Source organism: Arenibacter echinorum (assembly GCF_003259375.1).
In the GTDB taxonomy this organism is placed as follows: Bacteria; Bacteroidota; Bacteroidia; order Flavobacteriales; family Flavobacteriaceae; genus Arenibacter; species Arenibacter echinorum.
The window spans coordinates 115344-173014 of sequence record NZ_QLLN01000007.1; the positions used below are offsets into that span (position 1 = coordinate 115344).

At 40.3% G+C, this 57671-nt stretch carries 38 protein-coding genes (2 of these 38 cut by a window edge); 19 read left to right on the top strand and 19 right to left on the bottom strand.

The annotated features are described in order from the left end of the window. From LV92_RS17695 to LV92_RS17705, 3 genes are all read left to right on the top strand, one after another. Positions 1-2934, top strand: partial view of an amidohydrolase family protein gene (locus LV92_RS17695; RefSeq protein ID WP_111624935.1) — the 3' portion only. 369 nt of this gene lie to the left of the window's left edge; only the last 2934 of its 3303 coding nucleotides appear in the window; its start codon lies beyond the left edge, outside the window; the stop codon is at positions 2932-2934. A 529-nt stretch (positions 2935-3463) separates the two neighbouring features. Then, positions 3464-3940 (top strand): (2Fe-2S)-binding protein, encoded by a 477-nt coding sequence (locus LV92_RS17700; protein ID WP_111624936.1) that lies wholly within the window; start codon positions 3464-3466, stop codon positions 3938-3940. 4 nt (positions 3941-3944) lie between these two features. Further along, positions 3945-6119, top strand: coding sequence for a xanthine dehydrogenase family protein molybdopterin-binding subunit (locus tag LV92_RS17705; RefSeq protein WP_111625080.1), 2175 nt, complete (start codon positions 3945-3947; stop codon positions 6117-6119). Positions 6120-6343: 224 nt separating this feature from the next. Here LV92_RS17705 and LV92_RS17710 read toward each other — a convergent pair whose 3' ends face one another. The 7 genes from LV92_RS17710 to LV92_RS17740 all read right to left on the bottom strand — a co-directional run bounded on the left by LV92_RS17710 (position 6344) and on the right by LV92_RS17740 (position 20397). Further along, positions 6344-7723: a glycoside hydrolase family 140 protein gene (locus tag LV92_RS17710; protein ID WP_111624937.1), complete on the bottom strand. Its 1380-nt coding sequence runs from the start codon at positions 7721-7723 to the stop codon at positions 6344-6346. Between the two features lie 557 nt (positions 7724-8280). Next, entirely contained in the window at positions 8281-10398 is a 2118-nt protein-coding gene (locus LV92_RS17715; protein WP_211323014.1) for a sulfatase-like hydrolase/transferase, read from the bottom strand. A 50-nt stretch (positions 10399-10448) separates the two neighbouring features. Further along, on the bottom strand, positions 10449-11993 hold the full coding sequence (locus LV92_RS17720) for a glycoside hydrolase (RefSeq protein ID WP_111624939.1): 1545 nt from the start codon (positions 11991-11993) through the stop codon (positions 10449-10451). Positions 11994-12511: 518 nt separating this feature from the next. After that, entirely contained in the window at positions 12512-14116 is a 1605-nt protein-coding gene (locus LV92_RS17725) for an arylsulfatase (protein WP_111624940.1), read from the bottom strand. A 110-nt stretch (positions 14117-14226) separates the two neighbouring features. Next, on the bottom strand, positions 14227-15714 hold the full coding sequence (locus LV92_RS17730; RefSeq protein WP_111624941.1) for an arylsulfatase: 1488 nt from the start codon (positions 15712-15714) through the stop codon (positions 14227-14229). A gap of 64 nt (positions 15715-15778) precedes the next feature. Continuing rightward, a complete protein-coding gene (locus LV92_RS17735) occupies positions 15779-17338 on the bottom strand; it encodes a RagB/SusD family nutrient uptake outer membrane protein (protein ID WP_111624942.1) in 1560 nt (519 codons plus the stop codon). Between the two features lie 11 nt (positions 17339-17349). Further along, positions 17350-20397, bottom strand: a complete 3048-nt coding sequence (locus LV92_RS17740) for a SusC/RagA family TonB-linked outer membrane protein (RefSeq protein ID WP_111624943.1) — start codon at positions 20395-20397, stop codon at positions 17350-17352. Positions 20398-20750: 353 nt separating this feature from the next. On the opposite strand from LV92_RS17740, the gene LV92_RS17745 reads away from it, so the two are divergent. The 4 genes from LV92_RS17745 to LV92_RS17760 all read left to right on the top strand — a co-directional run bounded on the left by LV92_RS17745 (position 20751) and on the right by LV92_RS17760 (position 29663). Continuing rightward, positions 20751-24800, top strand: coding sequence for a hybrid sensor histidine kinase/response regulator transcription factor (locus LV92_RS17745; protein ID WP_170126356.1), 4050 nt, complete (start codon positions 20751-20753; stop codon positions 24798-24800). A gap of 68 nt (positions 24801-24868) precedes the next feature. Continuing rightward, positions 24869-26329 (top strand): sulfatase, encoded by a 1461-nt coding sequence (locus LV92_RS17750; RefSeq protein WP_111624945.1) that lies wholly within the window; start codon positions 24869-24871, stop codon positions 26327-26329. A 634-nt stretch (positions 26330-26963) separates the two neighbouring features. Next, a complete protein-coding gene (locus LV92_RS17755; protein WP_111624946.1) occupies positions 26964-27428 on the top strand; it encodes a (2Fe-2S)-binding protein in 465 nt (154 codons plus the stop codon). A 12-nt stretch (positions 27429-27440) separates the two neighbouring features. Then, complete coding sequence (locus LV92_RS17760; RefSeq protein ID WP_111624947.1) at positions 27441-29663, top strand: xanthine dehydrogenase family protein molybdopterin-binding subunit; 2223 nt, start codon at positions 27441-27443, stop codon at positions 29661-29663. A 545-nt stretch (positions 29664-30208) separates the two neighbouring features. On the opposite strand, the gene LV92_RS17765 is transcribed toward LV92_RS17760, so the two are convergent. From LV92_RS17765 to LV92_RS17790, 6 genes are all read right to left on the bottom strand, one after another. Continuing rightward, the gene (locus LV92_RS17765) at positions 30209-31819 is read right to left on the bottom strand and encodes a sulfatase family protein (RefSeq protein ID WP_111625081.1); all 1611 of its coding nucleotides are present in this window, start codon (positions 31817-31819) and stop codon (positions 30209-30211) included. Between the two features lie 200 nt (positions 31820-32019). After that, a complete protein-coding gene (locus LV92_RS17770) occupies positions 32020-33477 on the bottom strand; it encodes a TolC family protein (protein WP_111624948.1) in 1458 nt (485 codons plus the stop codon). Further along, the gene (locus tag LV92_RS17775) at positions 33464-36709 is read right to left on the bottom strand and encodes an efflux RND transporter permease subunit (protein ID WP_111624949.1); all 3246 of its coding nucleotides are present in this window, start codon (positions 36707-36709) and stop codon (positions 33464-33466) included. Before LV92_RS17775 ends, LV92_RS17770 begins: the two co-directional genes overlap by 14 nt. 128 nt (positions 36710-36837) lie before the next feature. Next, entirely contained in the window at positions 36838-37920 is a 1083-nt protein-coding gene (locus LV92_RS17780; protein ID WP_111624950.1) for an efflux RND transporter periplasmic adaptor subunit, read from the bottom strand. A gap of 154 nt (positions 37921-38074) precedes the next feature. After that, positions 38075-38512 (bottom strand): hypothetical protein, encoded by a 438-nt coding sequence (locus LV92_RS17785; RefSeq protein ID WP_111624951.1) that lies wholly within the window; start codon positions 38510-38512, stop codon positions 38075-38077. A gap of 216 nt (positions 38513-38728) precedes the next feature. Continuing rightward, the gene (locus LV92_RS17790; protein WP_111624952.1) at positions 38729-39577 is read right to left on the bottom strand and encodes a ThuA domain-containing protein; all 849 of its coding nucleotides are present in this window, start codon (positions 39575-39577) and stop codon (positions 38729-38731) included. Between the two features lie 236 nt (positions 39578-39813). On the opposite strand from LV92_RS17790, the gene LV92_RS17800 reads away from it, so the two are divergent. After that, positions 39814-41691, top strand: a complete 1878-nt coding sequence (locus LV92_RS17800; RefSeq protein ID WP_245946431.1) for a sulfatase family protein — start codon at positions 39814-39816, stop codon at positions 41689-41691. A gap of 49 nt (positions 41692-41740) precedes the next feature. Here LV92_RS17800 and LV92_RS17805 read toward each other — a convergent pair whose 3' ends face one another. Beyond that, positions 41741-43090 (bottom strand): glucosidase family protein, encoded by a 1350-nt coding sequence (locus LV92_RS17805; RefSeq protein ID WP_111624954.1) that lies wholly within the window; start codon positions 43088-43090, stop codon positions 41741-41743. Positions 43091-43391: 301 nt separating this feature from the next. On the opposite strand from LV92_RS17805, the gene LV92_RS17815 reads away from it, so the two are divergent. Continuing rightward, on the top strand, positions 43392-44318 hold the full coding sequence (locus LV92_RS17815) for an NAD(P)H-binding protein (protein WP_111624956.1): 927 nt from the start codon (positions 43392-43394) through the stop codon (positions 44316-44318). Between the two features lie 166 nt (positions 44319-44484). Here the strand turns inward: LV92_RS17815 and LV92_RS17820 are convergent, their stop codons facing one another. After that, positions 44485-45054: a c-type cytochrome gene (locus tag LV92_RS17820; protein WP_111624957.1), complete on the bottom strand. Its 570-nt coding sequence runs from the start codon at positions 45052-45054 to the stop codon at positions 44485-44487. Positions 45055-45460: 406 nt separating this feature from the next. Here LV92_RS17820 and LV92_RS17825 point away from each other — a divergent pair, with 406 nt between their 5' ends. Next, complete coding sequence (locus LV92_RS17825) at positions 45461-45898, top strand: VOC family protein (protein WP_111624958.1); 438 nt, start codon at positions 45461-45463, stop codon at positions 45896-45898. 61 nt (positions 45899-45959) lie between these two features. On the opposite strand, the gene ppnP is transcribed toward LV92_RS17825, so the two are convergent. After that, on the bottom strand, positions 45960-46241 hold the full coding sequence (gene ppnP / locus LV92_RS17830) for a pyrimidine/purine nucleoside phosphorylase (RefSeq protein WP_111624959.1): 282 nt from the start codon (positions 46239-46241) through the stop codon (positions 45960-45962). Between the two features lie 338 nt (positions 46242-46579). On the opposite strand from ppnP, the gene LV92_RS17835 reads away from it, so the two are divergent. The 9 genes from LV92_RS17835 to LV92_RS17875 all read left to right on the top strand — a co-directional run bounded on the left by LV92_RS17835 (position 46580) and on the right by LV92_RS17875 (position 54667). Continuing rightward, the gene (locus LV92_RS17835) at positions 46580-47659 is read left to right on the top strand and encodes a hypothetical protein (protein WP_111624960.1); all 1080 of its coding nucleotides are present in this window, start codon (positions 46580-46582) and stop codon (positions 47657-47659) included. 218 nt (positions 47660-47877) lie between these two features. Next, on the top strand, positions 47878-48591 hold the full coding sequence (locus LV92_RS17840) for an SGNH/GDSL hydrolase family protein (protein ID WP_111624961.1): 714 nt from the start codon (positions 47878-47880) through the stop codon (positions 48589-48591). A 112-nt stretch (positions 48592-48703) separates the two neighbouring features. Beyond that, entirely contained in the window at positions 48704-50215 is a 1512-nt protein-coding gene (locus LV92_RS17845; RefSeq protein ID WP_245946432.1) for a pyridoxal phosphate-dependent decarboxylase family protein, read from the top strand. A gap of 101 nt (positions 50216-50316) precedes the next feature. After that, the gene (locus LV92_RS17850) at positions 50317-50664 is read left to right on the top strand and encodes a VOC family protein (protein ID WP_111624962.1); all 348 of its coding nucleotides are present in this window, start codon (positions 50317-50319) and stop codon (positions 50662-50664) included. A gap of 174 nt (positions 50665-50838) precedes the next feature. Beyond that, a complete protein-coding gene (locus tag LV92_RS17855) occupies positions 50839-51642 on the top strand; it encodes a helix-turn-helix domain-containing protein (RefSeq protein ID WP_111624963.1) in 804 nt (267 codons plus the stop codon). Positions 51643-51729: 87 nt separating this feature from the next. Next, a complete protein-coding gene (locus LV92_RS17860; RefSeq protein ID WP_111624964.1) occupies positions 51730-52275 on the top strand; it encodes a cupin domain-containing protein in 546 nt (181 codons plus the stop codon). 498 nt (positions 52276-52773) lie between these two features. Further along, entirely contained in the window at positions 52774-53415 is a 642-nt protein-coding gene (locus tag LV92_RS17865; protein WP_111624965.1) for a VTT domain-containing protein, read from the top strand. Positions 53416-53430: 15 nt separating this feature from the next. After that, on the top strand, positions 53431-53886 hold the full coding sequence (locus LV92_RS17870) for an SRPBCC family protein (protein WP_111624966.1): 456 nt from the start codon (positions 53431-53433) through the stop codon (positions 53884-53886). A gap of 157 nt (positions 53887-54043) precedes the next feature. Further along, positions 54044-54667, top strand: coding sequence for a gamma-glutamylcyclotransferase family protein (locus tag LV92_RS17875; RefSeq protein ID WP_111624967.1), 624 nt, complete (start codon positions 54044-54046; stop codon positions 54665-54667). A 785-nt stretch (positions 54668-55452) separates the two neighbouring features. Here LV92_RS17875 and LV92_RS17880 read toward each other — a convergent pair. The 3 genes from LV92_RS17880 to LV92_RS17890 form a co-directional block, all read right to left on the bottom strand. Continuing rightward, positions 55453-56673, bottom strand: coding sequence for a hypothetical protein (locus LV92_RS17880; RefSeq protein WP_111624968.1), 1221 nt, complete (start codon positions 56671-56673; stop codon positions 55453-55455). A gap of 148 nt (positions 56674-56821) precedes the next feature. Further along, entirely contained in the window at positions 56822-57484 is a 663-nt protein-coding gene (locus LV92_RS17885; RefSeq protein ID WP_111624969.1) for an ABC transporter ATP-binding protein, read from the bottom strand. A gap of 52 nt (positions 57485-57536) precedes the next feature. Continuing rightward, on the bottom strand, positions 57537-57671 hold the final stretch of the coding sequence (locus LV92_RS17890; protein WP_111624970.1) for an ABC transporter permease. 2283 nt of this gene lie beyond the right edge of the window; only the last 135 of its 2418 coding nucleotides appear in the window; its start codon lies beyond the right edge, outside the window; it ends in the stop codon at positions 57537-57539.

Here is a 57671-nt window from a genome sequence, read left to right on the forward strand (position 1 = left end):
GAAGCCGAACAGATAACCAAGGAAGATTTTAGATTGGTAAACAATGCCGTCTGGTCTGTGGACGGCAATTATATTTTTTGCAGAAAACATTTTACCTCCGGACGTTCTCTAGGTGCTGGGGAAATTTGGATGTACCATAAATCCGGTGGTAAAGGTATTCAGCTTACCAAAAAGAAAAACGACCAACAGGATGTTGGGGAGCCTTGGGCCTCGCCAGACGGCAAATATGTATACTATAGCGAAGACGTTTATCCTGGAGGGGAATTTCAGTACAACAAAGACCCTAATAGCCAGATATACGTCATAAATCGTTATAACCTGGAAGATGGAGAAATTGAAAGGGTAACGGGCGGACCTGGAGGCGCCATACGTCCTGTAATTTCGCACAAGGGAAATGTAATGGCCTTTGTAAAAAGGGTAAGGGAAAAAACAGTGCTCTACCTGCACGACCTTAAAACCGGAAGGGAATGGCCTATTTACGATCAACTCAGCAAGGATCAACAGGAAGCATGGGCCATATTTGGACCTTATACCGGTTTCAATTTTACCCCGGATGATAGCTCCATCGTTATTTGGGTCCAGGGAAAAATAAAAAAAATTGACCTCAATTCCTTAAAGGCCAGCGATATTCCCTTTGAGGCTACGGCAGAACACAAGATCGTAAATGCTTTAAAATTTAAAAACGATGCAGCTCCGGAGACTTTTACCCCAAAGGCCATACGCAATGCGGTAACCTCCCCTGACGGAAAAACACTGATATTTAACGCCGCTGGTTACCTGTGGAAAAAATCACTGCCCAATGGCACCCCTGCCCGACTTACCACCGGAAAGGATCTGGAATATGAACCGGCCTTTTCCAGGGACGGAAAATATCTAGTGTACGCAACATGGAACGATGAACATATGGGGGCCTTACATAGGTTGGACCTCAGCTCTAATAAAAACCGTCCTATTAAACTAACCAATGAAAAGGCTATTTATAGAGAGCCAAACTTTTCCCCAATCAACAACAACCTTATTGTATACCGAGAAGAAGACGGAAATCAACATCAGGGATATGTACATACCAAAGAGCCCGGGATCTATCTTATGGAAATAAGTGAATCCAGAAAATCCGGAATCACCTCTAGTAAAAAATTAGTGGTAAAGGAAGGTATATTTCCAAGTTTCAATAAAGATGCCTCTCGGATCTACTACCAAACAGGAGGATATCTATTGGGAAACATCACCAAAACCTTAAAATCCGTTAACCTCCAGGGTAAGGAAGAACGGGAAATTGTAAAATCGAAATACGCGCAACGAATCATCCCCAGTCCGGATGATAACTGGCTGGCCTTTACCAATTTGTACAAGGTATATATTGCTGCCCTGCCCAAGACTGGAAATACCATTGAATTGGACGGAAAGGCAACCAATGTTCCAGTGGCTCAGGTAGCCCGTGATGCAGGCATTAATCTACACTGGTCTTCGAATAGCGACAAACTAAATTGGACTTTGGGCGATGCCTATTTTAATGCGGCCATCAACCAACAATTTACCTTTATGGAAGGCGCTCCGGATAGTATTCCGGCTATGGACACTGTAGGTCTTAAAATCAACCTAAGCCTGCCAACGGACAAACCTAAGGGAACCATCGCCCTAATAGGGGCCAGGATCATTACCATGAACAATGATGAAGTTATAGAGAATGGCACCATCATCATCAACAACAATAAAATCACAAACCTTGGCTCCAGCGATGTAGTCAATATCCCTACCGGTGTCAAAGTTTTGGATGTCAGCGGTAAGACCATAATGCCAGGATTAGTGGATGCGCATGCACATCTTAGTCATTTTAGGTTTGGTTTGAGTGCCCAAAAACACTGGCCCTACTATGCCAATTTGGCCTATGGGGTAACCACTACCCACGATCCTTCAGCCAATACCGAAATGGTATTTTCCCAATCGGAAATGGTAAAGGCGGGAACTATGGTAGGCCCTAGAATATTCTCCACCGGGGTTATTTTATACGGAGCGGACGGCGACTTTAAAGCTACGGTAAACAATTTGGAAGATGCACGTTCCGCTATTCTAAGAACCAAGGCCTTTGGTGCGTTTTCCGTAAAAAGCTACAATCAGCCCAGACGTGACCAAAGACAGCAGATTATTAAAGCTGCCCATGAGAAACAGATAGAGGTAGTGCCAGAAGGGGGATCTACCTTCTTTCATAATATGTCCATGATTTTGGACGGGCACACTGGTATTGAACACAATATACCAGTAGCTCCTATATATGATGATGTGTTGCAATTATGGTCGGCCAGCGAAACAGCCTACACCCCTACCCTGATCGTTAATTACGGCGGATTGAACGGGGAATACTTTTGGTACCAGACCACCAATGTCTGGGAAAATGAAAAGCTTTTAATGTACACCCCAAGAAGCATTATAGATGCACGCTCCAGACATCGTACCATGGCACCCATTAAGGAATATGAGAACGGTCATATCCTGGTTGCCCAAGCCACCAAAAAATTGGCCGATGCCGGAGTAAAAATAAACCTCGGTGCCCACGGGCAATTGCAAGGCCTTGGTGCACATTGGGAACTTTGGATGTTGGCCCAAGGAGGGATGAGCAATATGGAAGCCTTAAAGGCAGCCACAATTAATGGGGCCTCATATCTTGGAATGGAGGAGCAACTGGGATCTTTGGAAGAAGGTAAATTGGCCGATCTGATCATATTGGACAAAAACCCGTTGGAAGATATTCAAAATTCCAACTCGGTTAAATACACCATGATCAATGGACGCTTATACGATACGGAGACCATGAACGAGGTTGGAAACTATGACAACCCTAGAAGCCCTTTCTATTGGGAGATGAGCGACTATGCCCCTGCCTTTGATTGGCATGGGGAAACGCATACGGGATGTACTTGTGAGGTAGGGCATTGATATCGTAAGTTTAATTTCGGTTTTGTATTGAGTTACAGTCGGCACGAACCTACCTGTGCCAGCAACTGGTTATGGCCAGAAAGCAACTCATTATCACAAAGAAAGGTTTGCGTATCCCACCCCTACCGGCTTCTCCTCTGTCGAAGCCACCTTCCCCTGATTAGGGGAAGGAACAGTTTTTTACTTTTCTACTTCTAAATGGAACTAGCAGTTTAATATTAAGTAGGACCCTTCGCTAGCAGTGGATGAGACAGAAGGGATTGCAATCCCAAGATAAATGCAAATGCCAATTGTCCTAAAAAAGTAACTCCGTTGAAGTGACCAATTCGGTCATTTCGAACGAGCGACAGTGAGGAGAAATCACACACCTAACTCAACCAATACATGATATATTCTCCATACTTCTCAACAAACTGATACCTCGCCATCACAGCCAATACTTTAGAAATCCTCTATTTCCAAAAATTTTCAATCCCCAAATAGGCTACATCCTTCTTTTTCAGTAATTTAATAGAAAACATTTTGTGACATGGCTACCTTTCAACTCGATATTAATAATTCCAAACATAAAGTAGAAGTTGCCGAAGGTACTTCCCTACTCTGGGTATTGCGGGAACATTTAGGCCTTACCGGCACCAAATACAGTTGTGGCATAGGTCAATGTGGAGCCTGTATGGTACATATCGACAATCAGCCTGTGAGAGCCTGTCTTCTTCAAGTGGACAATTATGCGGACGGACAAAAAATTAAAACCATAGAAGGTTTGTCCCAAAATTGCGACCATCCCGTACAAAGGGCATGGATCGAAGCCCAGGCACCACAATGCGGCTATTGTCAGTCCGGGCAGATCATGCAGGCAGTGGCCCTCTTGGAAAACAATCCCAATCCCACAAGGGAGGAAATAAAGACCTATATGAACGGTATACTTTGCCGTTGCGGCACCTACCTACGTATTATTAAGGCTATTGAACTCGCCGCAAAAACCCCAACATCCATTGAAAACTAAAGCCATGGTCCAAACGAAAACCGAAATCAGTAGAAGGAAGTTTCTTAAATCATCCTCTGGGGTAGCACTCTTTATTGGAGTATCTGGTATCCTGCCGCAGCTGATATCCTGCAAAGACCCCAAGAAAATTAAGGAACAACTGGCTCAACAGCCACTTACAGCCTGGGTAAAATTGTCCGAGGATGGTCTAATCACAATTTATAATCCGGCCGCCGAAATGGGGCAGGGATCCATGACCTCCTTACCGCTTATTTTTGCCGAAGAGATGGACGCGGACTGGTCTATGGTGAAGGTGGAGTTTTCACCCCAGGAATCGGAGATATACGGTTCTCCAGGATGGGCCCCTGGAAGTAAGCTGATGTTTACTGTAGGCAGCAGAACAACAAATAGCTACTATCAGGTAATGCGAAAAGCAGGCGCCCAGGCCCGCTATGTTTTAATGAGCAGTGCCGCCAAACATTGGGAAGTACCCATAGAGGAACTGACAACATCCAATAGTCATGTACTTCATGGAAAAACCAACCAAAAAATAAGTTACGGAGCCCTGGTTCCCTTTTTGGAAATGCCAGAAACACTACCCGACTTTAGCGAAGCACAATTAAAAAATCCTAAGGATTTCCAGTTGGTCGGTAAAGACATCCCCCGTACCGAGATCCCTGCCAAGGTAGATGGCAGTGCCATGTTTGCGATAGACATCCGTTTGCCGGGAATGGTTTACGGAGTTTTGGAAAGAGGAAAACTACACGGCTCCAAACCTAGCCTGACCAATGAAAATGAGATCCTCGCTATGGAGGGGGTATTAAAAATAATCCCCTTGGATTATGCCATTGGAATTGTAGCCAAGAATCTAGAACAGGCCTTGAATGCCAAACAAAGCCTTAAAATAGATTGGAGCGAGTCCAAAGCAAGCGGACATAACTCACAGGAAGTATATAGCACCTATGAAAAAATAGCCTCACAAAAAGAAAAGGGCAAAGTGATCATCGAAATTGGGGATGTTGCCAAGGCCAAAAGAACCGCCGCCAAAACCTATGAGGTGGACTATAAGAACGATTATGTATACCATGCCCAAATGGAACCGCTGAATGCAGTGGTACAGGTTGCTGAAGATGGTGGCAGTGCCGAAGTTTGGGTAGGCAGCCAACAAGGAACGGATACCAAGTTGGGAGTACCTAAAATACTAGGTATAGCCTCGGAAAAGGTAAACGTACATCTACAATATTTGGGAGGTGGATTTGGCAGAAGAAGTATGAACGATTTTGTAGAGGAATGTGCCATACTAGCCAAAGAAATGGCACCACTTCCGGTAAAACTTATATGGACCAGGGAGGACGATGTTACCTATGGGGCATTCCGGCCACTTTCCCTACAGCGACTAACTGTCAATACAGATCCCGAAGGGAATATTACGGCATTTTCGCACGCTGTGGTAGGGGACGGTGGAAACCTGGTGGCCAGTGCTGTGGCCAATGATCATTACGACATCCCCAACCAATTTGCGGAATGGCGGGAAGCCTCCAATGGTATTCGTCTAAAACATTGGCGTGCCGTAGGACATGGCCCCAATAAATTTGCCATTGAATCTATGCTGGATGAAATTGCTTGGAAGCAGGGCACAGATCCTTTGGAACTTAGAAGAAAATTAATGGCAAAGGCCCCCAGGGCATTGGCTACTCTGGAAAAGGCCGCTGAAATCTCCCAATGGAATACCCCTTCCGTGGAAGGCAGGGCCAAAGGAATGGCTTTTGTGGAACATGGATCTTTGGGAACTGGGGTTTGTGAAATATCCATAGACCGAAGTACTGGCAATATCTTAGTGCATCACTTTTGGATCGCATTGGATGCTGGAGTGGTAGTACAACCGGACAATGTAAAAGCCCAAATGGAAGGCGGCATCATTATGGGTATAAGCAGTGTGCTAAAAGAACAAATTACCATTGTAGATGGCCAAGTGCAACAATCCAATTATCATGATTATAATTTACTAAGGATGCAGGAAATTCCTGAAAGTATTGAAACCGTAATTCTGGAATCCTCAGAAATTCCCGAAGGGGTAGGCGAAACGGCCACACCTATGGTCGCCTGTGCCATAGCCAATGCCTTTCTGAAATTGACTGGGAAACCGCTACGCCATCTGCCTTTCTCCCCAGAGCGTGTACTGCAGGCCTTGAACAGTTGAATCATTCAATTAATAACACCTAAAAACTCCCTAGGTATTACCATTGGGGGGTCTTCATATTGATCTATAAATAATCAATATTTAAACAGAACCTCCGATAACTACACTAAACTAAAGGCTTCCCATATTTATAGGCCTTTTATTTTAAAAGATAGTCTACCCTGACTTAGAATGAATTTCCGTAGTATTAAAGGTGGGGACATCAAGTTCCTCTGGAAATAGCATCAATTAAAACCCGGCATTGGTAAATTGAGATCGGCGTTTTCCAAGATTAGGATCCAATCCTGACCTCTTCCCGAAGTGGGCGGCTTATAGGTCTGGACACCATCAGTGTCCGATGTACCCAAATGATAGGACACGCCATATCTTGGGTCGTACCAAATGGCCTTTTTATTTGTTCCTGAAATCATTCCCTTGTCCACAACAAAGGCCTTCCCACTGGGTGAGTAGATCAACGCAAAAGTGGCATCGGAGGCCATTACTGCCCTTATGGGCTCGCCATTTACTTCCATGCTACTTTTGATTATTTCTTGCTTAGGTATCCACTTTGAAAAGGATCGCGCCTCCACTAAAGTTCTAAGATGTTTCATTTGATAGGCCCCTGGATGATCCAAGGCTTCTTTCCAAGGTATTGCGGCCCCAATAATTGGTCCATGATCGGGTGTGTACATCTGCCAAATATTATTATTCCCATAGGTGTGCCCACAAGCCCCTGCAAAAACAGACCAATAGGCAGCCTGCCTCACATCATAATCATCAAAACGATCCATAGGGTCAGTCCCTTTAAAATAAAACCCCACCGGTATGCCTTCATATCTCGGCTCCCCGTCCAAGGTCGGTTTTGTTGGCTCAAGGGAATAGTCATGCTCTGCATAAAGTCCGTTGTCATGCCCATGTTGACCGTGAGAGGATTGATACATATTAAAATCCAGCCATTCAGCATCATGAAAATAATCGGACGACATTCCGGGTCCCCTAGGATGAAATGTGATAAGCTGTTGGCCATTACACCCCTGCTTAAGTCCCTCTGCCATTGCCTCTACAATCTTCTTGTCATTGTCCGTTCTAATATTCCTATCCCCGCCTAAGATCCAAATAACGGGTTTTTCCTTATATCTTTTCCCCAAAAACAGTCCAAATTCTTTTGCACTTTCAGGGTTAAAAATAATGTCCTTTTCACTTAGCGAACTCCAATAACTGCCCCAAGTGGGAAGCATTCCCATAACCAATCCCAAAGAACTTGCCTTATCCACTATGTCGTCTACATGTTTAAAATAAGCCTCATTGGGTCTTTTAGGGTCCTTATTCAATAACGGCAGATTCCCATTGGCATTAGGAACAGCTATGCCGTTCAGTTCTGATAAAATAACAGCTTGTACCACGGTAAAACCCTTATCGGTCCGATTTTTAAGATAATATTCCGCCTCCTTCATATCCAATCTATGGAACAATTCCCAAGCCGTATCTCCCAAATAGAAAAAAGGCGTGCCATCTTCCTTTTCAATATATCTGCCATTTTCGCTTATTCCCAGGGACTGCCCAATAACGCATTGAAAATGTAAAAACACAAAAACCAGACTAAAACAAAAAAGTAGTTTTCTCATACGATTACATAATAGGATTTAGCAAACACACCCCAATATCTAAAATTATTACTTCAATTTGAACTAAGTAACTGAAAATTAATCATTTATTTTCAAGTAATAGATGAACGGATATATCACCAAAAGTGAATGTTACATGGATCAGGATTAATTCTTATGTTTTTACAAAATTCGGATTAAAATGATTTGTCCTTTTTGTTTGTTGTTCGGCTTATCTATTGGTTAGAATCAAGTGATATGATTCTTTCATTTTCTTTGCATGTCCAAAGAAAACGAAACAAAAGAAAAGACACTTCTTCGCTAGGTGGCCCCTAAAATCTAGGGATTTCATGGACCGATGCCATGGCCTAAATTATTTCCAAGGCTTCAATAATTCTTTACGGCCATGACATCTCCACTACGGAAGAAGTCAGACCAGACAACGAACTTTGGGGACAATGTTAAAGGGTAATCACCAATGGACCCACCTGCCAAAAGGAAATACAACTCCTTATTTCCTGTTAACAATTGGGACCAATATCAAAAATTATGACCCTAAATTATATAGGATGCCCTTATTATTTTTTTGGCAGAAAGAATACCCCTGTCGGAATAGTTTCCCTTTCCAGACCTGGACCGCTCCATTCCAATTCCAAGGAAGGCTTTCCCTTTTGGGGGCTTTTGTAATATACCCGAAACGGATGCAATCCGGCCTTAAGTTTAATGCTCCCACTTTTGGGCGAGTTCTGAAAATACTCATAATCCGCATCAACTACTGCCGCATCGTGGATCCGAAGAAATGCCCCTGAATTTGCAGAGACATAGAAGGTATAATCCCCATCCAAAGGAATACGGATATACCCCTCAAAGAACATGGCTCCAGCAGAATCAACACCATTTACCCCCCCATTCAGCTGGTCCACCTCACCTGTTTCATAATGGGTCAGGGCGGCTACTTCAGGTACCCAAGGAAAATCGCCCTTAAAGGATTTCCATGAAATACCATTTTTCATAACCCCTTCGGCCACGGCAGGTACCGGAACATCATCATAAGGCCTTAAGGCCGTACTATTTGGAATTCGGGACCCTAGGACCTTGTCCTTCATCTTTTGCTGCAAACTAGCAAGTTTAGGATCCTTGGCCAAATTCTGGGTCTGTTGTGGGTCCTTTAAAACATCATATATTTCAAAAGGATCGTTATGGGATTTAATGTCGTATCGCAGCCCAACATAATTTTCTAAACGCACCATTTGCATTTGATTACGGGCACGTCCTTGATGTTCCGGGATAAAATCTGCATAGTTTGGTGTCTTTCCCGGTTGAAAGTACTCTATATAAATATTGCTCTCCGGTTGAATTCCTTTTCCAAGTAAGGAAGGCAATAGGGATACCCCATCTGAAATGGCAGGTGCCGGAAGTCTGGCCATTTGCGTGAAAGTGGGCATCCAGTCATAGGAAATACTAGGAGTTTCAATCTGTTTTCCTGCTGGAATATGACCTGGCCATAATGCCAATGTTGGCATACGCACTCCACCTTCCAAACAATCCCGCTTTATTCCATCGAAGGGCCCAAAACTCTTAAAAAATGTAGGGTCTATAGGTTCATTCGCTAAATAGGATTCCTTGGACGGGCCATTGTCCGATGTAAATACAACCATAGTATTCTCATCAATTTTCAAATCCTTGAGCAATTGCAGGATATCGCCCACAGCATCATCTATCCGCCTAGTGTCCGTGGCATATCGTTTATATACCTCGGGCCAGGCCAATTGGGCAGTTGCTGGATCATCATCATCGTCATAGGTAGCATTGGCATAATCCGGATGCATCCAAGAATCCACTTCTCCCGAAGCGGTATTGATCATTTTGCCTGGCTCCCCCAGCCATTGAAGCCCGCCATTCAACCCACCACCTGCTGGATAGGCCTGGGTAGGCAACTCAAGAACAGCATGGGGCGTATCATAGGCCAGATACATAAAAAAAGGTTTATCGCCATCGTTCCCCTTCTTGAAATCGACAATCCATTTCTTTGCAGCTGCCGTAAATAGGTCGGTCGTATAACACTTGTCAAGATCATCAGCTATATTGGTCCTGTTTTCATATACTTCCTTCCTGCCCCTATAAATACCTTCTTTGGGATAGTGTTCATGACCATCACCATGGCGTATATAACCCAGGTAATAATCGAATCCGCGATTAAGGGGGTGTGCCGTCCAATTGGGAGCCTTACCTCCTTTTCCCTGTAAGCCCCATTTACCAATGGCGGCCGTAGTATAGCCTGCAGTTTGCAATACCGACCCTAAAGTATGGTTGTTGGCTAATGCCTTGTCGAACTGATTGTCCCTAATATTGGCGTGACCCTGACTTTGGCCCAATAACAAGGAGGCTCTGGAAGGGGCACAAACCGGTGCCGCGGAATAATGCTGTGTCAGCAAAGCGCCTACTTCTGCCATTTGATCCAGATTGGGCGTATACTCCCGAGGATGGGCCGCCCCCTTTTCCTTCGCTCTCATATTCTGAAACAGCACCCCTAGATCCCCGTAACCCAAATCATCGGTAAGAATAAAAATGATATTGGGTTTTATATTTTCCTTATCAACTTCCGCTTTTGCATTCCTTTGGGCAATTAGCGTATTTATGCCCACCAATAGCATTAGAGCGAATATAATTTTTGAAGTCACTGTTTTATGAAGCATAAGGCGTTTATTTTTCTTGTCTGATTATAAATGGTTTGGGTAAATTAGCATTAATCTGCTTTATTGAAAACAAATGTGGTCAGAGATTTACCCAAGACCTGAATTTTACTATTCCCAAATTGAGCATTGGGCATTTTACTAAGATTGTAAGATTCACTGGTAACATAACTCTCGATTTTGGAATTTGATGGTATGTCTAAATTTAATTTTAAATTCATAGCAGTATCCCATTGGTTTAATACAACCAAGACCAAACTATCATCTGCATTTTTATAGGCCGATAGCAACACCCCATCCCTTAGGTTTTCCTCTGTATTATAATTATCGTAGGCAACCGAGATCCTTTTGGCCCCGGGCCTGATGAATCTAGAGTAATTGCCCAAGGTCCATAGCAATTTTGATCCGTAAAAATTCCCATCCTCACTATCCTTTTCAACATAAATTAGTCCGTCCTTAAAATCGTAAGGACTCATGGACAACCACCAGTGCCAAGCACTGGCATTGGCAATAGTAAGATCGGAATGGATGAGTCGGGCCACATACAGTGCCGTGGGCATCCCAAAATCCTTACCTTTCCCCGTAATCTCCTCATTGTTTTCCAAAATACAGTATTCGCTCATCCAATATTCAAGGGAAGGGTATTCCAATAGTTTTTCCGCAATTCGTTCCCTTTCCTTTTTAAGTTTCGAAATATCCCAGGTAGTAAAATAACTATGTGCCGCGATCTTTGGTGCTACGGATTTTAGATCCCCCACATAATTAGGACTTTCAGGACTAAAAAAAGATGCTATCTGATCGCTTCTATTAGGATGCTTTTCCTTCTCACCAGTTAAATAGTCAATTTGACCCGCTTCGGTAATTTCTATTTTGGAATCTATTTTCTGCTGTGCGAAAACGGAATCGATTACCCTAGTGGCATTGGCCAATTCATTATTGTTCCAAGGAGAACCTTCTTGTCCGCCTTTCCATTCCCATTGTGGTTCATTGAACGGACTTATATAATCAAAATCTATTGCGAGACTGTCCTTAAAATGCTTTAGCACCTTCGCGAGAAAGTTTGCATAATCCATATATTTTTCTTGGGATAAATTGGCGGCCAAGCCATCATCCGAATGTGCCTTATTGTTTCTGGTCAGTTGTATGGGAGGACTATTCACAAACGCAATGAATTGTTTTACGCCACTTTCCTTTGCCGCCTGCAGAAACCACTGTTGTCCTGCTTGCTTATGCCAATCATAACTTCCATCATCCTGTAAAAACCCTTCGGCCCTTCTCCAGGGGTCAGGTATACCACTCTCATCACCTTGGGCCGTACTTCCCGCTCCGATATTAAACCGCCAGGCCGACAAGCCGATTCCTTTTGGTGATCCATCCGAATTGTTTTCCAAACTAAACAACCACTCGGCCATCTCTTCCTTTTTTTCATTGGGCCATAGACCCGTATACTGTGCGGCCCATGCATCGGAGGCAGCAAAATTGTAAATGGTCTGGAAATGGATATTCTTATTTATGCAAACTTCAATAGCTAGGTCTTGCTGTGCACCCGCCCAATTAAAGGCACAACAAAGAAAATATATTTTCAACCAATTTTTCATCTCTGCTATTTATGGATTCTATAGAAGAAAAAATTACTCTTTTTCATCCTAACCAACAGTTGTAAGTATATGTATAGGGATGACATAAATTAATAAAAAGAACCCTATGCAAATGATAGGGCCCTTTAAAAACTAAACTAATCTAACTACTAACAATTCTTTATTCTACAATCAAATAGGCACATTGATACAAAGTAAACACTTCGGAAGATGTCCCAGCTTCCTTAAAAAGCAATTTCATTTACGCTAATACTTGTGCATAATCCTATTCTATATTGATCTTCTCGTCCCGATCCAAATCAAAATCATACAGCTCTATAACTGCATCCCCACCAATGAACACATGGTACATCAACCCAAAAACTAAACTGCAGCTACATCCGATACTGAATTAATCTTGTTGGTCTGAAACCCGATTTTGCCATATATTTCGAATATTAGAAAGGTATAATCCTAGGCTGAAATGGAATAGCAAATACTAAGAGCCTCAATATTTAAAGGAATGCCCAAAACATATCTTACCTGTTTTCCCTTTTCGCAACTTTAAGTATACTCCCGTTGTTACTGAATAGCCCATTAAAAAAATCACCCTCACAGGCCTCTAATAATTTGCTTTTAAGCTCTTTTAATTTTTCCGGACGTTGTTCGGACAAATCTTTTTCCTCCTTAAAGTCGTCTGGCAGATAAAACAGTTCAAATACTCCCTTTTCCAGATCTGTCCTAATCTTCCAACCTTCATCAGAAATTAGGGTCGGCCCGGTATATGATGAATACACCACAAATTCATGCTCCTCACCTTTACCGCGGTTTATCAGTTCATCATAGAATGAAATTCCATCGGTCGTAATAGATCTCGAAAAACCAGTAGTTTCCGCAAGGGTCGCCAATAAATCATAGTTCGCTATAAGGCGGCTACTGGTTCTTCCCGCTTCGATTTTTGCAGGCCATCGGACAATCAAGGGAACTTGAATGCCTCCCTGTAGATTACTTCTTTTCATACCTGCTCGACCACCATTTCCATCAAAAACATCGCCTGACAAATCGCTATAATATTTATGCTCAATATTATCAAAACGCTCACCGGTCTTTATATTGGTATATGGCTTTTCAATGCGCCCTTTTTGTGCATAATAGATTTCATGACCGTTATCGGCCGTAAATATGACCATCGTGTTTTCATCAATACTAAGCTCCTTCAGTTTTTGCATGATCTCCCCCACATTATCGTCCAACATTTTGACCATAGAAGCATATTCTTTTTCAATCTGAGTCAACCGATTATCGTCTAAAAAGTCAGGATGAATATTAGGAACGGCTACCGGACCATGTGGTAGTTGTGTTGGAAAATAAAGAAAGAAGGAGCTATCTTTATTGGTATCGATAAAATCTAGAGCCTTGTCCATAAACAAATTTTGCGAATAGTGTTCCTTCCCTTCCATATGTTTACGTTCCTTATAATTCTCCGGTGTTTCGGGTTCACTAGATTTTCCGGAGTTCCAAAGGGTATTCCCTTCAATAGGAACTAAATTCCCATTTTCAAATAGAAAAGGAGGATAAAATCCATGCGCCCGAACATGATCAAGATATCCATAATAAGATTCCCAGCCATGACGCTCCATTTGTTGATGGGTAGTAGAAAATCCCCATTCCAATTTGCCAATTTGGGTAGTCCTATATTCTGCTTCTTTTGCTACTTGGCCAAGAAAGACATATTCTTCGGGTATCGGGGATAGAACCGATTCTAAAATACTGCCAATTTCCTCGTGGCTAAATTCTTCTGTACTAATTTTATTATACATCGCCCCTGGGGTAATTTCAAACTTCTTGGAATGACAATCATGCATCCCTGTAATCAACGAAGCCCGAGCTGGGGCACATAGCATGTTTGAATAGGCATTTGTAAAGTGTAATCCTTCTTTTACAAGCTGATCAATGTTGGGCGTTTTTATGATTTTTTGTCCTTCATGGCCCAACAAACCAATTCCCAGATCATCTGCATAGATCAAAATGATATTGGGCTTTTTATCATCTTTCGTGGATGTTTGCTCAGTAATTTGTTTGCAACATGGAAAGAAGCCCAATAGAACAATTACTGTTAAAAATAAAAATACTTTTCTATTCATTTCAATTGCTATTCTTATGCAAATCTAAAATCATAAATTTAAAGGGGGTTCGCATAATCTGAAAACACTTCTTAAAATCAACTTTACTCTTTTCCAAACTAGAATCCTATTTAATTTTCCAAATAAGTCCCTTGATCAAAAGTAAACACTTCCGAAGGTGTCCTTGCTTCCTTAAAAAGCAATTTCATTTCAGCTACAATTTCCGGATAATCCTTGGCAATATTGTTTTCTTCTCCCAGATCGGAATCCAGGTCATAAAGTTCCATCTGATCTTCGGTCGATTTAAAAACATTGTACTTCACCGCCTTCCAATTGCCTTTTCTAATGGCTTGTCTGCCACCTTTCTCGTGAAACTCCCAATACAAATATTCGTGTTCTTTTTGCTCTTTTTCTTCTCCCAAAAGGGTAGGCAAAAAGGAAACACCATCTAGAGATGGGGGCACCTCCATATCTACAATACCTGCAAATGTTGGAAATACGTCCCAAAATGCAGAAACGTGATCTGTTTTGGTATTTGGTTTAACATGTCCTGGCCACTTAACTATAAGGGGGACCCTGATTCCTCCTTCATAAAGATCCCGCTTGGTTCCCTTAAATGGACCGTTGCTATTAAAATAATCAGGATCGGCACCTCCTTCAGTGTGGGGGCCATTGTCCGAGGTAAACATTACTATCGTATTGTCGGCAATGCCCAACTGTTCCAATTTGGCCATAATCTCCCCAACTTGATTGTCCAAAATATGAATCATGGACACAAATGCGGCATGGGTTTCTTTCTGTGATTCATAGGGACCATTTCTATATTCCGGTCCATCATCCACACCCTTATAGGCTTTTTCAGGAGGAAATTTGCCTCTGTATTTATTCATGATTTCCTCTGGAGCTGCAAGTTCTGCATGCGGTATAATAGATGCTACATAAAGAAAGAAGGGATTATCTTTATTGAACTCAATAAAATCGAGCGTTTTTTCATGTATAAGTTGTGGTGCATAAACCCCTTTCATTGTTCCCGAATTTTCTTCCAGTACTAAAGAATCCGTATTGGCCCAAAGGTGGCGAGGGTAATAATTATGCCCCAAACGTTGACAATTGTACCCAAAAAAAGTATCAAAACCTTGGTTCAATGGATCTCCTTCCGAACCTGGGTATCCAAGCCCCCATTTACCAAAAACCCCAGTGGCATAGCCAGCTTTTTTCATGGCCTCCGCCAAGGTGTAGGTATTGTCTGGTATGGGATACTGCCCCTCCGGTTGTATTTCCTTATTGCCACGTACAAAAGTATGGCCTGTGTGCATACCTGTCAACAATGCAGATCTAGACGGGGCACATACCGTACTACCGGAATAATGTTCGGTAAAAAGCATTCCTTGTCTGGCCAACTTATCTATATTGGGCGTGCTAAACTTCTGCTGTCCATAGGCACTTAGATCCCCATAGCCTAGGTCATCGGCCAAGATGTATATGATATTGGGTTTAACCAAACTTTCTTGGGAATCTTGAGCAATGGAATCTTTTGGTTGCTGCCCAATGTTTTTACATGCAAATGCACAGGAAATAAAGAATGAAAGAAATCCTAAATAGAGAAATTTTTTAGTCATGGTGTTATTATCAATTACAATGGGGCAAGAATACCTTACCCCAATGTAGTTAAAAATTATGCTACTATCTATACCCGTTGTTGGTAGGGTCAGATTCCAATAAACTTGGATTCAATTCCAACTGATTCTGTGGAATAGGCAGTAAAACGTGGTAAGGCTGTATGTTGGCTGCCGGATTGTTCCAAGCCCTATGTTGAACCGACTTCACTTTGTCCAACAAAATACCCCAACGAATAAGATCCATACGGCGATGTCCTTCGGCACTGAGTTCAAATCTTCTTTCATCGTACATGGCTTCCCTAAATTGAACTTGAGACATACCGCTCCAAGGTTGATCAGGTTCAAAAGCGCGTTCCCTTACCTTATTTACATAAGCATAGGCATTCCCAGGACCATTGGCTTCGTTTTCAGCCTCAGCAGCCATAAGATATACGTCAGCTAAGCGAAATACAATATAGTTTTCAGGGTGATTGCCTCGCAATGAATTTTCTTGGTCCAAATTCCAATTTTTACGGAAGTATGGGAAAGATAATTTCCATCCTAAATATTCAGTAACAATGGTGGCATCATAACGTAAATCTCCATCTTGCCAATTTTCCTGTAATGAAAATTCTGGCAAAGGCACTGACCAACCATAACCGGTCATATCTTCATTTCTTGTACGTAAAAGACCTTGAAATATATTAACCTTGGAACCGGAAACCCCATCAACCACGGTATCTTTATTACGATTTGCAGGTTCATCCCTGATACGTGGGTTGTAATCGTCCGTTCTTGTGGTAGATAATTCACCTACTAAATCAGCCTCAAAATCAATTACAAAAATATATTCGTCATTGTATTGGTTGCTTGGATCCGATTGATCGAATACATCGGCATAATTATCCAAGAGCCTATGTGGACCTTCATTAATTACCTTATCACATTCAACCTTCGCCAATCCCCATTCTCCATCAAAAAGATGATATTTGGCTTTTAGGGTTGCAGCGGCCCATTTGGTAGCCCTTCCCAAACTACTACCGGAATAAGAGCCAGGCAACAAATCAAAGGCTTTTGCCAAATCTGTTTTCATAGCGCTTCTTATTTCCTCTTTTGGAGTTCTCCCCAGAACAGATCTTTCCGGCACGGGCAATTGCTCTATATAAAAAGGAACGTCTCCCCAAAGATTGGTCAAGTGATAATAGGCCAATGCCCTCAGAAAAATAAGTTCTCCCAGTCTTTGATCTCTGGCGTCTTGAGATAAACTTTCATTACCTTCAATATTGGAGATAAACTCAGTAGTATTGTTTACCACACGATATAATTGAATCCAGGTACCATTACCATCTGCCGTACCTTCTTGAATAAGATAATTGTGTATCTCATTGTTCACGTTTCTACTGGCTGCCTGAATATCGGCACCACTTGTGTAATAATTGTCCAGTCCGCGTTGTCCGTACAGGTTGTTGTTGTGATATAAGCGGTAGACTCCGTTTACAGCAAGTTCAGCTTCTTTATCATTGGTGAAAAAAGCATCCGGCGTAATCTCGTCCCTTAAATCTTCTTCCAGAAACTTGTCACATGAACTCAAAACAATTAAGCCCATAAGCAACATCAAAAATTTGCTCGTTATATTAGTTTTCATATCTGTTTTTTTTAAAATTCTAGTTTTACACCTAGGGTTATTGTCTTAGCATAAGGATATTGGCCAGAAGCAAAACCTTGGGATACAGAACCTAGTCCACTACCCGCAGTAAAAGCATTTACTTCTGGATCTCCCAAAGTAAAGTCTGACCAAAGGAAAAGATTCGTTCCGGTAACATAAACATTCATTGAACTGAATACCTTATTGAGACCTGCTGCTTCCATAGGAATTTTGTAGTTCAAAGACATAGTTTTTAACCTTAGATAGGAACCATCTTCTATATTCAAATCACTATTTACATTAAATAGACTATTGGATGGACCAGCTCTTGGGATATCGGATGTCTCATTTACTCCTGCTATCCAACGTTGCAATACGATAGGATCCACATTTTGTTCACCCCTACCATAGTAGGCCGTCTGTGTTCTTACGTTCCAGATTTCGGCACCATAACTTCCGTGAAAAAATACATCCAAGGAAAGGTTTTTGTATGTAAAGGTGTTTCTAAATCCTCCATAAAAATCAGGTATCGGACTACCTAGCACCTGAAAGTCTTCGTCATTGATATTGGTATCACCATTTACATCTTCATATCTAGGGCCTCCAATAAACGAGCGACCCGCCCTACCGTCTGCGGTAATCTCTTCAGCAGTCTTATAGGTACCTAAATATCTAGCCCCTACAAAGGTCGGCAATGCTTCACCAACAATCAACCTGGCAGAATTACCACCTTGATTTCCCGTTGATTGCAAGGAAATAAATTCTTGATCATCCAACTCCAATATCTCACTCTTGTTAGAGGATATACTAAGATTGGACTCCCAAGTAAAGTTATCGTTCTGAACGTTGACAGTATTAAGACCAAATTCGAAGCCCCTGTTCTCTACAGAACCTAAATTCTGTAATTGGGTCGTTGAATTAGCCCCTACCTGACCAGATAGAGCCACGGATAAAAGCAGGTCATCGGTAGTCTTCTTATAATAATCGGCTTCAAAAGATATCCTATTGTTCAAAAATCCAAGTTCCAAACCTATGTCCATCTGCTTAGTGGTTTCCCAGGTTAAACCACTACTGGGAACCTGTCCAACAAGCACACCATTTACGGAAGAACCGTTAAAAACAGTTGTTGTATTGGCATAGGTTGCAATGGAATTATAAGCGGCAACACCTTGTTCCCCAACAATACCATAACTACCTCTAATTTTGAACCTATTGATTACATTGGAATCTGCCAAGAACTCTTCCTCATCAATGTTCCACGCCGCACCAACGGAAGGGAAAAAGGCATATTTATTGCCTGTCTCAAATACTGAAGATCCATCATATCTACCTACCAAGGTAAGCAAGTATTTACTTTTGTAGCCATAATTGACACGACCTAAGAAAGAAGTAAGGGTTCGTTGGCCATATCCAGAACCAACCTGTGCTGTTTCCGAATCACCCAATGCCAGGTTATTAAAGGACACTACATCATTGGGAAAATTATCAGCCTCTGCAAACGTACTTTCATTATTATCCTTTTGCCATGTAAAACCTCCTAATACTTTCAGGGAATGACTCCCTAAATCAACCTCATAATTCAAGGTATTCTCATTCAATAAACTTTTAGAGAAATTGGTATTGATCCTACCATAACCACCATTTACACGTTCAGGCAAAATACCTGGCAAGTAATTGTTCTGCTTAACATAGTTTAACTGTGCACCAAAAGTTGTTTTAAAAGAAAGGTTTTTAGCCAATTCATACTCAGCATATGCATTCGTTATGATTTGGGTAACCAAGTCGTGATCCACTCTATGCTGTATGTCCGCTTCCGGGTTTCGCTCCAGACCGGCACTTATAGGATTCTCAAAGGAGAAACTTCCGTCTTCAAGGTAAACTGGTCGTATAGGCAATACACTGGAAACAATATTACCATAATCTACTTTACTGTTCTCTATTTTGTAGTGGGTTAAGTTTGTTCTAATCCCAGTCTTAAACCTGTCGGAAACCTTAACATCCACATTGGTTCTAAAGTTTACCCTTTCCAGACCAGAACCCCTTAACAAACCTTTTTGATTGTAGTAGTTTCCTGAAATAAAATAATTGGCATTTTCAGAATTCCCTGTAATGGATAGATCGGTATTGGAAATAGAACCTGGTTGCTCTACCAAATCCAACCAATCGGTTGTGGTAGTATTATCGGGATCTAAAACCAATGGCAGGAAAGTATCCGTAAATCCGAAACCATCAGGCCCTGGTACAAACTGATAAGATTCATTTTTATAATCGATAAAATCCCGTCCACCCAGAATATTGATCCGGTTGGCTGTTTCCTGAATACTTTGGTAATGGTTAATAGCAATTACCGGCTTTCCTGGGGCCATGCCCTTTCCATTTTTGGTGGTAATAAGGATAACACCGGAAGCACCCCTAGTCCCGTAGATAGATAGCGCAGTAGCATCCTTTAGAATCTCAACAGATTCTATATCGTTGACATTAATGGTATTAAGGTTAAATCCTGTACCCGCTATAAATCCATCCACAACATAAAGAGGATCATTGTTACCATTAATGGAGCTATTACCCCTAATACGAATGGTAGCACCTGTACCCGGTGTTCCATTATTGGACGTAACTTCTACCCCTGTAGCCCTACCTTGTAATGCCTGGTCTACCCTAGCCACTGGCTGGTTTTCCAAAACATCGGATTTAATGGAAGAAACAGAAGATACCAAATCTTTTTTGGTAGAGGTACCGTAGCCTATAACTACAACCTCATCCAAAAGAGAAACATCCTCCTGAAGCACTACATCAATAGTAGTAGACTTTCCTACTTGAACACTTTGAGCAATAAAACCCAAATACCTAAATTCCAAAACAGCGCCTTCGGATGCGGCAATGGAGTAATTTCCATCAAAATCCGCAACAGCTCCTGTAGTAGTCCCCTTAACCAGGACATTTACCCCTGGAAGAGGCTGACCTGTTTCATCCGTAACCGTTCCGCTTATTATTTGCTGAGCTTGAAGCGATACAATACTGAAAAACAGTAGTAACAATAAAATCCTTTTTAATTTCATATTGGTATATGTTGGTTAATAATTAAACCGATCATTCCAAAACAATCGACATGGTGTAAATATAAAACTGGACATAGGACTACAAATCCCAATTTGGTGCAATAATGTTGCATTTCCTTGATTTAAAGGCCTGAATAGCCTATTTTGCAACATATTTACCCACAATATTTGACATTAGCCCCCCTTATTTTGGCAAAAGGACAGCTATTTTTAACATTTCTTAACATTATCATGGCATTAACCAGGCATATCCATTAAAAGCTCTGGCTAAAACCTGGTAGCAGCTCCAAGCTATGAAGCACATACCATTTTACTTTTTTACTTTGATAATTCACTTAAGTTGTTTAGCCCAAGTGAATAACACCAACCTTCAAAAACTGAATATTGATGGTTTACCCTTTAACAAAAAGACCAACATTGTTTTTGAGGATCACTTGGGATTCCTTTGGCTTGGAACAGATAGTGGCCTATATAGATATGATGGGCATTCCCTTGTAGAAAACCAATACGATGTATTTGATGGGCATTCCATACCCAACAATAGTATAAATTCAATAGTTGAAGATGACCTTGGAAACTTATGGATCGGAAGCGAAAGCTATTTAATTCACTACAACAGAAAATCCAACAAGTTTAAAGGCTATTACAAAAACAACACTACCGTTGTTCTGGGCAAATCTTCTGAGGGCATTATTTGGGCCAATTTAAGGAATACGGGGATTGTAAAAATTATACCCAATGACGTAGTAGAAGAAATTGAATTTCAAACCGAATTCAACTACAAACAGGAAGAAAGAATTTGGGCCGATAAAAAACAAATCAACAGCTTCTCTGAAGATATATTTGGCAGAACTTGGTTCGCATCACCTAATGGAATACTCGTACTTGGGGACGAAAACCGCTTGATAGAAACCGGATTTAAAAAGGATACCCAGGTCTTGATAAAAACTAAAAACAACAACTTCATAGCAGCCACTAATGAAGGCATATTTATAATAGGTTATGAAAAGGACAATTATAGATTGGAAATACTGGAAACATATAACCATCTTACCGACAAAGGGCCTAACGGACAGAAATTAAATGCCCTGAGCCTAGAAAAGGAAACATCCGCCTTATATGTTGGCACCCAGTCCGGGCTCATAAAAGGAATCCGAAAGAACAATAGGTATTCTTTTGAAAAGATGAACAACACCAACCACAAAAGCGAACTATACGACGACAGAATCAATGCTTTAATAAATGATAGATATAATAATTTATGGATTGCCACGAACAAAGGGGTAGATAAATATATAGGCAGAACCTCTATTTTCAGCTACACCTGTATAGATGAAGACCTCAACAATTTCTTCCCTAAATCCTTATACAAGGAAAATGGCCAAGAAATCCTATTATCTATCAACTACAAAGGGTTGTACAGGTATAACCAGAAATTGAACAGTAACAAACTATTACTACCAATCGGCAATTACCCCATTATAGTGCGTAAAGATTTTGAAGAAAAACAACTTCTGGTAGGGGTAGGCGGGCATCTTTTAAAATCCAATAATTATAGCCGCAAAAACAAGACGTTGGAAATAGATACTATTAAAAGCTTTTCCAAAGACATAGTAGACATTATTCCCTTGAACAAAAATGAAATTTGGGTAGGACTATGGGGAGGCGGTATAGACATACTAAATTCCGAGGCGAACATTTCAGAATTCAAACTCAAAATTATCTCTAATTTATTGGGGAAGAATGTTTCGGTAATGCACTTGGACAAAAAGCAGAACCTATGGATCGGGACAAGGGGTGACGGGCTATTTAAAATTGACCTCATTAATGATGAAATAGAAATATTTAATCCTTCCATGAAGAATGGCCTTTCGTCCAATGCCATTCTATGTTTGTTGGAAACTGGAAAAGGAGACCTCTGGATCGGGACAAGGGGTGGTGGCATAAATTTTTATGATAGTAAAACCCAAACTATACAAGCCTACGGCAGAAAAGATGGATTATTATCTACCACAATATCCAGTATTGAAATCGACAATTCCGGTCATTTATGGCTAAGTACACAGGGCGGAATTTCCAGATTTGATGTTGCTGAAAAAAAATTCGTGAATTTCGGCATGGAAGATGGTCTTGCGGAAAGCCATTTCATCTTTAACTCCTATGCCAAGGACAAGGATGGGACCATATACTTTGGCTGTCCTGGCGGATTTTACAGTGTTTCCACCAAAAATTACGAGAAATCAGACCTTATTCCCAATACCATTATCACCAAATTCGATATCCTGGGCAATGAATCTGCCGAATCCCCATTAAACCTTTCACTACCCTTAGAAACCATAAGGCTTTCCGAAAAATTGGAACTTCCCTACAACAGCAATAACATTGCCATTGAATTTTCATCACTGGATTTTACAGCCCCAAATAAAAACGAATATACTTATAAGTTGGAAGGCATCAATGACTTTTGGCACTACACCAAGGCCTCGAATAGGAATGCCAATTACAATGACCTGCCCCCCGGAAAATATACCTTTAAGGTAAAAAGCTCCAACAGTGACGGTGTTTGGAATACTACCCCAACCGAACTCAGCTTTGTCATTGCCCCTCCATACTGGCGAAGTAATCTAGCCTACTTCATTTACACTGTCCTTTTGGCAATTTGCATATACATTACCTTTTTACTGGTGCAAAGATGGTATACATTAAAGAAAAATTTAGTCACAGAAACAGTAAGCCGAGAAAAGGACAATGAGATAAACCGAATGAAAATGGTTTTTTTCACGGATATCTCCCATGAATTGCGCACACCTTTGTCCCTAATTCTTGGAACTATTGAAAAAGTGGTAAAAGAAAAACAATTTACCTTAAGTCCGTTGACTTCCCAACGCATCTATAACAATACCCTTAGAATGCACAGGCTGATAAATCAAATCATGGACATTAGAAAATTTGACGAAGGCAAACTCAAATTGCGAATATCCAAAAATGATATCGTAAGAGACATCCACACAATAAAAAATGCCTTCAACGATTTTGCTAGAATTTATGAAATAAAATATGATTTTATATGTAACAAAGAAGAAATCCGGGGATGGTACGATGTAGATATAATGGAAAAAATACTGTTCAATCTACTTTCCAACGCCTTTAAACACACCCTTAAGAAAGGAGAAATAAGCGTGACCCTTGAAGTCGCGAATATGCATGACAACGATTTTATAAGACTACATAGAAAAAAGGGGGAGTATATTAAATGTTCAGTTCGGGATAACGGAATTGGTATACCCAAGAAAGATCTGCCTCATATTTTCGATAGATACTACCAAGCAACAAAGACCTATAGCAATCAGATACCCGGTACAGGAATAGGAATGGAATTGGTGCAAAAGCTTGTGGAAAGACATCATGGGAACATCATAGTTGAAAGTGAGGAAGGTGTATTTACAGAATTCAGCTTTTTTCTGCCAATTCACAAAAATGCCTTCGCTAAAAAGGAAAGAATAGATACAGGTAAACCTCTTACAAGAAATTTTATCCATAATTCCGAATTCCAGGTTATAGACGAGGTCTCTTCAGAATTCGATGCTAAAACAGACTCAAAAGATAACGACAAACCCAAGGTATTGTTGGTTGAGGACAATGATGACTTAAGGTTTATGGTGAAAGAGGAATTAAAGGATGATTTCCATGTAGTTGAAGCCTCGAATGGTCAAGAAGGTTATGAAACCATTCTTAAGGAAAAACCCCAATTGATTATATGCGATATACTTATGCCCATTGAAGATGGTGTATCCATGCTTAAAAGGGTTAAAGTCAATGATGATATAAACACTATTCCCATTTTTATGCTGACCGCTAAAAACTCGGAAGAGACAAAAATAAAGTGTCTGAGTTTGGGCGCAGAGGATTATATTGAAAAACCATTTAGTTTAGAATTTGTAAAATGGAAAGTAAAAAATGCACTTATAACCCGACAAGAACTCAAAGAAAAGTATAGCAAAATAATTACCACAGCACCTCAAGAAATTGAAGTGGATTCCCAAGATGAAAAGTTTATTAAAAAACTTGTTCAAATTATAGAAGATTCAATGGATGACAATTTACTGAGTGTGGAGTTTCTGGCCTCGGAAGTGGGGATGAGCAGGGCCAACCTCTATAGAAAAGTACAAACCATTATGAATGATACACCAGTAAACTTCATTAAACAAATACGTTTAAAAAGAGCCGCCCAGCTCCTCAAGAAAAACCAAATGTACATTTCAGAAGTGGCCTATATGACTGGGTTCAGCAATCAAAAATACTTTAGCAAATGTTTCAGTAAGGAGTACGGCAAAAGTCCAACAGAGTATGCAAAACAGTTTTCAAAAGATATGACAGTAAATAAAAAGGACTTGGTGCCTTAATGTAAGGCACTGTTTAAAACATTTTAACTTAACTTAGACCCTATCCAATACCAAATAACCATAGAAACATGAATCATATAGGACCATACCTTGCCACTATTGTTTTGGCAATAATGTGTAGCCTTCAATCCTGCAAATTCCCCAAAGAAAACCTTCCAAAAAAAGCACTACCCAATATAGTTTTAATAAATGTAGATGATTTGGGATGGAAGGATTTGGGGTTTATGGGCAGTGAGTATTATGAAACACCCCATTTGGACGCTTTGGCCAAAGAAGGTATGGTATTTTACAATGCATATGCAGGAGCTGCAAATTGCGCCCCTAGTCGCGCCTGTCTTCTATCCGGACTTAATACTCCACGACACGGTGTTTATACAGTGAGCCCCTCGGATAGGGGTAATCCAAGGACACGAAAACTTATCCCTGTAAAAAATACGGACCACCTAAATGATAGAATTTACACCCTCCCGAAAATGCTGAAGTCGGCCGGATATATTACCGGAAGTTTTGGGAAATGGCACGTAGGGAATGACCCTAAAGAACAGGGTATAGATGTAAATGTTGGCGGAAGTTCTAAAGGCAATCCTGGAAAAGGAGGTTACTTTTCCCCTTATAAGATAGACCATATTGCCGATGGCCCCGATGGGGAGTATTTAACGGACCGCATTACCAAAGAGGCCATCTCTTTTGTAGAAAAATATAGGGACACCACCTTTTTTCTCTACCTACCCTACTATACCGTACATACCCCAATTATGGGAAAAGAGGAGCTGATCGAAAAATTTCAGGACAAAAAGGGTTCCAAAGGACAAAATAGGCCGGATTATGCCGCTATGGTAGCCTCCATGGACGAAAACGTGGGCAAACTACTTTCCTCGCTTAAAGCAAACGGACTGGAAAAGAATACCTTAGTAATATTCACCTCGGACAATGGTGGGATTAGGGCCATATCCGAACAAAACCCCTTACGTGCTGGAAAGGGTTCGTACTATGAAGGGGGTATACGTGTGCCATTACTGATCAAATGGCCTGGAAAAATTGAACCTAATTCCAGTTCTAGCGCCCGTGTAAGCAATTTGGACTTTTACTCCACCCTACAAAATATTGTAAGCCCCGAAAAAAAAGCTCCGCTATTGGACGGTATTGAGCTTCAACCCATTTTTGAGGACAAATCCCAAGAGGAAAGAGACTTGTTCTTTCATTTTCCTATCTACCTTCAGGAATACCAGGGTTTACAGGATGGTAGTCGCGACCCATTGTTCCGTACCCGGCCAGGTTCAGTAATTATTTCGGGTGATTGGAAACTGCATGAATATTTTGAGGACGGCGCATTGGAACTTTACAATTTAACATCTGACCCAAGTGAAGAAAATAATGTTGCCGAACAAAATCCGGATAAAACACAGGAGCTCCTAAAGAAATTAGTGGAGTGGCGTGCCGCAACCAATGCCATGGTTCCAAGCCAAAAGAACATAGAATATGATGCCGCTTTTGAACAACAGATGATCAAAGAAAAAAGTTTGCGATAATAATTCTAATTAACATATTAATACAGAAGTCCTTTGTATTGGAATTGCAAAATAAATCCATGGCAGCCATACCATGTGGATAATTATTATGCTTCCAAATAGCGTGAGTTCGATTAATTTTAATGGTTTAAGAGTTGTTTAAGGTTAGGGTGTCCGGTCGAGCCTGTCTACCACTAGGTAGGTGCAGTCGAGAGGTTTGGACAATTATAGCTTTAGCCTGAGGCCCCTCCGGATGCATATCGGGATGTGCTACCCCTTGTCGTCTATATTAAATATCTAAATATCAATCGTTTGAGAAAATATCATTTCAACTATCTGGAAATTTTTTTATCTCTATTTCTCATTGAACAAGGGTTAGTCACTTCGACAGAGCGAAGCATGAGCGACGAGAGGTCGCACATACTGGTCGGGAACAAGATGTATGACTTCTCTCCCGATAATCATCGGGAGTCCCGAAAAGGGACTCTGTCGAAGTGACCATTGAGTATGCACGAGCGTGACCCTCGCACCAGCAAAGGGACATTGGTAAGGGTATCCCGATAAATTGACCAATCCAAAAATTCTTGCTTTCTAGAGTGCACAGTCATTTGTTTTAGAAAAGCAATTCATTATCTTAGAAGCTAAACTAGCTGTTATGCCAACCTACCATCTCAACGTCAATGGCTCCCAAAAAAAGGTCGAGACGGAAGCCGACACCCCAATGCTTTATGTATTGAGGGACTATCTGGAACTTAATGGTCCAAAATTTGGGTGTGGAATTGCCCAATGTGGGTCGTGCAACATCCTCATAAATGGAAGGGCCACCAACAGCTGTATACTTCCAATATCCTCTATTGGGGATGCTGAAATAACCACCTTAGAAGGACTTACTACCAATAAAGGCAAGCTAAATGCAGTGCAACAGGCTTTTGTAGACGAGCAGGCTGCCCAATGTGGTTATTGCCTCAATGGTATGGTGATGACCGCGGTTGGACTTTTAAGTACTAACCCAAATCCTAATGAGACGGAAATCAAAACTGCACTGCAAGCTAACCTCTGTCGCTGCGGTACCCATACCAGGATCATCCAAGCCATTAAGACCGCGGTTAAAAGCCTTTAATTCCAACCTGCCATGACAGCCGTACCAATTAGAACCAGAAGAAAATTTCTCAAAGACTTAGGCTATATCAGCGTGGGATTTACATTGTTGGGGGCGTGTTCAGGCGTGGAGGAACCCGTAATGGCCGCTCGAATGGATTATAACGGGAAACTACCAGGCAGTATGGGTCGTGCCAAAACCGTAAACGCCTGGTTGCAGATATTGGAGGATGGCAGCATAAGGGTACTATCTGGGAAAGTAGAACTGGGACAGGGCATCCGCACTGCCATCCAGCAGGTGGCCGCCGAAGAACTGGATATGGATCTCGAGAGGGTGCAAGTTCATCTGGCAGAGACTGGCGTCACCCCAAATGAAGGTTATACCGGTGCCAGCGCTTCCATTCAAAACAGTGCCATGTCCGTTCGCTATGCAGCAGCTACAGCTAGGCAGGAATTACTGACCCTGGCGAGTAAAAAACTGAATACTGTCGTTGATGATCTACTGCTTTACAACGGCATAGTTAAATCTAAAAAGAGCAAAGAATCCTTAACTTTTGCGGAGATTCTTGAAGGCGTACAAATAGAAACGGAAGTAATCCTTCCTGTTCACATAAAAGACTACAGGGAATATCGCTATGTTGGAAAAGCTATCCCAAGAACGGATATATCCGACATGGTTCGTGGAAAAGCTGTTTATATTCAAGACCTGCGCTTCCCTGGTATGCTGCATGCCCGGGTAGTAAGACCACCTGGATATACTTCCCAACTGATTTCTTTGGATGAAACCGGTTTAAAAACAGAAGTTTCAGGAATCATTAAAACGGTAATAAAAGGAAGTTTTGTGGGTGTAATTACCGAAAGGGAATACCAGGCTGTAAAAGCAGAACAATTCCTGAGGAACCACTCTATATGGACGGTTCCCGTACCCTTCCCTAAATCTGAAAATCTCTACGCACATATTAAGCTGATTGCCTCCCCGCCGGAAACAGTAAAAAACGAAGGTGATGTGGCAGCAGTATTTGAAGGCGCCGAAATCTTTAAAGCAACATATACCAAACCCTATATTAAACATGCCTCTATGGGGCCCGCCTGTGGCATAGCAATGTTTGACGGTGCAATATTGTATGTCTGGTCCCACAGTCAAGGAATTTACCCCATGAGGGAAGCCCTGGCGACCATGCTTTCCATGGACGCCGATAATATTCATATTACCGCTGTTCCAGGAGCTGGGTGTTTTGGCCATAGCACCGCGGATGATGCCGCCGCCGATGCAGCACTTTTGGCCCTAGAACACCCCAATACCCATGTTAGGGTACAATGGTCCAGACAAGATGAGCACTTATGGGACCCCTATGGTCCGGCCATGATCACCGAGTTGGAAGCCAGTCTGGATAAAAACAATAAAATAAACTCGTGGAAAACCGAGGTGTGGACCGACTCCCACAGCACTCGCCCCAACAAGGATGCCGGAACAGTATTGGCGGCCAGATATTTGGAAAACCCATACCAGATGAACTCAAGAGGGTATTTGGGAGGAGGACATAGAAATGCCGATCCGTATTACAGCATTCCCAATATGACCGTGAACGCACACTACTATGACGGACCCTTTCGCACATCCTCTTTGCGTAGTTTAGGGTCCTTTGCCAATATCTTTGCCATGGAATCCTTTATGGATGTCCTAGCCGAAAAGGCCGGACAAGACCCATTGGAATTCCGAATAAACCATTTGGAGGATGAAAGGGCCATATCGGTAATCCAAAAAGTGCAAGCCCTGACCAGTGAACAAAATACAGAGGACGGTGAAGGGATTGGGTTTGCCTTTATGAGATACAAAAATACGGACGCCTATATTGCCGTTGCGGCCAAAGTTGCGGTAGATAAAAATAATGGCGAGGCCGGTCTGATCAGAATGTGGGCAGCGGTAGACGTAGGAGAGGTAATCAATATGGATGGACTCACCAATCAAATTGAAGGCGGGATGATCCAATCAGCCAGCTGGACCCTAAAAGAGCAGGTGACGTTCAATACAACAGAAATAACAAGCACAGATTGGATGAAATATCCCATTTTAAAATTTTCTGAAGTCCCTGAAGTGGAAGTGGCCATTATAAACCGTCCAACCGAAGACGCCAAAGGGGCAGGCGAAGTCCCAGTGCCGCCAACAGCTGCGGCAATAGCCAATGCCATCTACAACGCCTGTGGGAAACGAATTTATGACCTCCCGATAACGCCAGAGAAAATTTTAAATGCATAGTCACATCGAGTTTCCACTTTAGCCTTAAAACAATAAATAAGGCAGGCCTGCCGTCGGCAAACTCCATCATCAGCAGAGGGGATTGAAAGACTTGGTCAATGGAAACCAAATAGCCCCAAAAAAGGACGCTGTCGAAGTGACTCCTACGGTCATTTCGAACGAATGTGAGAAATCGTACTGGAAGCCCAACCTAAACATAAATCATGCTATATACTACTCCATAAACTCTGAGATCGAATGCAACTTCAACAAAACCAAACTTGTGTGACTTCTCCTCATCCCGAAAAAAGGGACTCTGTCATATTGACTCCCACAGTCGCCAACAAGGGCCTACCCCTTCCGGCTTCTCCCCTGTCGAAGCCACCTTCCCCTTATTAGGGGAAGGAGCTATATTTTTAGTTGTTTCGGGGCTCCTTCTTGGAACTTCCAGTTTAATAAATGCTAATAACAAGCTCCTTCCCTTGGACCTGTGCTGAGCGGAGCCGAAGTATAAGGGAAGGTGGAGCCTCCGCCATCAGCGGAGGGGAAGGAAGGGATTGAAAGCCCTAATATTTTTTGGACTGTTCTATATATTTATCATCTAGTTCTTTGGAATCCTTGTATTTTACCCTAAGCTGCGCGAGTTTTTCCTTTAGCTCTTTCACTATATCCGCATATTCCGGATCATCATAGACATTGTTCAATTCCTTTGGATCTTTTTTACGATCATATAATTCCCATTCGTCCACATCATAATAGAAATGGGCAAGTTTGTATTCCTTGGTAACTATGCCGTAGTGGCGTTTTACCATATGCACACTGGGATATTCATAATAGTGGTAATAAACAGCTTCGCGGTTCCATTCGGCCGATTTACCTTTTAACAATGGCATAAGGCTTTCCCCTTGCATATCAGCTGGGGCCTCTATTTGTGCCGCCTCCAAAAACGTCTGGGCAAAATCCAGATTCTGTACCATTTCTTCCTCGGTAGTTCCCGGTTTTATTTCATTGGGCCAACGGATCAACAAGGGAGTTTTAAAGGACTCATCGTAAATAAAACGCTTGTCGAACCAACCATGCTCCCCTAAATAAAAACCTTGATCCGAGGTGTAGATTACTATTGTATTTTCGGCCAGGCCATTGTTATCCAAATAATCCAACACCCTACCCACATTGTCATCGACAGAGGAAATACTTCCCAAATAATCCTGCATATACCGCTGGTATTTCCAAATCATTTTTTCCTGATCGGTCATTGTCGGCCATTTTTCCCTGAAATCTTGATTAATAGCATCGATAATGGGCTTGTATTCCGCCTTTTGTGCTTCGTTTGCTCGATTAAATTCGTTATAAACATTGGCTTGGGTATTGTTCACTACAGGCACTACATTCCCCATATCTTCAATAGTTTCGGGCCAAATTTTACTATCATGGCTATACTCCATATGATATAAAAGATTCATTTCAGCAGTTTTGGCGGCAGTACCCCTGTTGGAGTAATCGTCAAATAAGGTTTCTGGTAGCGGGAAGGTTTTTTGGGTGTACTCCTTAAATTTATCTGCCCTTGGCCACCATGGTCTGTGCGGTGCCTTATGGAGATACATTAAAAAGAAAGGCTTGTTGGGATCCCGTTTTTTATCCAACCATTCCAAACTCATGTCCGTAATAATATCCGTTACATAGCCAGTAATGGTGGTATCTCCTTTTTGGGTGATAAAATCCGGGTTAATATAATGTCCCTGTCCTGGGAGGATCATAAATTCGTCCACGCCCTTGGGATTGTTCCCGAAATGCAGTTTCCCGAACATGGCCGTTTGATAACCTGCCTTCTGAAAGATCTGTGGAAAGGTCACCTGGGTGGTATCGAAAGGATTATGATTGTCTATTTTCCCATTAATGTGGGTATGTTTCCCTGTAAGTATGGTGGCCCTTGAGGGGGCACAGATAGAATTGGTAACGCTTGCGTTTCTGAACAACATGCCCTCCTTGGCCAAACGATCTATATTTGGGGTTTGGATCAAATGATCACTATAGGCACTAATGGCCTGATAGGCATGATCATCGGACATAATAAACAGGAAGTTGGGTTTCTGTGGCTTCTGCGCTTCTTTCTCAGCACAACTGTACAAGGTTAAAAGACAAAGGGCAACAAGGGAAAATAATGGTAATACTTTCATATAGTTGGATGGTTTAAATACCCTACTAATATAGGGAACAATAAATATATAAGGTTTATGGATAAACTTCAAATAAATTTGAGTCTTCGATGTCATTTGTGGCAGGCAAAAAGCCTTAGATGACTCTAAATAGGAAAAGCCATTCTACACGAATGTAAAATGGCTTTCCTTCAAAGTAATTGGCAACCCTTGGATAAGCTTTATCTATCCCAACCTCCTCCCAAGGCCCTATACATACCTACCTTGGCCAACATTTGGTCCTTTTTGGTCTCAACAAGTTCTTCGCTGGATTCGAGGGCATCGCGCTGGGTCAAAAGTACCTCCATATAGTCTGCCCTGGCCGACTGAAAAAGTCTTATAGAGATATCAATGGACTCATTTAGTGCTTGTACCTGTCCCACCTTTAATTCGTAACTCTTGTTAAGATTATCAATATTTGACAATTGATTTGCTACCTCGATATACGCATTTAAAATAGCCTTTTCATACTCATACACTGCCTGTATTTGCCTAGCGTTGGCATTGCCATAAGCTGCCTTAATTGCATTTCTATTGATTAACGGGGCCACTACATCCCCCACTACGTTATACAACAAAGATTGTGGTGTACTAGTTAAAAATTTCGGTTTAAAGGCCTCCAATCCAACACCTGCCTTTATCCCTAAGGAAGGGTAGAAATTGGCCTTGGCCACTTTAACATCCAACTTGGCCGCAGCCAGTTCATATTCTGCCTGCCTTATATCCGGTCGGTTCTGCAACAATTGAGATGGTATGCCAGGATTAACGGCAGCAATCTCTTTATCTATAAAACCTTCGGAATTCCTCAAAATAGGCTGTGGCGACCTACCGATTAAAAAATTAATCTTATTCTCAGTTTCTTTGATCTTCTGTTGTATAGCGTATTTTTGACTTTGGTTCTTTAGTACCTCTGCCTCAAACCTCCGTACGGCCAACTCCGTTGCCCTGGCCGCTGTTTTCTGAAGCTTCACCATGGCAAGGGCATTCGTTTGTATGGCCAGGTTTTCTTCAATAATTGCCAACTGACTATCCAAAGCCACTAGCTCATAATAGGAAGCAGCTACTTCGGAAACCAGATTGGTTACCATGAAGTTCTTTCCCTCTATGGAGGAAAGATATTCGAAAACCGCAGCTTTTTTGGCGTTTCTCAGCTTTTTCCAAACATCAACCTCCCAAGAAGCGTAAGAACCGACCATAAAATTTGATAGAGGTTCTGGGAACTCCTCCCCCTCCTTAATTTCAAGTTGCTCCTCTACAGCACCATTTCTGGTATAAGCACCCACTTTTTCAACTTCAGCTCCGGCCTGAATATTGACAGAGGGCAGATATTCACCCTTTCTGGTCCTGATCTCATTTTTGGCCATCTCCACCTGTTGCAGTATAATATTCAGTTCCTGATTCCTTATCAAGGCCGTATCTATCAACGCACTTAGTTGGGGGTCTGAAAAAAACTCTTTCCAGCGGACACTTGCACTGTTCAAGCTGTCTTCCAATTGATTTTGATACTGATCGGGTACATCTGAGTTTTCTTCCAACAGCGTTTTTGAGGGAACACAGGAATAGGTGGCTACAATAGCAAGTAAAGCCAGCCCGCACACCCTGCTCTTTTTTATGGATAATATTCTCTTATTTTTCATCATCTTTTCCTTTGGTTAGTTTTTTCAAAAGTTTCGCAATCTCCCTCAGTTTGGCCCTAGTCTTACTTTCCCCTTCACTGGTACGCATCAATTCTTCGGAAAATGGCTCACTGGCCTCATCTTTGATAAGATTCCTTCCTTCTGCCATACTACCAAAAATGTAATAAAGCCCTGGTATGACCAATACACCGAATAGTGTACCTATGAGCATTCCGCCCAAAGCCGACCCTCCGATGGTCCTGTTCCCAATGGCTCCAGCTCCGGTGGCAACGACCAGGGGAATCAAACCAGCAATAAACGCGAAAGAAGTCATTAAAATAGGTCTAAACCTCGCGCGGGAACCTTCTATCGCAGCTTCAAGTATTGTGGCACCCTGCCTATGCTTTTGAACGGCGAACTCTACAATAAGCACTGCGTTCTTGCCCAGTAGACCTACCAACATAATCACCCCTATCTGGGCATAAACATCATTGGCCAAGCCCATCATTTTCAATAATGCAAACGAACCGAAAACACCAACGGGTAAGGAAAGAATAACAGCAAAGGGCAATAGAAAACTCTCATATTGGGCCGCCAGTACGAAATACACAAATATCAATACAATGATAAAAATGTATAGGGATTCATTTCCTCTTTTGGCCTCATCATACGAAAGCCCTTCCCAAGCTATGTCGTAACCTCTCGGGAGGGTTTGGGCGGCCACTTCCTTAATGGCATTTATAGCGTCCCCAGTAGTGTATCCAGCTGCAGGAAGCCCATTGATGGTAGCAGAATTATACAAGTTGTAACGGGTAATCTCATTGGGACCCAAACGCTTTTCCATAGTCATAAAGGCAGAATATGGTACCATTTCCCCTTCCTCATTTTTTACGAACAATTTTTCCAAATCCGATGGAAGTGCCCTATACTCGGGAGCAGACTGGGTATAGACCTTAAAGAACCTTCCGAACAGTATAAAGCCCTGCTCATAGGTACTTCCGATCAGAATATTCAGGTTTTCCATGGCCTTACCTATAGAAACCCCTTTTTGCATGGCTATCTTATTGTTGATTTTGAGTTCGTATTGCGGATAATTGGCCGAGAAAAAAGAAAACAATCCTGTTAATTCTTCCCTTTTGGCCAAAGCGTCCATAAAATCATCGTTTATCTTTCCAAAACCATGATAATCCGTAGAGTTGGTCTTATCCAACAAACGCATGGAAAATCCGCCTGAAGAACCAAAACCAGGTACTGCTGGTGGCTCAAAGTATTCTATCCTAGCCCCTAGATTTTGGGTTTCCTCTTCCAATTCCTCCATTATCTCGTGTACGGAATGATGACGCTCGGACCAAGGTTTTAAATTGATTAGACAGGTACCGGCATTGGAACCCCTACCTTCGGTCATAATCTCATAACCGGCCAATGAGGAAACAGATTCCACCCCATCCATCTCTTCACAGATCTGCTGTAATTTTCGGGCAACATCATTGGTCCTTTCCAAAGTTGCTCCCGGTGGAGTCTGTATAATGGCATATATCATCCCCTGATCCTCGTTGGGAATAAATCCTGCCGGCAGCGATTCGTTCGTAAAAAATATCCCGGCGCAAAAGGCTATTAGAATACCAAAGGTGACGATCCTTCTCGTTACTATTTTATCCAATAATTTTACATAGCTTCCCGTTAGACGTTCAAAACCCTTATTGAACCAGGCAATAAACTTATCAACCGGCGATTTCCTTTTGGGCTTCCCATGATTGTTCTTTAACATGATAGCACATAATACTGGGGTAAGAGTAAGGGCCACAACAGCGGATATTACAATGGATCCGGCCATAGTTATCGAAAATTGTCGGTAAAACACCCCAACCGGACCGGTCATAAAGGAAATAGGAATAAATACGGATACCATAACCAAGGTAATGGCGATAATTGCCCCACCTATTTCGCTCAACACCTCTGTCGAGGCCTTATAGGGCGTTAGATTCTCCTCCTCCATTTTAACGTGAACCGCCTCCACCACAACGATGGCATTATCCACAACGATACCAATAGCAAGTACCAAGGCGAATAAAGTAATAAGGTTAATGGACAGCCCGAAGAGCTGCATCACGAAAAAAGCACCGATCAATGATACCGGCACCGCGATGATAGGGATCAGAGTAGAACGCCAATCGCCCAAGAAAAGGAAAACAACTATGGCAACCAAAATAAAAGCGTCCCGAAGCGTATGGAGTACCTGTTCAATAGAGGCATCCAAGAAGTTGGCAACGTCGTAGCTAATCTTATAATCCAATCCTGGAGGAAGATCCTCTTTAAGTTCCTTTAATTTGGACTTAACCTCATCAATCACATCCTTACCGTTACTGCCCAAAGTCTGCTTTAGAATAATTGAGGCAGATGGCCGACCATCCAAATTGGAATAAATATCGAAGAACTCGCTACCAAGTTCCACATCGGCCAGATCGCCCAAGGTAATGGTCTCCCCCTCCGCATTGGCACGAACGATAATATCCTTATACTGTTCGGGCTGATTGTAACGCCCTACATAGGTAAGCACATATTCCAAAGACTGGGATTTAATTCCGGAACTTTGCCCAATCCTACCAGGCCTGGCAATTATACTCTGGTCCTGCATAGCCTCCATGATTTCTTCGGCAGATACATTGTAGGCGCGCATACGATCTGGTTTTAACCATACCCGCATTGCGTACTTTCGGCTACCCAATATCTGGGCGCTGGCAATACCGTTGATACGTTGTATTTCGGGTATTATTTTGGTGTAAGCATAATTGTAAAGAAACTTTTCATCGTTGTGCTCGTCTTCGGCAAACAGGTTTACGTACATCAACATACTGGGTTGCACGGGAGTAATAATCACCCCTTCTTTTTGCACCAATTCGGGTAGGTTCGGCATTACCTGATCTACCCGTGTCTTTACCATTACCACTGCAGTATTGGGATCCGTTCCCGGTTCAAAAATGACACGAAGGGTTCCTTCACCTGCACTAGTGGCATCAGACGCCAGATAGCGCATTCCTTGGACGCCGTTAATGGCAGTTTCCAAAGGTATTAGCGTGGAATTCACCAATACATCTGCGCTTGCACCTGGGTACGCTATAAATATGTTAACGGTAGTAGGTGCAATTTCGGGGAATTGCGAAATGGGTAATTGTTTAATGGCCAAAAGGCCAGTAAAAACTATCATGACTGATATGACTATGGCCAATACCGGTCTTTTTATAAATTTTTTGAACATCTTTTGTGAAATTAGGTTAGGTATAAAATTTAATTACCCATGGAGTTTTAATTGCCCTCCTTATTTTTAGAAGAGGAAAACAATCCATGCTTTGAGCAATTAATTTTTAAATTTCCTATAAGTTTTACTTACTCGGCGTAAAGCGACAAGTTGTTTATAACCGATTTAGGCTCAATAAATTCGGTTTCGATATGGTCCCCGTCCTTTACCATACGAATGCCGTCCAGTATTATTCTATCTTTCTCGGAAAGTCCCTTTTCTATGATAAAAAGATTAGGTAGTTCCCCGGCAATAGCTATTTCTTTCTGTCGAATAACATCCTTGTCATCAACTACAAAAACATATTTTTTATCCAAAACCTCAAAGGTGGCTTTTTGTGGAATGATGAGGGCGTTCGTATAGGGCACCTGCATAATTATGCTACCTGTTTCCCCATGTCTCAATATGCGATCGGGGTTGTCAAAAGTTGCCCTAAAAGCAATGTTACCGGTCTCATGGCTAAATTCTCCTTCAATGGTTTCAACAACACCTGTCTGATTAAAACGCTTATTGTTGGCCATCAAAAGGCCTACCTCTTGCTTACTGTTTCTATCAACATTGGTAATATAGTCCAGATACTCCGCCTCAGGAACATTGAAATAGACCCACATTTTACTGTTGTCGGACAAGGTGGTCAACAATTCCCCTTCATCCAAAAGACTACCTTCCCTAACATGAAGGTGGTCCATAATACCATCAAACGGAGCCTTGATATTAGTAAACCCAAGATGGGTCTCGGCAAGCATCACTTCCGCCTTGGCCTTTTCAAAATTAGCCTTTGCCATGGCCAGCTCATTTGCAGAAACCACATTGCCATCGGCCAATAATTTAGTGTTATCATATTCTATTTCGGCCACCCTTGCTTCTGCCGTGGCTTTTTGAAATTCCGCCTCATAAACATTTGGCATAATGTGGAACATTTGTTGGCCTTTTTTTACGGATTGACCTTCATCCACCGAGATTTCTAGTAAGTAGCCCTTTTCCAAAGCACGGACCTCAATATTTCTAATGCTATGTATTTGGCAGACATAGTCTTTAACAACCGCGGTATCTTTCTTTATTGGACTGGTCACGAGATATTTGGTTTCCTCTCGTTTTTCATGTTTTTCGGAATTACAGCTTAATTGGCTCAATAGTATACACACGCCAATAATCATGGGGGACTTCCTCATAATTTTAATTTATTTAAATGAATAATTGGTTTTTAGCAAATAAAATGCCTGGCAAGTCCATTTATAATAGCATAGGACTTACTCATTTTTGATTGAAAACAGTATTAAAAAAGGGGGAACAGGCCTTAATGAAATAAGGTCCGGTCTAGATTTCCTAAATTCTGAAAACTTGAAATCTAATATACCGCTTATATGGAGTGGTAAAAGCGTGGGCATTAATGTAAGCGGAGTCATTTTCAAGATCGGAAGACAGAGTCTCCAACATTTGGGCGTGTAAAATACCAGTTGCCAGTCCGCAATAATTCAAATCTGTTCCAGAAGAAAAAACAATTTCATCGCTCTCCTCTTCCTCCTCCTCGATATCCGCAACTTCCGCCACGAGTGGTTTTTGAACTTCAAATACAGAAGTATCCGCAAAAACAATAGGGGCTAATTCTTCCTCAACCTCGCAAGGAGAGCTTTCAGAAGCTGCTAAATTTAAAATTGAAAAGAAAGGGTCTACTTCAAGATTTGAATGGGCATAAATAGTGTTGAATCCATTTATTAAAAGGATACAGAGAAGAAGTATATATTTTTTTAATGCCCGATTCATACGGGAATCAAAACTAGCCCTTGAATTTTATACCCACAAATAGTAGTTGTTAAAATTAGTTAAAATTAAAACGAGATATATTATTTTTATGAAAAACGAAGGTCTTTCATCCTGAAAATCAATTAATAATAATTTCGGATTCCAACTTTTGACAATTAAGCATAATAATCTAAGGCAAGTCATCTTTTCCAATCCAATAATGCATAATCCGTTTTGTCACTCTTTTTTAACTACCCATTTTATTCCTTCTATAAGATGCTGTCGTCCAAAATCCGTATTCATTGAGCGAATGTCATGGCCCAATTCTGTATAGAAGAATCTTCCTCCGCCCCAAACCCTGGTCCAAGCTATCGGATGATCCTTTCCCATTCCTACGCCTCCTCTAGTCTTGAAATACTCTCTAACCGGTTCGTATGTGGATTCATCCACCCTGAGTAAAACCTGAACACCCGGCAGACCTGTAACAGACTTGGTGTGGTTGGTCCAATCCGCTTCGTACCAAAACTCTCTACCCATTCCCTTAACGGCGGGATGATCCATCGCCTCGGAATCAACCACTACTTTTGCTTTGAGAAATTCAGAATCACTATTAAAATCACAACCTCCCAATTCCATTATCCAAGGCCAGTTTTCCTGATGCACCAACAATGCATGTAAACCAACAATAGCTCCCCCTGCTTTATACCATTCCTCTATTGCAGTGCGTTGCTCTTCATTAAAAACTTTATCAAGAACATTTGCATTGTTGAACAGCAATACATCATAATAGCTCAGCTTTTCCTTGGAGATATCATTTCCTGTTTCACTTACATCTATCTGCATATTGTGTTCGGCACCCAACCTTACAATCCATCCATTTACAATGGGGATGTCCGGATGACGGAACCAACCGGTACCGGAAAAAAGTAAAACCCTTAATGATGTTCCGTCTCCCATCGCATTGCGTTCATACATTTTCTTTTCATGGTCAACATCAAGATGCTCTTGCGCAATCAATTGAAAGGTTGACAAAAAAATTAACCATAAAAAGATGGTTGAAACAATATGGGTTCTTTTGCTTTTCATAATTGGTAATTCATAATTATTTTGATGTAAACAGATGTTTACTTTACAACTGCTTCAATAAAAATAGGTGTTTTAAATAAGATATTACTTATGATTTCTAAAGATAAAAATACTTCATTCATGGACCTTAAACCTACTAAAAAACAACATGGATATAGAAGATTTGTTATATTGGGAACTTTAACAACAAACAAGTACCAAAAATAGCCTGCCTTAAATTCAAACCATATAACCCAATGTTTAAAATTAATCATAGCATAATTTTCAGGACTTGTGCAATCCTTTTGTGCGCCATCACTTTTAAAAGTTGCCAAACAAAACAGAAAGAGGAGTTGCCCCCAAATATTGTTTGGATTACCTCCGAGGACAATTCCAAACACTACCTTAAACTTTTTGATGAAAATGGCATTCCTACCCCGAATATCGAATCCCTGGCGAAAGAAGGCTTGATCTTTAATCGTGCATTTTCCAATGCCCCTGTGTGCAGCGTTGCACGATCTGCGATAATATCCGGTTGCTACGGACCGCGTATAGGGGCGCAATTTCATAGAAAGATCGCTACTGTCCCCATGCCCGATTCACTAAAAATGTTTCCTACCTACCTAAGGGAGGCCGGTTATTACACTACCAATAATAGCAAGGAAGATTATAATATAAACAAAACCGAAGGAGTTTGGGACGAGTCTTCAAAGAATGCAAGTTGGAGAAATAGAGGTGAAAATCAGCCTTTTTTCCATGTTTTTAATATTGGGGTTTCGCATGAGTCGAGCATGCATTTTACGGCTGAAGACATGGAAACCAAAGCTCCCGAAACAGACCAAAACTCATTTAACATTCAACCGAACCACCCCAACACTAAGTTGTTTAAATACACCAATGCCCTATATCGCGACAAAATCAGGGAGATGGACCGCCAAGTTGGGGAAATTATCAAGGAACTAAAGGAAGATGGCCGACTGGATGATACCTTCATTTTTTACTATGGTGATCATGGTGGCGTATTGCCCGGAAGCAAGGGTTATCTCTATGAAACGGGACTCCATGTTCCTATGGTGGTACACGTTCCCAACAAATATAAATATCTGGTCAACAATGAAATCGGGAGTACGGTAAATGGCTTTGTGAGCTTTATTGATTTGGCACCAACAGTATTAAATCTAGCAGGAACTACCATACCTAATGGCATGGATGGAAAGGCATTTTTGGGCAAGGATATAAGTGCCGAAGAACTAAACGCACGGGATGAGACCTATAGTTATGCCGATAGGTTTGATGAAAAATATGATATGGTGAGGGCCGTTCGAAAAGGGAAGTATAAATATATTAGAAATTATCAGCCGTTTAATTATGATGGACTAATGAACAACTATCGCTACAAGCAATTAGCTTATCAAGAATGGCAGACCTTGTATGAAAAAGGAGAACTAAACAAGGTGCAGTCCGCCTTTTTTGAAAACCGTGCCCCTGAAATGCTTTTTGATATTGAGGCAGACCCTTATGAAACCAAGAACCTAGCAACGGAAGCCGCGTTTGAGTCGATCCTTATTGATATGCGAAAGAGACTCTCCACATGGGTAAAAGGAATGCCGGATCTTTCTTTTTATCCTGAACACTACCTGATCGAGAAGGCGTTTGAAAACCCGGTGGCATTTGGACAAAAACACAAGGAGCAAATAAATAACTATGTAGATCTTGCCGATTTGGACCTTTTGAATTTTGAGGATGCGAAAAATTCCCTGGCCCAAGCTCTGGGTTCCTCCGATCCCTGGAAAAGATATTGGGCAATCATTGTCTGCAGTACATTTGGAAAGCAGGCCATGGCCATGGCGCCCGTAATTAGAACAATGACAACCAAAGACTCAGAGCTTATAAACAGGGTACGAGCCGCAGAATTCCTGGCAATTTCAAAACAATTGGATCCTTCGTCAGTTATGACCAATTCCCTGTACGAATCGGAAAAACCAAGTGAGGCGCTTCTAATTTTAAACTCGATTGTGTTGATGACATCGAGCAAATACAACTATAATTTTGATATAGAACTGGATAGAATATCCAAAACGGTCAAAGAAGATTCTGAAGTGATGCGCAGATTGGAATACCTGAATGTCCTATAGAAAAATCAATTGATGTTGATGGCTTGTAAACACGTAAAAAAAGACCTGATCAAGGTTTTTCAATTGATCTAAATGCCGCCAAGGGGCAACTTACTGTGGTCATATACAAGGGGTTTTGTTTGTGTCCGGAATGGTGAAAACATTCATAGGGTGCTCCGTATTCTGGTCCCTTTCTAAAATCGTTCTGACGCAGATCATCTATGTATTCTTTAGCAAGCCTTTGGGCAATTTCAAAATTGGTTTTGGCTATGGCATAGCATACCCATCCAGTTGGAGTGCCCCAATAGGCCCCATTCTGGTAGGTATTTTTCTTTGCCAGTGAATATTCCCAGGCTGTGGAATCGCTAAAGTCATCTGTTGTTAATATGTGCCTAATATTACCTTTGTAGGACAAATGGCCATTTTCATAGGCTTTGGACAAAAAGCGGCTAGTTCTTTCAGTATTTTCCTTATTCAGGATATTGAAGTATATAGCCAAGGCCGTAGACCAAACGTCCGCTTGATTGCCTTTTCCAGTCGAGGCTTTAAGCATTCCCCTTTCATCCATAAACAATTGCGGTATTGCCTCTTTGATCTTCCGGGCGATTAACTGGTATTTATCCGCTTTTTCTTGGTTATTCAGTTTTTCAAACAATTCGGAAAGCTCCAAGGCAGCCTTAAATTTCAATATGGAAGGGTAGCAAAGATCTCCCGTAATGGTCATAACATCCCTAAACCCAAAATCGATGCCCCTAAAATGGTCCGTAGTGGTAACAATGTAATTGTCCAATCTAGACGGAGGCACATTAAAGGCAATTTCGAGGCGGTCCCTAAGACTCATTCCATTTATTTCATGTTCCAAAATGGATATTTCAGCTGTGGTTTTAATGTAGTAAAAGGCCATACTTACAAAGAAAAACTGATCCCCATAGGGCGGCGTCCTACCAAATTCAGGAGTGCCCTGTTCTTCAAAACTATAGGTGCCTGGAAAATATATGGGCAGTCCGTCATCCATACGAATATGATCTGCTATGGCACCCAAAGGAACTATAGCACCATTTTTAGTAAGCCATGTCCGATCTGCCTGGGTAGAAGCCGTTAACAATAACATATGTTTTTGTTCTTCCCTAGATATAAATCCGGGATCCAAAGACATGACATAATCCCGGATCCAAAAGGCTGGATAACTACCCCTACCCCCTGGCTTAACAAGTATTCCCCCTGTATTGTTATTGCCCATTTGATCAGCAACCCGTTCTCCAGGGTAAATACGGGAACTATCAATGATAGTTTCGGTTAGTATTTCCAGATATTTAAAATCCTCATCACTTAAAATAGCGTCCTTGGAAATAGTCTTGGATTGTCCGTGCCCAAAAGATAATGTTGCTAGGAGTAATAAGGACAAAACTGTTTGCTTCATATTATTTGTTATAGTATATCAATTAATTTCAATTGACCCCCGAAATTACATGGATCAAACTCCCAAAAGAAATTATGTCCCCAAAACCTATTTAGGATGTTATAACACTAAATATAAGCCAACTAAAATTTATAATCTTAATCTAAGAAAAGGGAATTTTCCTAAATTTAACCAAACAATTTTTATCAGTGCACAAATCTTGGAGATCAAGTGTCATCAAGCTGTCCCGCCCTATGTGGTTCGGGTTACAGATAATGACGATATCCTAGGTTTGGTATATAACAAATAAAAAGGAAAAACTATGCAGACAATATTAGGCGCCGGTGGGCCAATTGGTATTGAACTGGCCAAAGCTTTAACAGCATATACCAGCAAAATACGGTTGGTAAACAGAAATCCGGAAAAGGTGAATGAAACCGATCAACTATTAGCAGCAGACCTTCTGGATAGAAACCAAGTTTTTAAGGCAATATTAGGCTCTTCCGTTGTTTATGTTACGGTTGGATTTCCGTACAATCTTAAAATTTGGCAGCAGAACTGGCCAAAATTTATTAAGAATGTCATTGATGCCTGCGTTGAACATAACTGCAAATTGGTATTTTTTGATAATATATACATGTACGACGCCAATTTTTTGCATGGAATGGCTGAGGATACGCCCATTGATCCTCCAAGCAAGAAAGGCAAAGTACGTGCAGAAATAGCTGCTATGATCATGGACAAAGTCAAAGAAGGTCAACTAGAAGCTTTGATTGCCCGTTCGGCAGATTTCTATGGCCCCAGTATCAAAAATTCCAGTATGTTGACCGAGATGGTATTTAAACCCTTAAGTACAGGTAAAAAAGCGAATTGGATGGCATCTTTAAATTTCAGGCATTCCTTTACCTACACACCAGATGCCGGCAGAGCAACAGCTTTGCTTGGTAATTCAGCAAAAGCTTACAATCAGGTTTGGCATTTACCCACCGCAAAAAATCCGTATACGGGCAAGGAGTGGATAACAGCCATTGCAAATGAAATGGGGGTAAAGCCCAGATTTCAGGTTGCCAGCAGATTTATTGTTAGGATACTAGGTCTTTTTATGCCCATTATGAAGGAAATGCCGGAAATGATGTATCAATACGATAGGGATTATGTTTTTAATTCGGATAATTTCGACAGTCATTTTGATTTTAAAACCACTAGCTATTTGGAAGGTATCAAGGCAATTGTAAAATCTGATTATTAAAGAACCCCTAATAAATCATTCCTGATTTTATGCTTTTTGACAAGTTTGGGTGAAAAATAATTACGGTGCCATTCACTTGTATGTTTGGCTCTCAATTTTTTAACAATTGTAAAATGGAACCGTCGCAATCCAAAATGATGTTTAAAATTTATGGTTGAAGAATAGTCTATATCCCTGGTAAGATTGCCTGTGGCACTATATTCTTAACGGGCTTTATGCTCTTTAAATAAGCGTATATTGCCTTTAGATCCTCATCTGGCAATTTGGAATATCCTTCCCATGGCATAGGTGGCAATAGTGGCCTACTATTGTCCAGCCCTTTGTATTTCCCCTCTTTTATGGACTTCACAAATTGCTCCTCGGACCAGAACCCTATACCCGTAGCATCTGGAGTTAAATTACCGGAAAAGGAGGTTCCCCAAGGTCCAATTGCCGCGGTTCCGTTCATATTAAACAGCACGTAGCCCCCTACCGATTGGGGATCATATTCAGGTAAAATTTCATTGGAATCATGACCGGACAGCAATCTGTTGGGATCGGGCACAGGACCTATTGGAGTCATAACTTTAGGGGAGTGACAATCGTTGCACCCCAAGGTAGCCACCAAAAACTCCCCTCGTTGTATGCCGTCGCCGGAGCTGGGCAGATCTGCTTTTGCCAGTTCTTTTTGTTTTGGTGAACCACATGCACTTATCATTAAACCGGTGATGGCAAATGCAAAAAATATTTTTTTCATAAACTTTTAATTTAGATTTTACTTTATGGATATAAGAACATTTAGTTTTTAATCCGATGCCCATATAAACATGAAACTGAGATTAAAATATACTTGACAAAGGAATACAGAAACCGCGATGCCGGCAATCACATAATTATGTGAAATATTGGGGAGCTATTTTTAAAATATGACAATATATGTTAGGGCGTTACCATCCACAAGTCATTTCCTAATTCCTGAAAAACCTAAACATGTCAAAGAAATTGTATTGGTTAAGCTGTTTTGCCCCTAGCAACCCTAGACCAATATTTCCAATAAACCATTTGAGTTGAAAAAATAAGGATTGCAGGCATTTACTATTTCCCAACTGATTTAAAGCCTCAATAATTCACTATCTTAACGTACTAATTCCATCTCCAAAGCAATGCGAAAGACTACCCCATTTCTCCAAGACAATTTTAACGGGCTGCAACACCTAGGTTTACCCGTTTCAAATTTGAAGGCTTCTGTGGAATTCTATGAATCCCTTGGTTTTAAGAGGATCATGGCTTCTCAGGTAGATGTAGCCGAAGAAAACGATTCCATACTTGTGGCCATGATGGAACGGCAGGGAGTAATCATTGAACTCTATCAAGTAACCAAAAAGGACATGATAGAATTAAAGTCGCGAAAAGATGGCCATGTGGATCATATCGCCTTTGATGTGACCGATGTTGAAAAAGCCTTTAAGGAACTCAAGGCCGGCGGATTTACCATGGTAGAAGAGAATCCAGTATTCCTAAATTTCTGGGAAAAAGGCTGTAAATATTTTGCCGTACGCGGACCGGACGGAGAAAAATTGGAATTTAATCAGATTCTCTGAAGCCACCTAATTCATGGTCTATTACCAATTGTGAAAAGGTCTAGATTTGATATTTATTAATTTATGCGTACTGGCACAAATAGGAAGTCTGACCCACAGATTTTACCTTAAAAGAAGTGTTGGCACCAACCTTAAAGGAAGTTCCGGCCTTAAAGGATTTCCATTCGGTTTCCCCGGGCAACAAAGCAATTAATTCCCCTTCAACCACAATCATATTTTCCTTGGACGATGTGCCAAATTCGTACTCACCTGGTTCCATTACCCCAATAGTCGATTTTCCTGTAGCCGAGGTATACCCTAACGATTTTACCGTTCCATCAAAATATTCGTTGTTCGAGATCATAAATTTTCTTTTATCAAATAGGTCGCAAATATAAAGAAAGGAAGTTCAGAATAGCAATATCCACTATTTTTTAAACCTGCCAAGCTACTATTTTAGCTTAAACAATTTCGATCCTTAATAATACTACAAATAACTACATTCTTATTATTGGTCATACATTATAAAGACCATTTTTGAAGTTATTTGGATTTTAAATGTTGTTGGCCAATTGGTTATTCAGGCGTACCCCGATTACAGCAAGTAGACGCAAAAATTTAAACGCTCCGTAACAACACAAAAATTTCCTACTTTTAAACAAGCAAAACCATAAAATAGAGAATCGATTAAAGAAAATAAGAATGAAATACACCTTCACTATTGTAATATTACTGTCAACAATCTGCCTATGCTCATATACTTACATACCAAAAACAACCTCTGTAAGTATCCATGGGGAGCAGTTCTACATCAATAATCAGATAACCTATAAAAATAGACATTGGAAAGGCAATAAAATTGAAGGCTTACTTTTAAATTCTCGAATGGTACAAGGAATATTTGACGATCTCAATAACGATACTCGGGATAATTTTAAATATCAGGATTCGGATAAATGGGACGCACAGAGGAATACCACAGAATTTGTAAACGCCATGGAGGACTGGAAGGCCCATGGATTGTTATCCTTCACCCTTAACCTACAAGGAGGAAGTCCGTTGGGCTATGGCAATCACGGGTGGATCAACTCCACATTCGACAGTTTGGGCAATCTAAGGGAAGATTACCTGAATAGACTTGAAAAAATATTGAATAAGTCCAATGAACTGGGCATGGTAGTTATATTGGGCTATTTTTATTTTGGCCAGGACGAACAATTAAAAGATGAACAGGCTGTAGTAAATGCCGTTGATAATATAACCAATTGGATTTTAGAGAAAAGCTATAAAAACATACTTATAGAGATAAACAACGAATGTGATATTAAATATGATCACGCCATTTTACAACCGCAAAGAGTAGCAGAACTAATAAAGCGGGTTCAAGACATAAGTGGACATAAGCTTTTGGTGAGTACTAGTTATTCAGGAAATAAAATTCCCTCTTCCGAAATTATTGCTTCCTCAGATTTTGTGTTGTTACATGGAAACGGAGTAAAAGATCCGGAAAGAATAAAAGAAATGGTGGCCTTAGTTAGACAATCCGAAAGTTATTCTGCAAAGCCCATTCTATTCAATGAAGACGATCATTTTGATTTTGATAAGGAGTCCTATAATTTTCTATCTGCCACAGAATCATACGCTTCATGGGGTTACTTCGATTTTATAATGAAAGGAGAAGATTACACCGCTGGATTTCAAAGTGTCCCGGTGAACTGGACTATTAGTTCTGATCGAAAAAAGGCTTTTTTCAACAAACTAAAGGAAATAACGGGGTATTAGGGAAAGGTAAATCCAATAAAAGCTTAATAACTATTTCCGGATGTAGGAGGAATTTCAACATCACAAATCGACTTTATTACCGTAATAATAGGAATTGTCAATAAGTGAATTACCCCACTTTAGAAGATTATACTAATAGTACCAAAATGTCAACCCCTTACAAAATAGTCAACGGCAGATCAATACTTTTTGGGAAATACATTTAAAAACAGGCAATAATGAAAAAAAGAAGCTTAACCTTGTTACTATTGGTCACACTTTTATGGGATATTAACGCGCAAAATGAGATTGCATCCCCATCACAATATTTGACAGAAATAAAAACAGAGCTTACCAAAAAATGGCCGGATAACCGAACCATTAATTTGGTTTTTCATGGTCATTCGGTTCCTGCAGGATATTTTAAGACCCCAATTGTTAACACCTTGGAATCTTACCCTTTTCTAGTATTAAAAACAATAAAGGAACACTACCCGTTTGCAGTAATAAATATAATCAATACTTCTATAGGCGGTGAGAATTCTGTTAGCGGCGCGGAACGGTTTGAAACGGAAGTACTAATCCATAAACCAGATGTTCTCTTTATAGACTACGCTTTGAACGATGTTGGAGTTGGACTTGAGAAATCCCACGAAGCTTGGAACAATATGATTTTAAAAGCGTTGGAAAAGAATATTAAAATAATACTTCTAACCCCTTCCCCCGACCAAAGAGAAAATATTTTGGAAGTTAACAATGTATTGGAACAGCACAAAAATCAGATTCGACAATTAGCCAAAGAGCACCGTGTTGGACTAGTGGACAGTTACTTACTATTTAAAGAAAAGGTAATAGCAGGCGATAGCATTTCAAAATATATGTCACAAGTAAATCATCCAAATAGGGAAGGACACCAACTAATTGCAGATGAAATTATCATATATTTTCAATAGCCTAATACGGAATTAAATAAGCCTTTTTAAAGGAGAAAAAAAGATTTTAAAAAATGGTGAATTACATTTGGGCTAAATAATTCTTCATTTACTATTAATATTGAATCGACAAATGATAAATTTCTTGAACAACATGACTGTCAATCGCAATGCATCACTGGAAATAACCAAGGAAGAGTTTAAAAATATTGGTTATCAGCTAATCGATAGGATAGCTGGATTCTTGGACACAATTGATGAGAAACCGGTTACCCCGGGAGAGGGACCCCAAGCCCTACAAAAAATACTGGGTATTTCTTCCCTTCCGGACAACGGTAGTGATGCAAAAGATATTATTGCCAATGCCACCGATTTATTGATGAACCATTCCTTGCTCAACGGGCATCCAAAATTTATGGGCTATATTACCTCCTCTCCTGCACCTATTGGCATGCTGGCCGATTTATTGGCGGCTTCCGTAAACCCCAATGTGGGTGCACACATATTGAGCCCCATGGCTACAGAAATTGAAAAGCAAACCATACAATGGCTGGCCGAATTTATTGGGGTTGGGCCAGACTATGGTGGAATACTGGTAAGTGGAGGAAACATGGCCAATTTTACTGCATTTTTAGCAGCGCGAACTGCCAAGGCCCCAAAAAACATTAAGAAAGATGGCCTTACTTCCACTTCAAAAAAACTATTGATCTATTGTTCAAAAACAACACATACCTGGGTGGAAAAGGCGGCTATTCTTTTTGGCCATGGTTCAAAATCTACCAGATGGATCCCAACGGATGCCTCAAATAAAATGGATAACGATCTCTTGGAAAAAGCCATAAAAAAGGATCTGAAAGATGGTCATCAACCTTTTATGGTCGTTGGAACTGCAGGAGATGTAAGTACGGGAGTTGTAGATAACCTAAATGGCATTGCATCTATATGCAAGACCTATGATTTATGGTTCCATATAGATGGGGCCTATGGCATACCTGCCGCTATTGTTCCAGAATTAAAACAGATGTTCCAAGGCATTAAGGAGGCAGATTCCTTAGCCCTGGATCCGCACAAATGGCTTTATAGTCCGTTGGAAGCAGGGTGCACCTTGGTAAAAAACCCCAAACACCTCACGGACACCTATAGTTCACATCCCGAATATTATAACTTTAGTAAAACTGACCATGGGCCTGCTTTGAATTTTTATGAATATGGCCTACAGAATTCTCGTGGATTTAGAGCTTTAAAAGTTTGGATGGCCTTAAGGCAAGTAGGCAGAAATGGTTATTTAAAAATGATCCAGGAGGACATTGGGTTATCCCAGTTGTTTTTCCAATTGGCAAACAATCATGAGGAATTGGAAGCTATAACCCAGAATTTGAGCATTACCACCCTAAGGTATGTACCTTTGGGTTATGGGGATAAATCCGATTGGAATGAAAAATATTTAAACACCTTAAATGAGACCCTCCTGGATAAGCTACAACTAGGTGGCCAGGTATTTCTCTCCAACGCCATAGTAAATCATAAATATTGTTTACGTGGATGTATCGTAAATTTTAGGACCTCAATAAAAGACATTGAGGAAATCATTGAAATTATAGCTAGGGAAGGAAAAGAAATGCATCAAAAATTAACGACAAAATAAGTTAAAATCGAATCAATGGGTAAGGTCCCTACTCAAATTGAAACCTAATAATAAACTAAATTTAACTATCATTCAATCTGCAATAAAAAAAACCTAATGCAATGATAGCAAAAGACAACCACATCAACTATGTAGAGCTCAAGGCTAAAGACCTGGAAAAAATTAAAAAATTCTACACTGCAGCCTTTAATTGGACCTTTACTGATTATGGTCCCAACTATATCGCCTTTTCGGATAGTGGATTGGAAGGGGGATTTGAAAAGACTGAAAATGATATAGTAAACGGAGTCTTAGTAGTAATGTATCACAGTAATCTTGACGCCGTAAAAAATAAAATAGTGAAAAGTGGGGGTGAAATTTCCAAAGACATCTTTTCCTTTCCGGGCGGACGCAGATTCCAGTTTAAAGACCCTTCCGGCAATGAGCTTGCAGTTTGGTCGGAACAATAGTAGTTTATCATCGCTATTCTATCAACACCAGATACAAAAGGTGGATTCCAAGCAGATATCATATATCAACCTTGCTAATCCCCTAAAGATTTTGCATATTTATATATGAATTTTTTTAATTGGAAAATCTGTTACCGATAATAATTCCATATAAAATGGCCAACAGCCCACTTTATGAATCCAGAAGCCATAAAAATATCGCGAATAACGAATAAGACCGTTTCAGAAAAGGAGGGAGAATATTATTCCGTTTTTTGGATTCAGAACGGAGTAAAATCTCTTGAAATAGACAAAGTTTCATACAATAATGTTTCTAATTCTATTTTCTTTCTTCACCCTAGTATAAATTGGAAAATTTCAACGGAAAATAGCACCACATCTTCCGGATATATCCTGTACTTGTCTAAAGAAACAATGGATAATCCCTTATTGAGCAAACTACATATAAATGAAATAAGACTTTTTACCACAGAGGAAATTCCCAAAATAAATTTATCCCCTGGTATTGAAAAAAGAATTCAGTCTATTTTGGAAATGCTGGATGAACTGATAGGCTCGGAACTGAACCATAAGGACGATGCCATTATTTCCCTCTTGAATACCATTTTTGTCTATTGTGATGGTCAGTGCAATATTAAATCCGTTATTTCGGAAAACGATGCAAAAAAGGCAATCGTCTATAAATTCAAAAAACTGGTGGACCAGTGGTTCTCAAAGTACCACAAAGTAAGCGATTATGCTGATTTGCTCAATGTTTCCGACAACTATTTAAATGAATGTATAAAAGAAACCATTGGGGTAAATGCCAAGGCGGTAATAACCGAAAAAAGAATAATGACATCGAGGCACGCTTTAAAATTTACCGACAAGACCATAAAAGAAATCTGTTTTGAAATGGGATTTTCCTCCCCTGATTATTTCAGCTATTTCTTTAAAAAACACACTGGGGTCACTCCATCTATGCTCCGAGAGAACTAAAACCCGTAAAATCTAAGGATTTACCCAGTTTTTCGCATTCCCTTGCGCTACCTAATATTGTAAGTTGCTATAACTAAAAACAATATTATGGACAGGAAAAAATTTTTAAAGGCAACAGGAGTAGGATTGGGATTTGCCTTGGTCCCCGGATTGGTACAATGTCAATCATCAACTGCAGATGGCGACTATTTCGATAAATTGGAACCCAAGGTCATTAGGGATGAAGAAGGAAATGTTTTAAATGTTATAGGGGATATACAAACACATAAACTGATTGGTAGCGAAACTGGAAACCAGATTGTGGAATGGGTAGACAATGTAGAACCGGGGGTAGGTATACCTCCACACATCCATACCCGTGAAGATGAAATATTTAGGGTCATCAAAGGTCAGGTAGAAATAATGGTGGATGGAGCCACCACAATTTTAAATGAAGGCGACGTGGCCTTTGCCCCAAAAAACATCCCGCATTCCTGGACGGTTGTGGGCACGGAAAAGGCCAAAATGATTACCTCTGCTTTCCCTGCAGGGATAGAACATATGTTCACTGAATTATCTCAACTACCACCTGGACCCCCAGACTTTCCAATGGTAGTGGAGATCTGTGCCAAACAAGGTATTACGTTTGTATAATATCAGGAAAAAATAGAACGATGGTCCGACACACTTTTTAAAAAATACAACTGCGAAGGCCTAAAAACCGAATATTCTATTCATTAAAATCGTAGTCACGCAGGCCAAAGCGCGACTACGATTTTTTACTTTTTGCCTACCCTGTCTTTACCAAATATTACGCCTTTCCAATGTACAGATTATGTGTTGGAATGTCAGTGGAATTAAGAATTCCACATTTAGTCCAAAATAAGTTTGACAAGCAAAAAGTAGCTAAGAAGAACTTCCTCAACCCCACAAAATATTTAATACGTTCCTCAACTTTTCAAGGTAGATATTACGTACATTTAATAAACTATTTTTTACAATGGAAAATTGTACCTTTTACCATGACGCAGATACTACACCAATGTAGCCATGGCATTATTATGGGGATAATTTTACCCCAAGCACATTACTAAATACCACCCTATCACCTTATTTTCAACTGGAGTAAATAAGAGATACAATTCAATTACGATGGACAGGTTAATCGAAATAATATTGCATACGGATGATGCATTATTGACCTTGGTGGCCGATAATGTTTTTAACGCCTATCTTCTACTTTTTTTTATCATCATGCTGGAGACCGGCCTTATATTCTTTCCTTTTCTACCAGGGGACGGCCTTTTATTTTCGGCTGGAGTAGTAGCCGCCTCTACTAATTTAAACATATGGATATTGCTGGTAATACTTATTATAGCCGCCATTATCGGAAACCTTTTAAATTTTACCGCTGGAAAATATTTGGGCGAAAAGTTGGAACGAAGTAATAATTATTTTCTAAAAAATTACTTGATGAAAAACTTGCCCAAAGCGCAGAAATTTTATGACAAACACGGTGGAAGGGCCATAATTATTGGTCGCTTTTTTCCGATAATTAGAACCTATATTCCGTTTTTGGCCGGTATGGTCTATATGGAACGGCGTTTATTTTTAAAGAATACCATTATAGGGGCTATTTTATGGATAAGCCTTTTCTTATTAACAGGTTTTTTTGTTGGTGAAATTACTTGGGTCAAAAATAATTATGGACTAATCTTCCTATCCTTAATAATAATTACAACTTTGCCCCTGGTATTTTCATTATTTTTAAGAAGGAAATCAAATTCTAATTAATACAATCAAGTAAGCATGGGATTCTATCAATTTAAAAAAGCACAAGAAATTAATGCCAGTCTGGAAGAAGTATGGGAATTTATTTCTAACCCCTCCAATCTAAAAAAAATAACCCCGGATTATATGGGCTTTGATATCACTTCAAAAGATGTACCATCCAAAATGTACGCAGGAATGATTATAAGTTACAAGGTATCACCCTTGTTCGGAATTAAAACCACCTGGGTAACCGAAATTACCCACTTAAAGGAAAATAGTTATTTTGTGGACGAACAAAGGGTTGGACCATACAAGATATGGCATCATCAGCATATGATACAGCCCACGGAAAAGGGGACCTTAATGACAGATATTGTAAGCTACCAACCACCTTTGGGACTCTTGGGGAGTATTGCCAATACTCTTATTATAAAGGGAAAGCTTAACGAAATATTTGATTATAGGACCAAGGTTTTGGATGAAATATTTTAAAAAGTATATATCAATTATTTGGTGAATTAAGCTAAATTTGGGGTGTTCTGTCATCATAGTATCTGACAAAGAAATCCTAGTCAAGATGCCATGAAATGGATCTTATTCATTATAAATTTTGATTTTCTTAAGTATCACTATTTTAGGATGTAAGCAAATGAATGAAAAATCCACTATAAAAATCCAAGAAGGCAAAGTAGGAATGATCGGATACGGTATGTTATCTTCTTTGGAGAGCCTTGAGGAAATTCTAGGAAGAAAATATGAAGATTCTATCTATTGGATACATCTTAGCGGCATGCAGCGTGCTTGGAATTTTGTAGCCCCCAATAACGATCCAAATTTTCCTGCAGAATATATAAACTATGAATCCTTTTATCTAAAAAATAATAGCGCCATACCTTACGAAAAGTCTATTTTTTTAAATATCATAGAGAATAAGGATATACGATTAAACTGTATATTGTATTTCTTAACTCATGAGGAATTGGAATTGTTTGATCAATTTGAATTAGGGTATACAAGAATTGATGTCACCGATCGTATCGAAGAACACAGTTTTGAAAACGGTAAAGTCTATGCTTACAAGGCACTGCCAGCATATGAGTACGATGCCATTAATGACGAGGACATAAGCATCATTGAACAACGTTATTTAGATTTGGTATTGGCATCCTATGATAATATGGGAAAGGAACACAAACTGGAATATGAACAATCCACATTACCCCATAACCCCAATTTGGTGGCACCTGTAATACATAAGAAGGTAAGGGAATAGTTTAAGTATAATTGCACAACAAATGCGCTAAACAGATAATTAATTTCTTTTTTCCTAAAATAATAACCCCCTATGAAGTAGTCCTCAAAGGGGGTTTGTTCATCTTCTTTATGAACCAAATGAAACTGAATTAACAGGATACTTTCAAATTAACCAGCCGGCATCATTTACGCTTTCTAGTCTGCTTGGCTTCCAATTTTTGCTTAATTTTCTCCTGCTTTTTTGTCTTTAAATCCACTTTTGGGGCTTTTAATGTTTTACCTCTAGCCATGATGATAATATTTTAAATATTTATTAATTATTAAAATTTAACACGGTAATCCTAAAAAAGTAAACCTTAACAAGCGAGTCTATACCAAATGCAAGAGCACATGGCAAATATTTATTATTTTTAAATGAGTGAGGTCTATAGGATTATGTTAGCACACTCGCGGGTGCTCAAAAATTCGGGAAGATAATTTTCGATTTTCGTATGGAAAAATTGGAAGGATAAACCTTGGCAAAAAAGCGCAAGAAGGTTACATCCTTGGGCTCTGGCCCAAGTGTATATTTGGTTCTTGAATTAAATAATCTGCTTCTCATAATGAACAGAAAACATAGTTTTATTCAACAATATCAATACAGATATTAAGTATATTGATTCCATTCCAAACATACACAATATAAGTCGCACTTTCAAATTTCAAAACCCGCACAAACTTTTTCAACCATGGCATCCTCGTTTCAAAAGTTCAAATAATACAATTCTAGAGGGTGGCGTTAAACAATGTAGTATGGCGAATATACTATTGGGAAGTAACGGCACTTTTCTGTAAAAAGGCCCTGAGTACAAAGTGCACCGACATAATCAAAAGCATTACAAATAAATACTCGTTAAAAAAATTATCCTTGGATGGAAAACTGGGTACATACAACCTAAACGCAATCGCATAACTTATTAAGGACAAAAGCAGTAATAACATACTATATCTCCAATCTCTAAAGCAATCCAAATACAAGTTGGGCCTTATTAAAGGCCTTAATTCCTTTCCAAACAATTGCCCGGCCAAAGGCCATAAAAAAATAAGTGGCAAGGCAAACAATCTGGCTTCCCTGGCCAAGGTAGCAACCATTACAATAGGTGTATTAATTACCACGGCGAGTAAAAAAGCCTGAACGTACTTTTTTTCCAATGCAGAAAATATCTTGGACTTATGGCTCATATAAAGAAAATATAGGCCGGGACCTAAAACCAAGAAAAAGGAGACTATTGATTCTAGAGAACTGGCATAAGTGCCAAAATTCTGAAAATAACAGCTTAGCCTGTTGGCAGCCACTTCGGACGTTTCTTTCCAAATACCGGTAGCCCACAAGAATATTCCTAAATAAATAACATATAAGGGCATAGGAGCAAAAAGCAGTAGCAATTTTCTTTTAATCCCGAAATTCCACATATTCTTGGACTTTAAACTAAAACCTGAAAAAATAATGGCCAATCCGGGCAAAAGAAATAAAGTACTTTCCCTTGCAATAATTGCCAACAAAAATAAGGGGACATAATACAGCCACTTTTCACGGATCAAAGCCAATATACCTAGCATGATCAAACAATACTGTAGCGGCTCATCATAACTGAATACCGGAGGAAAAAAGGCAAAAATTATTGAAAAGGTCAAAAAATAGGCCACTTGGTTAAAAATAGCCTGACCTTTTGTAGCATTAAGCTTTAAGGAGATGATATATATCAATATCCCACTGACAAACAATAATAATAGATTAACAAGCACAAAAGATTCTCCCAAGGTTACCCCAAAAGTACCGGACGAACCTTCGATCAACAAAGACGTTAATGGGCGCCTAGCAAAGGGTGCAAATTCCTGATGATATCTAATTTGGGAAGCCAAAAAAACATGGGATAGTTTGGTATTGTTTTCATTCAGCATACTGTCCGACACCGGCAGCATATGAATAGCATAGATTAGCAGCACAAACAGAAAACTAATAAAATACTGCAAATAGTTTTTCATATTATACGCCCCAATGGAATGCCTAAAAGTAAACAAAACATTAATTGGTTCCTATAAAGCCATTTGTTAGTTCCAAGGAAGGAAAAGTCAATCCATTCTCCCCATTATTTTCATTGGTCAATTCTCATGAAATTTCGGATGTTATCCTCTATATTTTTCTACCGTCCAACAGATTTATGATTCGCGAACCGTAGGTAGCATTTTTTTCTGAGTGTGTTACCTGAATTATAGTTACACCTTCACTATTCAATTGCTTAAAAAGTTCCATGATCTCCTCCCCTTGTTTAGAGTTTAAATTCCCTGTAGGTTCATCGGCCAAAATAAGTTTTGGAGATGAGATCAACGCCCTTGCAATCCCCACCAATTGTTGTTGTCCACCACTTAATTGTGCCGGAAACAAATCTTTCTTTCCAACTATATTAAATCGGTCCAAAGTATCCGCCACCAAGGATTTACGTTCAGAGCTGCCTACTTTTTTATAAAGTAATGGCATTTCCAGATTTTCCTGAACGGTAAGGTCGTCCAACAAGTGGTAGGATTGAAAAACAAAGCCTATATATTGTTTGTACAAATTGGCACGGTGTTTTTCTTTTAGGGTATGAACAGGCTCATCCAAAAAGCTGTATTCCCCTTCATCAAAATTATCCAACATCCCAATAACATTCAGCAAGGTGGATTTCCCAGAACCGGAGGGCCCCATCACCGAAATAAATTCCCCTTCTTCCACACTAAGATTAATATCCTTTAACAGGAAGACACGTTGTCCTCCCGAGTTTACCCATTTAAATATGTTGTTAAGTTTTAGTAGCATAATGTATTTTATTTAGTTGATGTCTCCCCCCTTAACCCCTGCTCTGTATTGTTCACTCCGTCCGTAAACTTTTTAAGGGTTTGGTCAGCGCAGCCCCAATGGACTGATAACTAATTGTCACCACGGCAATAATCAAAGCTATTCCGCCAGCGACAAAGAATATTTCCCATCCAATATTAATTTTATA

Excerpts from the sequence above, each read along its gene's own strand:
- LV92_RS17720 (WP_111624939.1), bottom strand. The coding sequence starts at position 11,993 with ATGAAAAATTGGTTGAAAATATATTTTCTTTGTTGTGCCTTTAATTGG.
- LV92_RS17885 (WP_111624969.1), bottom strand. The coding sequence starts at position 57,484 with ATGCTACTAAAACTTAACAACATATTTAAATGGGTAAACTCGGGAGGA.
- LV92_RS17770 (WP_111624948.1), bottom strand. The coding sequence starts at position 33,477 with ATGATGAAAAATAAGAGAATATTATCCATAAAAAAGAGCAGGGTGTGC.
- LV92_RS17775 (WP_111624949.1), bottom strand. The coding sequence starts at position 36,709 with ATGTTCAAAAAATTTATAAAAAGACCGGTATTGGCCATAGTCATATCA.
- LV92_RS17705 (WP_111625080.1), top strand. The coding sequence starts at position 3,945 with ATGGTCCAAACGAAAACCGAAATCAGTAGAAGGAAGTTTCTTAAATCA.
- LV92_RS17845 (WP_245946432.1), top strand. The coding sequence starts at position 48,704 with ATGATAAATTTCTTGAACAACATGACTGTCAATCGCAATGCATCACTG.
- LV92_RS17820 (WP_111624957.1), bottom strand. The coding sequence starts at position 45,054 with ATGAAAAAAATATTTTTTGCATTTGCCATCACCGGTTTAATGATAAGT.
- ppnP (WP_111624959.1), bottom strand. The coding sequence starts at position 46,241 with ATGATCTCGAACAACGAATATTTTGATGGAACGGTAAAATCGTTAGGG.
- LV92_RS17725 (WP_111624940.1), bottom strand. The coding sequence starts at position 14,116 with ATGAATAGAAAAGTATTTTTATTTTTAACAGTAATTGTTCTATTGGGC.
- LV92_RS17765 (WP_111625081.1), bottom strand. The coding sequence starts at position 31,819 with ATGAAAGTATTACCATTATTTTCCCTTGTTGCCCTTTGTCTTTTAACC.
- LV92_RS17850 (WP_111624962.1), top strand. The coding sequence starts at position 50,317 with ATGATAGCAAAAGACAACCACATCAACTATGTAGAGCTCAAGGCTAAA.
- LV92_RS17760 (WP_111624947.1), top strand. The coding sequence starts at position 27,441 with ATGACAGCCGTACCAATTAGAACCAGAAGAAAATTTCTCAAAGACTTA.
- LV92_RS17835 (WP_111624960.1), top strand. The coding sequence starts at position 46,580 with ATGAAATACACCTTCACTATTGTAATATTACTGTCAACAATCTGCCTA.
- LV92_RS17700 (WP_111624936.1), top strand. The coding sequence starts at position 3,464 with ATGGCTACCTTTCAACTCGATATTAATAATTCCAAACATAAAGTAGAA.
- LV92_RS17750 (WP_111624945.1), top strand. The coding sequence starts at position 24,869 with ATGAATCATATAGGACCATACCTTGCCACTATTGTTTTGGCAATAATG.
- LV92_RS17815 (WP_111624956.1), top strand. The coding sequence starts at position 43,392 with ATGCAGACAATATTAGGCGCCGGTGGGCCAATTGGTATTGAACTGGCC.
- LV92_RS17840 (WP_111624961.1), top strand. The coding sequence starts at position 47,878 with ATGAAAAAAAGAAGCTTAACCTTGTTACTATTGGTCACACTTTTATGG.
- LV92_RS17780 (WP_111624950.1), bottom strand. The coding sequence starts at position 37,920 with ATGAGGAAGTCCCCCATGATTATTGGCGTGTGTATACTATTGAGCCAA.
- LV92_RS17710 (WP_111624937.1), bottom strand. The coding sequence starts at position 7,723 with ATGAGAAAACTACTTTTTTGTTTTAGTCTGGTTTTTGTGTTTTTACAT.
- LV92_RS17790 (WP_111624952.1), bottom strand. The coding sequence starts at position 39,577 with ATGAAAAGCAAAAGAACCCATATTGTTTCAACCATCTTTTTATGGTTA.
- LV92_RS17785 (WP_111624951.1), bottom strand. The coding sequence starts at position 38,512 with ATGAATCGGGCATTAAAAAAATATATACTTCTTCTCTGTATCCTTTTA.
- LV92_RS17865 (WP_111624965.1), top strand. The coding sequence starts at position 52,774 with ATGGACAGGTTAATCGAAATAATATTGCATACGGATGATGCATTATTG.
- LV92_RS17855 (WP_111624963.1), top strand. The coding sequence starts at position 50,839 with ATGAATCCAGAAGCCATAAAAATATCGCGAATAACGAATAAGACCGTT.
- LV92_RS17730 (WP_111624941.1), bottom strand. The coding sequence starts at position 15,714 with ATGACTAAAAAATTTCTCTATTTAGGATTTCTTTCATTCTTTATTTCC.
- LV92_RS17860 (WP_111624964.1), top strand. The coding sequence starts at position 51,730 with ATGGACAGGAAAAAATTTTTAAAGGCAACAGGAGTAGGATTGGGATTT.
- LV92_RS17875 (WP_111624967.1), top strand. The coding sequence starts at position 54,044 with ATGAATGAAAAATCCACTATAAAAATCCAAGAAGGCAAAGTAGGAATG.
- LV92_RS17735 (WP_111624942.1), bottom strand. The coding sequence starts at position 17,338 with ATGAAAACTAATATAACGAGCAAATTTTTGATGTTGCTTATGGGCTTA.
- LV92_RS17715 (WP_211323014.1), bottom strand. The coding sequence starts at position 10,398 with ATGCTTCATAAAACAGTGACTTCAAAAATTATATTCGCTCTAATGCTA.
- LV92_RS17805 (WP_111624954.1), bottom strand. The coding sequence starts at position 43,090 with ATGAAGCAAACAGTTTTGTCCTTATTACTCCTAGCAACATTATCTTTT.
- LV92_RS17740 (WP_111624943.1), bottom strand. The coding sequence starts at position 20,397 with ATGAAATTAAAAAGGATTTTATTGTTACTACTGTTTTTCAGTATTGTA.
- LV92_RS17870 (WP_111624966.1), top strand. The coding sequence starts at position 53,431 with ATGGGATTCTATCAATTTAAAAAAGCACAAGAAATTAATGCCAGTCTG.
- LV92_RS17755 (WP_111624946.1), top strand. The coding sequence starts at position 26,964 with ATGCCAACCTACCATCTCAACGTCAATGGCTCCCAAAAAAAGGTCGAG.
- LV92_RS17825 (WP_111624958.1), top strand. The coding sequence starts at position 45,461 with ATGCGAAAGACTACCCCATTTCTCCAAGACAATTTTAACGGGCTGCAA.
- LV92_RS17800 (WP_245946431.1), top strand. The coding sequence starts at position 39,814 with ATGTTTAAAATTAATCATAGCATAATTTTCAGGACTTGTGCAATCCTT.
- LV92_RS17880 (WP_111624968.1), bottom strand. The coding sequence starts at position 56,673 with ATGAAAAACTATTTGCAGTATTTTATTAGTTTTCTGTTTGTGCTGCTA.